The following is a 41,218-nucleotide window of genomic DNA, read 5'->3' on the forward strand; positions in this document are numbered from 1 at the left end:
AAGCCTGCGTTCAGCCAGCGTGTTTAACGGGGCGCCTCAGATCAAAATCAAGATCACGAGCGACTCGCTTCGCATCGTAGATACGCTTTTCGTTTTCTGTAGGAGCTGGGGGGACGCCTAGTTCTTGCCGGCGAAAAACGTGAGATCGCCGCGTTTTGTCTGGTTCCCCGCGTCATCGTTGAAGACCATCGCCGGCAAGCCGGCTCCTACAATGAACCGCGTTGGCGTTTGCTTTTGCTCTACACCACTCAAGCCGGCTGTCAGGCCGCTGTGCTCTTGCTTTTGATTTTGATCTGAGGCGCCCCCCCAAATCACTGTCGGATTACGGGCACACCGAGCCTAGGCGAGGTGCCGAGTGTTGGGGCAAGAGCGCTTTGGTTACTTTCGCGCTTTTCGAAAGTGACCCGCCGTAAGGGCGGAACCCATAGCCGCCATCACCCAAATAACGGATATGTCCCCCAACCAGACCCAAACATCGCTTTTGCAGTATCCACAGGTGCTATGCCGAATCACCCCAACCGAGCCGCCGCCCGCGCAACGATCTCCCCACGCACCCTGCGCGATTCAGCCGTGCGCTTGTTGGCTTCCTCCAACACATGCTTGGGCGCCGTGTCCGGACGCCCGGAATCAAACGGCGGTGCCGGCGCGTATTCAATCTGCAATTGCACCAACTGCGCCGCCGCTTCGCTGTACAACTCGCCAGCCAACGTCAGGGCAAAGTCGATGCCAGCCGTAATGCCGCCACCGGTCAACAGGTTGCCGTCGCGCACTACGCGTTCTTGCACCGGGATCGCACCGAGCGGGGCGAGCAGGTCGTGGTAGGCCCAGTGTGTAGTCGCCTTGCGCCCGCGCAACAAACCCGCCGCACCGAGTACCAGCGAGCCGGTGCACACCGAGGCTACATAGCGTGCGGTCTGCGCCTGGGCCTTGAGGAAGTCCAGGGTGAGCGGGTCTTCCATCAACGCGCCCACGCCAGAACCGCCGGGCACGCAGATCACATCCAGCAGCGGGCAGTCGGCGTAGGTCATGGTCGGTGTGAACACCAGGCCGGTGCTGGAGGTGACCGGTTCCAGGTCTTTCCACACCAAGTGCAATTTCACGTCCGGCAGCGAACCAAGTACGTCATAAGGGCCGGTGAGGTCCAGTTGCTGGATGCCGGGGAACAATACAAAGCCGATCTGCAAGGTCATGGATAGCGCTCCGATAAAGGGGTGGACGGCTTCACTCTAGTGATTCAGGATTTGGCCTACACGCCAATACGCCCACGAATTACGCCAACATGACAAAAATTATCCATATACTCGCCTTTCCAGGCGCTCAGATACTTGATGTTACCGGCCCCTTGCAAGTGTTCTCGTCCGCCAATGACCTGGCGCGACAACGGGGCCTTGCGTTGCCGTACGCGGTCAACGTGATCGCTGCTCAGACCTCGACGGTCATGACCTCGGCAGGCCTTGCAGTGGTGGCTGAGCCCTTGCCGGTGATTGATGCCCCGTGCGATACCCTGGTGATCGCCGGTGGTTGGGGGGTTTATGGCGCTGCCGAGGACGCTGACCTGGTGGATTGGGTGCGACAAAAGAGTGTCAACTCACGCCGGACGGCGTCGGTCTGCACGGGCGCTTTTTTGATGGCGGCCGCAGGCTTGCTCGATGGCTGTCGTGTGGCTACCCATTGGACGCGTTGTGAGGAATTGGCGCTCAAGTATCCGAAATTGCAGGTGGAGGCTAACCCGATTTTTATCCAGCAAGGGGCGCTGTGGACGTCAGCGGGGGTCACCGCCGGTATTGATTTGTGCCTGGCGCTGGTGGAAGACGATCTGGGTGCCGCCGTCGCCCTGGAAGTGGCACGGCACTTGGTGGTGTTTCTGAAACGCCCGGGAGGGCAATCCCAGTTCAGCGTCACCCTGTCTCTGCAACAGGACAGTGGTCGGTTTGCTGAGTTGCATGCCTGGATCGCCGAGCGTCTGACGTTGAATTGGAATATCTCGACACTGGCGGCCCAGGCCGGGATGAGCGAGCGCAGTTTTGTGCGTCACTACCGGGCTGAAACCGGACGGACGCCAGCAAGGGCAGTGGAGCTGATACGAGTGGAAACCGCACGGCGGCGACTGGTTGACAAAGACACGCCGATCAAGAGAGTCGCCTCGCAGTGCGGTTTTAAATGCGAAGAAACCATGCGGCGCAGTTTTCTGCGCGTGCTGGCGGTGACTCCGCAGGCTTACAGGGAGCGATTTTCTCGAATATCAAGCTCGACAGCGTAGGTGTCGATCCAACGACTAAGCCGTTCGGCAGACTCCACCAGAATGCGCTCGAGATCGGAAAAACTGCCGGTGTCACTCTTCGCGCCTAGTTGCTGCAGTGCTACAGGGTCGATGTACGACGTCAGTGAGCCGTCGTGGTTCTGGATTGAGGCGTTTAGTCTGGCGATCAGTCCTTGGTCGTAGCCCGGGTCCTGAATCGACGGAAAGGCTGATTTACCTCTACGCAGGATCGAGTCAGGCAACAGATCAGCGGCAGCTGCCCGCAACAGCGCTTTGCTCTCGCCGTTGAAGATCTTCATGGCCCACGGGATGTTGAATACGTACTCCACCAGGCGGTGATCGCAGAACGGGACTCGCCCCTCAAGGCCGCTGGCCATCCCCATGCGATCTTTTTTGTCGAGCAGCATCGGCAGCCATCGGGTGAGTGTGAGGTAGTTCAACTCGCGAGTACGTCGCTCTTCCACAGACTCTCCGTCGAGCCTGGGGACCTCGGCCAACGCTGTGCGGTAGAGTTCGGCTTCATATTCGTCCAGTTTCAGGTCATCGATAAACTGTTTATGAAACAGCGCTTTGGGGGACAGCCCGCGATGAGCCCCGAGTTTTAGCCATGGAAAAGTTTGCGCCGCCCGAGCCTGCGGGTCAGAAATCCACAGGTAGCCTCCGAATAGTTCATCGGCAGCCTCGCCGGAAAGCGCGACGGTGGCGTGTTGGCGCACGTTGGCAAACAGTTGATGCAGTGAGATGTCCAAGTCGCCAAAATTGAAGGGCAAGTCCCAGGCACGCATGACTTTTTCACGCAGATTCGGGTCAAGTAACCTTGCGCGATCCAGGACGATGTTGTGGTGCCGGCTGCCGATGTGGCGTGCGGCTTCGGCTGCGAAAGGCGCGTCGGCGGAGGGCCGGACGGGATTCGGCCGATAGTTTTCAGTGTGTCCCACAAAGTCGATGCAGAACGTCGAAAGTGGATCCTCGCCATTGGCCAGACGCTTCTTTTGTGCGAGTGCAGCGACGGTACTAGAGTCCAACCCTCCCGATAGCAGTGCACACAATGGAACGTCAGCAATCATTTGTCGGGCCACAATGTCATCGAGTAGCTCGCGGATGGTGGCAATGGTGGTTTCAAGATCGTCTGTGTGCGGTTTTGCTTCGAGCGCCCAATAGCGTTCTTCGCGTATTTGTCCACGACGCACACGCAGCAGGTGGCCAGGCTTGAGTTCTTTCATACCGCTGAAGGGCACTTGCCCCGGAGTCCGTAAAAATAAAAGTGCGTCGCAGAGGCTTTCACGAGTGGCGAGTGCTTTGACGTTAGGGTTGGCCAGGAGCGCCTTAGGTTCCGAGCCGAAAAGAACGCCGTCGGCCGTTGGATAGTAAAACAGTGGTTTTACCCCAAGCCGGTCCCTGACCAGAATCAGTTCATCATTCGCGCTGTCCCAAATTGCAATTGAGTACATGCCGTTAAGGCGATGCACGAAGTCAGCGCCCCAGTGCAGGTATGCCTGCAGGACCACTTCGGTGTCGCAATGCGTCGCGAATCGATAGCCCGCCTGCATCAGTTCAGCGCGCAGCTCGATGAAGTTGTAGGTTTCGCCAGCATAGGAAATGACGGCTCTGGACAGATTGCCAGGGCCTGTCTGCTGGCTGTGCATCGGTTGCAAACCACGTTCTGGGTCAATGATCGATAGCCTGCGGTGACCCAGGGCTACGTGCTTGTCGATCCAAACACCGCGTGCATCAGGGCCACGCAGTTTCAGAGTATCTGTCATCGCGTCGATGGTGGCTGTTTCGTGTCTCAGGTCGTGGGCAAAGTCAACCCAACCGGTTATTCCACACATGGGAATGTACTCCGCTGAAAAAGAGAAATAATGGGTGTTCCTGACACCTCCTCCTTGGGTTAGGACCAGGCGTCAGGACCAGGCGTCAGGCCTGAGATGGGATATGAGGGTTGAGCAATGGCGGATCGCTGTGGATATGAACCCGGCGCAGATGTCGACCATTTTGGCTGGTGAAGCTCTCTCTGCCGTGGAGCAGGCTGAAGTTGTCGGTGAGCACGACATCGCCGGTTTGCCACTGATGGGCGTAGTAGGCACGCGGGTCATGCAATGCGGCGCCAAGGCTATCGAGTAATGCGGCGTGCTCGCTGTCGTCGATCCCGCTGAAATTGTATTGCGATGGATTTATGAAGTCAGTGTCCCCCGCAACCGGTTGTTCGCAATATCGCAGTACAGGGAATTCCCTCCGCGGATGTCGATTGATGATAGGTGCGCTGGCGCAGTTGCTGTAGAGCTCCACCGTTCGTCGGTACGTGCCTTGGGCCCGGCTCCATAAATTGCGTGTTTCGGGCGTTGCGATGCGCAATGCAACGGGCGTGCAAGCGAACGTGGTGCGCCCACCGTGGGGACAATCGTCGGCGCTCACGCAATGAAATATCTGGAATTCGGGTACGCTCTCCAGATACATGCCATCCCAATGCAGTGGTACGTAGCTGTTGGAGAAAATATGGTCGTCCGGTGCCAGTTGCTTCTGCAGCTCCAATACAGCGCCAAAAGGCCACATCATGATCTCGCCGAACGTAGAGCAATATCGCGTGAGGCTTTCTGCTGTATCAAAACTGTCAAAACCGCGAAGTATGACGAGCTGGTGGTTATGTACCAACATGCGGAGCCAGGCAGTCGATAGCTCCCCGAGATGGACGTCGGGATGCCGTGGTGTGATCATCACGCCGAATTCAGGTGGAGTGAGTGTGGCAGGCAGACGCGCCGTGGTGATCAAGTGTGACAGGTTCGTGTCCGTCATACCGCAGCCGCCAGCAAGGAGGTCGTTTGGGATAAGTCCATCGCATAGTGGCTGCGCAGGTCATCTTGCATGATCAGGTGGGCTCCACAGCGTTGTGCGTCCTTGCGGTTCATTAGCTTGAAGTCATCTCCCATACCTACCGCTACGCCATGCCAAGGCGTAATCCAGCTGTCCTGGGCCGGCATCATATGAATGCCTATCTTCAAGCTGCTAACTGGCTGCGGATGGATGGATAATCTGATGGCGTTGGGGAACTCCTGTGCCAAGAGCTCGCCCCACGCCCAACTGCGTTGAATGACCTCGACGGACAGCAGCTTGGCTTTCTTCTGTAGGGCACTTCGTGATCCTGAATAGCCGGGTATCAGGTTGTCTTCAAACATGAAGCGGGTGATTGCCCGATACAACTCAACGCCCTCTGGCGTTTTCATTAACGTTTTTTTAACTGTCGTCAGTGGTTCCGCATAGTCCTCGATCAATAGCCTACGCAACTGGTCAAAGTCATCTGTTAACGCATTGAGTCGAGTGCAATCTTCGAGATTATAGAGCCGTAAATGATGGGCGTGTTTTTGCGCAATTATATGATCGATTGCAGATTGATACCGACTGACATCTTCGTCATCGACACCTATCACATCGCTGAAGACACGCCCATCTGAGCAGACGGTCAGCCGCGCGCCTGGCGCGTAGTGGGATTTTATATCAGTGCATAACTTATCCAGAGACTGTAAGGAAATCCTTTCCGCCAGATCAGGAAGTCGGCCGATCACTTTATCCGGATTAGGTGATTTGGCGGGAAAGGCAGGCAATACCAATTCGATCGGTCTACCCGCTTCCACGAATCGTTGGATCCGTGGAATCTGAATGGAGTGGATTTGATCGGCTTCCTCGTCCAGCGAGATGGGCGAGGAGGCCCGCTCATCTCGCCGACGAATTCGCAGAATTTCGTTCAGAATAATAGAGGACGTATTACTTGACATGTTATGCATCGGATGTACCTTTTTTTAGTTATTTGGTCATTGTTTTTAAGAAACGGTGTTTCCTGTTTTGGATGGTATTGCCAGCTACCGTGCACGGCGCTGGCGTAAGAAATAGTTAAAATGTTAATTATGTGTCGAGCAAGCCTGTGCTAACACTTTGTAACTTTTGCTTTTTTTTGGGGTTGGCTTTTGTTTAAGTTTTTTCAAGGTTTAGGAAGTACTGGGGGGAGCATTCTTTTTACGCAGGGGTGGCTGAAGTGTCTGTGCTGTATGGCGATGGGGGTTTTTGATGGTGAATGAGTGGCGCGCTGAGGTGATTTCTAAAGTATTTATATGTACGCATGTTTAAAGTTTCAAACGGTTGTGTATATTTTTCTGTTTGTGTCGAAATAATGATTTGTTATTTTTTTTGGGGCGTTGCTTACTTCGTAAGTAGGTTTTTCTTTACCTGTGCGTCGAAATGGGTTCGAGCGCGTAGTGCAATGACTTACAGCAAAGTGTCGCCGAAGAGGGTGGGCATGTAGCACTGAACCTACTGCGAAGAAATCCTGCATCCATTGTCAAATGCGAGTAATTCCAACAGCGCGTCAAGGGTAGTCTGCGGCGCTTCCTGAGGAATATTGTGGCCCACCCCTGGCAGCACCCGACGTCGGTAAAACCCGCTGAAATGCTCGACATCATCATCCACTTCAGGCGGTGGCCCCACCCCATCATCTGCGCCGCACAGCGAAATGCTCGGCACCGAGATCGGCGGCTGCAACGCCAGCGCCTGCTCGATGGCTTCCAGCGCCGGGTCGCCGGGCGCATACATGAAGCGGTGGCGATAGGAGTGAATCACCACCTCGACAAAATCCGGGTTATCGAACGACGGCGCCGTCTGGTCATACAGGCTCGGCCCCTCGGCCCAGGAGGGCGACCAAAGCGACCACAGCAACTTGCACAGTTCGCCACGGTTGGCGGTCAAGCCGTCCACGCCGCGCTGGGTGTGAAAGTAGAACTGATACCACAAGCGATGTTCCGTCACCGGCGCCCTGGGCTTCAGTGACTTGGCGATGTCCTGGATGTTGTAGCCATCGCCGGTCACCAAACCGCGCACCCGCTCGGGCCACAACGCCGCGACGATACACGCGGCTCGCCCACCCCAGTCATAGCCGGCGAGGGTGGCCTGCGGGATCGCCAGCGCATCCATGAAGTCCAGTAGGTCCTTGGCCAATGCGGCCTGCTGCCCGGAACGCATCACCTGCTCGTTGATAAACCGCGTCGGGCCGTAACCGCGCAGGTACGGCACCAGTACCCGGTAGCCACGCTCGGCCAGTACCGGCGCAATCGCGTCATAACCGCGCGGGTCATAGGGAAAACCGTGTAGCAGGATCACCGGCTCACCGTCGAGAGGACCTTGGGCTTCGTAGGCGATATCGAGCATGGGCGTGCGCACGTACAGCAGTGGGGTAGTGATCGTCATCGGGGGCTCCTGTCAGGTGCTGAAACTCTAGCCCAAAGGCATGACGGAAGGGTGTGCAGATAAACGCAGTGGCGTTACTTGTCTAGACTCAGCTCGGTGCTGTTCAGCACATGCCCGAAATGATGCCGCCACAGATCCACCCCCAATTGCCCCGACCGATCCAGCGATGACCCCACCGTCAGGTCGCTGATCAAGGTCGGCTGCAACCCCGCATCAAACAACGCAAACCCCGCCGCCAACACGCAGGTGTCGGTCTGGATACCACACACCAGCACGCGTTGTGGCGCGAGGCTTTTGAGGTAGGCGACGGTCTCGGGTGTCGGCGCATAGCCGTGTTTGATAAAGATGCGATCGGCGGCCACCAGGCTCTGGTCGTTTGGCGCCGGTTGCCAGCCGAGTTGCCGGGCGAAGGGCGTGACGCTCTCGTCGTGGCGCTCCACGGTGGCGACTGACGGCATGCGCCCCAGCAGGGCGTTGATGCCGTCCACCAGCCACGTGGGCGGGTTGAAGGAAGGTTGCACGTCGATGATCAGCAGTACCTGGCGCATGGCGTTCCTGTCCGTGGTCGAGTGGCCGCTCATTGTGCACAGGCCACTTCAGGGTTGCCAGGTGGTTTTCTCCCCGCTGAGTTTACGGTCCAGGAATGTTGCGGCGCTGATCAACGCAAGATGACTCAAGGCCTGGGGCGTGTTGCCCAGGTGACGGGCCTGGTTGTCGAACTCTTCGGCGTACAAACCCAAGGGGTTGGCATAGCGCAGCAGTTGCTCGAATTCCAGGTGAGCCTTTTCCACTTGCCCGGCACGGGCCAGGCATTCGACGTACCAGAACGAGCACGCCGCAAACGCGCCTTCGGTGCCTTGCAGGCCGTCGATCTGGCTGTCGTCGTTGCGGTAGCGATAGACCATGCCGTCGCGCACCAGGCTTTTCTGGATGGCTTCCAGGGTTGATAGCCAGCGTGGGTCGGTCGCGGCAACAAATCTCACCAGCGGCATCAGAAGCATCGAACCGTCGAGCGCGGTGCTGCCGATATGCTGCACGAAATGCCCGCGTTCTTCGTTCCAGAAGTTGCTCCAGATGTCGGCGTAGATCGCTTGTCGGGTCTGGTCCCAGCGCGCGAACGGAGCGGGCAGAGAGCGTTTGGAGGCCAGGCGGATGGCACGGTCCAGCGCCACCCAGCACATCAGTCGTGAGTGCAGGAAATGATGCTGCTCGCCGCGCATTTCCCAGATGCCCACATCTTTGGTGTTCCAGATTTCACACACCTGATCAGCCACCTCCACGGTGTGTTTCCAACCTTCATGGGAGATGGCCTCGCCGTACTTGTTGACCAGGTACACGGCGTCCATCAGCTCGCCATAAATGTCCAGCTGGATCTGGTCAAACGCCTCGTTGCCGATGCGCACCGGTTTGGCGCCGCCGTGGCCTTGGAAGTGCTCAAGCTCCGCCTCGGGTAATTCCTGGCGACCGTCGATGCCATACAAAATGTTGATCTTGGTCGGCTGGTCGCAGCAGTCGCTCACGCGGCCTTTGAGCCAGCGCATATAAGCGTTGGCTTCCTCGACAAACCCCAGGCGCATGAAGGCATACACGGTGAACGATGCGTCGCGGATCCAGGTGTAGCGATAGTCCCAGTTGCGTTCACCGCCGGGGGTTTCCGGCAGGCCGAAGGTGGCGGCGGCGATGATCGCGCCGTGTTTACGCGAGGTCAGCAGCTTGAGCGCCAGGGCCGAACGGTTGACCATTTCGCGCCAGCGCCCACGGTAGTTCGATTGCGCGATCCAGCCGCGCCAGAACTTCAAGGTATGGGCCAGCGCGAGGTCGGTGCAACTGCTGTCCACCCGTTCATCCTCCTGGCCGCCGAGGACGAACTCGGCACCTTCTTCCTGGCCCAGGGTAAAGCTGGCCACGGCGGCGCCGTCTTTGATCTGCAAGGGGTGGCTGCCGGACAAGCGCAGGCCGGGTTGGCCTTCGGCAATGAAACAGACCGTGCCGTTGTCACGGGTAGCTTGGGTAGGCGTGCGCGCATAATCATGGCGCACCGCACAGCGCAGATGAATGTCAGCCTTGCCGCTGACCACACGCACGCGACGGATCAGCAGCGGCAGGTCATCGATCTCCTCGCTGATTGCCAAAAGGTCAGTGATTTCCACTACGGCCTCGTCGCTGAGCCACCGGGTTTGCAGCACGTTGGTGTCAGGCAGGTAGATTTGTTCACGGCGGGCGTTGGGCAGGTCCGGGGTGAGTTGGAAAATGCCGGCGTCGGGGCTGTCCAGCAGCGAGCAGAAGATCGACGGGCTGTCGAACTCCGGCCAGCAGAAGAAGTCGATGCTGCCTTTATCGTTCACCAATGCGGCACTGCGCATATCGCCGATAATGCCGTGGGCATCGATGGCGCTTTGTGGTTCGTTCAGATCAACCATTGCCACGGAACTCCGGATAGAGGCTCATGCCGCCGTCAATAAAGAGTGTGCTGCCTACTACGTAGTCGGATGCATCACTGGCCAGCCACACGACGGCGTTGGCCACATCTTCCACATCACCTACGCGACCGTAGGGAATCAGCTTGAGCAACTCCTGCTCCGCCGCGCCCTCGGTGGCCGCTCGATTGATCGCAGTGCGGATCGCCCCCGGCGCGATGCCGTTAATACGGATGCGTTGCTCACTGACTTCCTGGGCGAGGGTGCGCATCAACATCTCCACGCCACCCTTGGACGCGGCGTAGTTCACATGCCCGGCCCAGGGGATCAGTTGGTGCACCGAACTCATGTGGATGATTTTGCCCGCCGCCCGCGACACGCCTTCGCGCACGCCCTGGCGGTTGAAGAGGCGCACGGCCGCGCGGGCACACAGGAACTGGCCGGTAAGGTTGACGCCGATCACCGCATTCCAGTCATCCAGGCTCATGTCCACCAGGTTGGCGTCCTTCTGCATCCCGGAGTTGGCCACCAGGATATCCAAGTGGCCAAAGGCATCCAGGGCCTGGGCAAAAAGCCGTTCCACATCCTCTTCTTTAGAAACGTTGGCGCCGATGGCAATCGCCCGGCCACCCTCGGCATTGATCTGCTCTGCCAGTGCCTCGGCCGGTGCGGCCTGGCTGTTGTAATTCAGCACCACGGCCGCCCCGGCTTGCGCCAGAGCCTTGGCCGCGCCGGCACCGATTCCGGAACTGGCACCGGTCACCAGTGCCACTTGTTGTTCCAACGAGATATGCATTGCTCACCGACCTTAAATTCGTGAGTTCAAGTAGCTGACTGATCGCACGCAAGGGAAGTTCACCCGTGTGAAATTAGCGACTACAACCATGGTGAAAAATGGAATAACAGAACTATAAAAAATAACCATAAGATACTAAAAAACCGCTCAAAAGCGTTTGACAGGCTTTTTCGCCGCGTGTCTTATAGGCACACATCAACCCGCTCCGTTGGTAGTTCGGAAGTCATCGCGGGGCCACCTATAAGAGAAATCTATGTGCCTTTCGGCCGATATAGGGGAACTACCAGATCAGGTAAAAGCAGTCGCCTTAGTTGGCGCGCCTAAGTTAGTTATCTTCGATTGCGATGGTGTGCTCGTCCAAAGTGAAGAAATAACCCTGTCTGTGTTGATCTCCATGCTTAATGCCCTTGTTGAGGGCGATACGCGTCTTGATGTAACAGGTTTTATCGAGCACTTTCGTGGGCGAAAGATTGCCGAGTGTTTGCGTGAGGCTGAGCGCGTTTTAAATATCAGCCTGGACGATGAGTTTGAACAGCGCTTTCGTGAGCAAGCGCTGGATGCACTGACGCTTGATTTAAACGCCACCGAAGGCATCGTTGAATTATTGCAATCGCTGACGGTTCCTTATTGCGTCGCCTCCAGTGCGCCACGCAAAAAGATAGAACACTGTTTGCGTGTTGCCGGGCTGCTTTCATATTTCGAAGGGCGAATATTCAGTTGTTATGACTTGGGTCGTTGGAAACCTGACCCGTTGGTGTTTCTCACCGCCTGCAACACTTACAGCGTTGATGTGGGCGATGCGCTGGTTATTGAGGACAGTGTGACGGGTATTCAGGCTGCCGTTGCCGCCGATATAAAAGTGCTGGGTTTTGGCCCGCCGCATCGGCATTCGCAATTGGCTGCGGCCGGGGCATTGCCGATTACCGATATACGTGAAGTGCTGGCCATTTTTAATTGACTTAATGACTCAGGGAGGAGGCGTCGTGAACACACTTGGTTACCTGGAACGGCTCGAACGCAACGATCCATCTTCGCAAGTTTGGTGGGATTCATCGCCTGCCGTGTATCAGCCTTACAAACAGCACCTGCTGGAAAAATACCCGGCGGCGGTGACTTATATAGAAGCGTTGATGCCGGATGATTTCTCACAACCCTGGGGCCTGTGCAGCGTAACGACCAACCCACGCTTGGTGACGGCCGTTATCCTCGAAAAACGCGAGTATTGGTCATCGCGTTTCAACTTGGCCAGCCTGTCCCCCGGTGAGTTGCGCAAGCAGCTGTACAACGAGGTCGTCATCGAAGGGGCTGCGACGCTCAAGCCGCGCTGGGTTCAATCGGCACAAGCCGAAGGCTGGATCTGCGCTCAAGTCGACCCGGTGGACGTACGCTGTACCGAGCGCATGACCATCAGGGGATTGGAGTTGCAGCGCCTTGCGCCGAATGTGATGGTCAAGGTACCGGGCAGCCTGGAAGGGCTGGCGACCGTCGAACAACTGGTGGCCCAAGGTGCCTCGATCAATATCACCTTCTGCTTCACGGTTGCCCAGTTCCAGGCGGGTATCCAGGCCATCGAACGAGGCAGGGCGACCGCGCACAGCAACGGCATCGACACCCGCCATTGCAACTACGTGATCACTTTCATGATCGGGCGTTTTGCCTGTCAGCCCGAATTCACGCTGCAGGCAGCGGAACGCGGCCTGGTGTTGAGCGCCGAGGAACTGCGCTGGGCCGAATTGATGATCTACGAGCAGATCCAGGTGCTGGTAGCGGCATCGACCGTGCCGGTCAAAACCCTGCTATCGAGCATTAAGGTCGATGTGGACGAGCGGGGCAACAAGCACTGCTGGCACCTGGAAAAAACCGGGCAGACGGCGACCTGCTACACGCTGACGCCGGATGTGGTGGAGTTTCTGGTCGAGCGTGAAAGCCACGGCAAACCGGTGATGCCCGCCGTGGCGCCGCAGAAACCGCCTGCGTCGACCTTCGCCAAGCTGATACGCATCCCGTATTTCTACGAAGCCTACTTTATCGACAGCATCGAACCGTACGACTTCGGTAACCATGAGGCCTTTCTCAACGCCTGCAATGAGGCGAACAGCGCACACCGGCGTCTGGCGGACTACTGCGTTCGACTTTGCCCGGTCACCAAACCCTTCAAGCGCGCACTCAACGCGTTGCTCGCCGCCGAGTTCGGGGTGATCGCATGAACCGGATGATCGGGTTGTGGGCCCACCCACGGTCGCGTTCCACCGTACTGGAGCGGGTATTCATCGAACGGGGCGACTTTGAGGTCTTCCACGAGCCGTTTGCGCACATGGCATTTTCCGAGGATTCAGCGATACCTTCGGATGAGTGGGATCACAGTTTGCCCACGACATACCCCGGCATAAAAGAGCATCTACTTAAGGCCCGTGAGCGTACGAACGTCTTTCATAAAGACATGTGTTATCACTGTTTGGATGACTTGAAAGTGGATGTTGGCTTTCTTGCGCAACAGGACAATATCTTTCTTATTCGTGAACCCGCCAGCAGTATTATTTCCCATTATCGGGTGCATCCAAATATGCCGTTGCAGGCCATCGGGCATAAAGCGCTGTACGACATATTTTGCGTGGTCACCAAACTGACCGGCAACGTGCCTTATGTGATTAATGCGGATGATCTGGCCGCAGCGCCGGAGCGGGTGATTCGCAAACTATGTAATTACCTGGATATTGAATTTCTGCCACACGCCATGACGTGGAAGCGCGAGTGCCCGCCACAATGGAAGACGTGGCGTAGTTGGCATGTAGCAGCGGAAAACAGTGAGCGGATTGTTTTGCCGCAACAGCACTGCATTGATCTTGAGGTGTTCGATCAATACCCGAATTTAAAAGCCATGTACGAATACCACCGAACGTTTTATGCGCGCATGAATGAGTTTTGCCAATAAGGATGGTTGTATGAAGAAGTTGATTGTGACCGGAGCGGCCAACGGAATTGGCCGGGCCACTGTGGCGTTGGCGATCCAACAGGGCTACTTCGTTATTGGCGCTGACAAGGACGCCGAGGGTTTGAATGTTCTCCAACGCCTCTATGGTGCTGATGTATTCGAAGCACAGGTTGCCGATTTCTCGGACATGGCCGTTATCAAGGGTTTTATTCCAGGGCTTTATGAGCGGCACGCAAGTATTTATGGGTTGATCAATAACGCCGGTATTTATCATGGCAAAAGTGTGTATGCCTATTCCGACGAGCAAATCGACGAGATCCTCACCGTCAACCTCAAGGCGCTGGTCTATTTGTCCAAGGACTTCGCCGAGCGGGAGATGCCGCACGAAGCCCCGCGCAGCATCGTCAATATCGCTTCGGTGGCCGGTGAAGTGGGCAGCTGCGACGCACTTTACGGTGCCACCAAGGCGGCGGTGATCGGCTTGACCAAGGCCAACGCCTGGAACTTCGCGCCGTTCGTGCGGGTGAATGTGGTATCTCCGGCGCTGATCCATGAAACCGCCATCTACGGCACCATCCCCGAATACCGTCGCGCCGAATACGCCCGCCAGGAAGTCCTCAAGGATCCGATCCTGCCCAGTGGCGTGGCCGAAGTCATCTTGCTGCTGGCAGGCGATGCGATGCGGCACATCACCGGCAGGGTGATTCCTGTCGACAATGGAGCCTACCCACGATGAGCCTTCCGGTGCGCAAGAAAAAACTGCTGCTGGTGGGCGCCGGCAACCTGTGCCTGCAGATTCTGAAGATTCTCGGGCCGAAAAACGCGTTCGAGTTTGTGGTGCTGGGTCGCAACGAAGAGAACACGATTCGGTTGTGCAACCTGGTGGAACTGTCATGCGCGCAACTGGGGCAATTCATTGCGATCAAGCCAGTGATCGCTGATCTGACGGATATTGGCCGGGTAGCACAGTTGCTGCGCGAAGAAGCCCCGGACATGCTGGTGAACTGTGCGTCGCTGCAGTCATGGCGAGTGATCACCGGGCTGCCCAAGCTGTCGTTCGAAAAGCTCGACCAGGCCCAGTTCGGCCCCTGGTTGCCGATGCACCTGACGCTGATGCATTGCCTGATGCAGGCAGTAAAAGCCTCTGGCATCACCACCAAAACCGTGAATGCAGCGTTTCCCGATGCGGTCAACCCGATCCTGGCGCGCGTCGGCTTGGCGCCGGACATCGGCGTGGGCAATGTGGCCAACCTGATTCCGGCCATGCGTCTTTCCATCGCCCGGTTGTTGGAGTGTGCCCCCGTCGATGTGCAAGTGCAGTTGTATGCCCAGCATTACTTCAGCCACTACGTGCCACGTGGTGGTTTGCCGCCGCGTGCGAGCTACCGCTTGTTGTATGAAGTACGCGATCGGCCGGAGGTAACGCGCCTGCCGGCCGAGGAGATTTTCTCGACGGTGAAATCCGAGTTCCGTCGCCTGGGCGGGGTGGATGGGCAGTTCCTCACCGCGTGCTCTGCGGTCACGGTCATCGAAGGGCTGTTCTCGCCCGTGCCGGTCCTGGTGCATGCGCCTGGTCCTCTCGGGCTTCCGGGCGGGTATCCGGTTTGGTTGCACGATGGGCGGATCCAGGTGCAGTTTTCCGATGCCTGCCCAAGGGATGAGGCGATTCGTATCAATACCATCTGCCAAAGCCAGGACGGCATCGACGAAATTCACTGTGATGGTTCGGTCACTTACAACCCGCAATGCATGGCCGTCATGCAATCGATGCTGGGGTATTCCAAGAACACCATGGCCATCGAGCAGTCCGCCGAGTTTGCCCGCGAGCTGGCGAGCAAATACCTGTCCTTCAAGAATTCAACCTGGTAGGTGTGTGATGAATCAAGTTTCCAGAAACAAGCACAGCGAAGTTGCCAGTTATTCCACGCAGTACACGGCGGATTTCGTCGAGCGTTGGGATGAGTTGATCGATTGGCAAAAACGCAAGGCAGGGGAGGACGGGTTCTTCGAGAACCTGTTGCGCAGCCACGGTGCGCAAAAGGTGATCGACGTGTCGACGGGCAGCGGTTTCCATGCCGTTCAACTCACGCAGGCGGGGTTTGAGGTGGTCGCCACGGACGGCAGCAGCACCATGTTGACCAAGGCGCGGGCGAATTTTCGCAAGCATGGCCTAAACATTCAGTCCCATTACCGTGACTGGCATTCACTGGACTCCCAGGAGCTTGGTCAGTTTGACGCCGTGGTGTGCCTGGGCAGTTCGTTGTGCCATGTCTTCGCCGCCCACGAGCGGTTGCGGGTGCTGGCGAAATTCCGCTCCTTGCTCAAGCCGGGTGGCTTGCTGATTGTGGATCAGCGTAATTTTTTCGCCATTCGTGCCGGCAAGTACAAGGCCAGCGGCAATTACTATTACTGCGGTACGCATGCGTCGGTCAGTCTGGGGGAGGTCAATGAGCGTCTGTGTGAGTTCATCTACTCCTTTGATAATGAAGAACAGTACCGGCTGCAGGTGTATCCGCTGTTGCCGGGTGAATTGAAGGGGGAAGTGCTCAAGTCCGGGTTTACCGACCATGAAAGTTACGGTGACTTTGAGCGTGACTACGACATGATGGATTGTGATTTTGTCATCCACACGGCGCGCGCTGAATAGGGAGGGTTTGATGAGCACACTCGTACAGAGCAATGCCCGGCCCTTGGACAGCGTCGTATTGGCGGTGGTCCTTACCGGGTTCGTGGCCAGCACTTATGGCTTTGGCGTCTACCTGTTCGCCAACCTGGTGGTGGACATGCGCCGCGACATCGGTTTCGACTACACCACGGTGGGCCTGATCACCGGTGGCGCGCAGATCGGCTTCCTGCTGTTTTCATCGGTGACAAGTTATATCAGCCGGTTTTTCGAGGGTTGGAAGATCAGCCTGGTATCAACGGTGATGACGTCCCTGGCGCTGCTGGGGTTGAGTGTCAGTCACAGCATTTGGCTGTCGGGCGCGTTGCTGATCTTGCTCGGCGGCTGTTCCGCCTCGGTGTACATCCCGTTGGCGGAGATTGTCGCGAAGGGTTTCAGCCCCGGCAATCGCTCGCGGGTCATGGGGCTGATTTCCAGCGGCACCAGCTACGGCGTATTCATCAACGGTTTGCTGGTGTCGTTCCTGACCTTGAATGGTGGCTGGCGCTCGATCTGGCTCACCGCCGGCCTGATCTCGGTGGCCCTGTGCGTGCTGGCCTGGTTTCTGTTACGCAACCTCGCCGCGAGCCAGGACACCGGGTTTTCCGGGGAGCGCGCCACCGCCTTCGACAGTCGACAGCCCTGGCTCAGTCGTTCGTTGTACCTGACCTGGGCCATCGCCTTTCTCAATGGCATGGCGTTGCTGCCGTTCCAGACTTACCTGGCGCCGTTCCTGCGTGATGAGTTGGGTGTGTCGGTACAGGACACCGGGTTTATCTGGACCACCATCGGCGCGGTGGGCATGGCGTCGGGCTTCCTGGTGGGGTGGATTGCCGACAAGGTGGGCGTACGTGCGTCGCTGGCGATGTGTTTCCTGAGTGCGGGGCTGGCGGCCACCTTGGTGTTCAGCTTCAACAGCCTGCCGTTGTTCTACCTGGCGGCGTTTCTGTTTGCGCTGGCGTTTTATCCTATCTTCGGGCTGGTCCCCAGTTACATCGGGCAAATCGTGCCGGTCAGCCGGCTGACACAGGCTTTCGGGATTGCCAACGTATTGATCGGCCTGGGCGGCGTGTGCGGCAATTTCCTGGGCGGGTTCTCCAAGGATTTGACCGGGTCCTTCTCGACGGTCTACTGGGTGGTGGCACTGTTGCTGTTCGCGCAATGCGTGATGGTGTTCCTGTTGGGTAAACAGCCTGTTTCGATCAAGGAGGGCGAGCAGCCATGAGTTATTTTCCAGACACGCCGCACCGGAACCTGCACGCGTTTGCGTTCAGTCACCGTTCTGGCATGAAACACAACCCCGTGGTCATCTGGATGACCGGGCTCTCTGCGTCCGGCAAGTCGACCATTGCCGATGCGTTGGACAATGCCCTGCAGGAACAGGGGCGGATCACTGCCATTATTGACGGCGATTCGGTACGTAGCGGGCTGTGCCGAGACCTGGGTTTTACCGACAGCGACCGCGACGAGAATATCCGGCGTGTCGCCGAGGTGGCGCGGCTGATGCTGGAGGCGGGGTTGATCGTGATCGTGGCGCTGATTTCACCCTCGTCGGCGAGTCGGCACTACGCGCGCTCGATCATCGGCAACGAGTGCTTTGTTGAAGTGCATGTGGACGCGCCGTTGGAAACCGCCGAGCAACGTGATCCAAAGGGCCTTTATAAAAAAGCCCGAGCGGGCTTGATCAAGAACTTTACCGGTATCGACTCCCGTTATGACGTGCCGGTATTTCCGGAAGTGCACTTGGACACCCAGGCGCTTTCAGTGGAACAGTCGGTTGCGACGATTCTTGATTGGCTGGCGCATAACGACGTTCGCACTTAGCCGTCTGTCTTTGCGCGGGGGTGACACGCTTTGCACGCTGAAAAAACAAGGTAATCTGCGCCATCGCAGGGAGAACGCGTTTTTTCAGGAGTAGGCATGACACATTTCACGGGCACTGCAAAATCGATCCGTCTGATTGGTGGGGCCCGGGTATTGGACTTTATCAATACCACCAACGGGCGTCGCCCTGGCACTTCGCTAAAGGTCATAGAGGAGCGACTCACCAGCTTTCAGTTCTTCTTCGAGTGGGCATTGCATGCGTCGTTGATCTCGGCCCGAGAGTTTGATGACTATAAGCCGATGGTGTTTGCGTCATCCATGGCCTACCAGCCGGACCTGGACGCGATCATTGCCTTCAGGGAATGCCTGTACGCGGTGTTCTATCCGTTGTCGTTACAGAGTGCCGCGCCCGAGGACGCTTTGCAGCATATAAACCAGATGTTCCAGCAGGGCGTTGCCTGGCGGGTGCTCCGTTCCGTGGAGGGCAAACCTGCCTGGGCGTGGAAGCCCTGCACCACGGCGCAGGAGCTGACGGCCATGGTGCTCGGGCGCTTGGCCATCGAGGCCACGCAGTTACTGGTCTCCGGTGATCTGCACGCATTGCGCATTTGCGGCGCCGCTGACTGCGATTGGGTGTTCTTCGATATCTCCAAGAACAAGCAGCGCAAATGGTGCCAGATGAGCGTCTGCGGCAGCCGCGAAAAGCTCAGCCGACTTAAGCACGTGGCCAGCACTGATTAGTTTGAGGTCATCCGGCGGGTAGCAATTGCCCCACTTAATAGGAAACATTACTATTCACGCCCCGCCTACCCAGTGCACCCGCGATGATCCCTCAGCCGCCCCGCAGAACAGGCTTTTTCGAACATTACGAAGAGTTGATCGGAACCTGGACGCGCCGGCTGAGAAACCGTCAGCAGGCCGAGGACCTGGCCCACGACACCTTTGTGCGGGTGTTGGAATCAAGCGCCGCTCAGGTTGAGCAACCGCGCGCTTATCTGCATCAGACCGCACGCAACATCGCAGTGGACGCCTATCGACGCGAAGACCGTCGCGAAGCCATCACGCTGGAAGCCTTTGACCAGCGCTCGCCCCACAGCGGCGACCCGGAGCATTTCATGCACGCGATCCAGTTGGCGGACTCAATCGAGCGGGCCTTGGCTGAGCTGCCGCTCAACTGCCGCAAGATTTTCATCTGGCAGAAGATCGAAGGCCTGACCCAGCAGGAAATCGCCGAACGCCTGGGGCTGTCTAAAAACATGGTGGAAAAGTATATGATCCGCACCCTGCGGCATCTGCGCGACCGCCTGGACGCGATGGCGCCATGACTGCCCGCTTTGAAACAGGATCTTCCATGATGGATAACCGTGCCCGAGACGAAGCCGCGCAATGGTTTGTGCGCCTGCAAGACGCCGAGTTGAGCGCTGCCGACCGCCAACGCTTTGATGCATGGTGCAACGAGCATCCCGATCACCAGTATGAATTCGATGTGTTGCAAGGCCTGTGGAGCGCCACGGACTTGCTACCCAAGGCGCGTTTGCAGGCGTTGTGTGAGACCCCGGTAGAGCGGCCCAAGCGCCGCGCCGTGTTGCGTTATGCGGTCGCCGCCAGTGTGGTCGCCGTCGCTCTGGGTTTGGGCCTGGTCAGCGGGCTCGATCATCCCAAACCCTACAGTGCCGAGTTCAGCACGCGCCTGGGTGAACATCGCCAGGTGGCCTTGCCCGACGGTTCGGTGATGGACCTCAACAGCCGCAGCGTGGTCGCGGTGCATTTTGAAAAAGGCCGGCGTGGCGTGGAACTCAAGCAGGGCGAAGCGATGTTCAGCGTCGAGCATGACACCAGTCGACCCTTTGTGGTGGCCGCCGGGGCAGGGCAGGTGACGGTGACCGGCACGCGCTTTGATGTGCGTCGTGATGAAGACCAGACTCGCGTGATGGTCGAGGCCGGGACCGTGAAGGTGCAAGGGCATTCAGCGGACAAGGTGGTGACGCTGACGGCAGGCCTGGGTACCCACGTCGACAACAAAGGGTCGGTGGCAGCGGCCTACGCCGTGAACACCGAAGAATTGACCGCCTGGCGCACGGGCAAGCTGGTCTTCAACAACGCTTCGCTGGGCGAAGTGGCGCGCGAGGTTTCGCGTTATCGCGAGCAACCGCTGCGGGTCAGTACGCCTGCGGTGGGTAGCCTGCGCCTGACCAGCGTGTTCAAGGCTAACGACACCGACGCCTTGCTCAAGGCGTTGCCGCACATCCTGCCGGTGGCATTGCGCACCTTGCCGGACGGCAGCCAGGAAATTATTTCACGCTGACATTCAGGTTTTTTTCGAGTTCTTCGTCTTCTCCTGCAACTGCAACTGGTTTGCATTAACAGCCGCATACTCTTGCGATCACAGGACTAGGTTCGACGTGAAAAAACTCGCCATCCACAACAATAAAATCTCCCGCTGGGCGCCGCTGGCCCTGGCGCTCGCAGTCAGTGCCGCGCTCCCAGCGGCCTATGCGTCTGACGCCATTCATATCCAGGCCCAGCCCCTGGGCGCGGCGCTGAGCCAGTTGGGCCAGCAGACTTCCCTGCAAGTGTTCTTCAGCCCCGAGCTGGTCGCGGGCAAGCAGGCGCCGGCAGTAGACGGCAACCTTTCCCCTGAACAAGCGCTGCGCCAATTGCTGCAAGGCAGCGGCCTGGACTATCAGATTGACGCCGGTTCCGTCACCTTGCGCCCGCTGAACAGCGGCACCGGTGAAGCCGGCTCGCCCCTGGAGCTGGGGGCCACCGACATCAAGGTGGTCGGCGACTGGCTCGGCGATGCCAACGCTGAAGTGGTGCAGAACCATCCCGGCGCACGCACAGTGATTCGCCGCGAAGCCATGGTGGAGCAGGGCGCAATGAACGTCGGCGACGTGTTGCGTCGTGTGCCAGGCGTGCAGGTGCAGGAATCCAACGGCACCGGCGGTAGTGATATCTCCCTCAACGTCGGCGTACGTGGTCTGACGTCGCGCCTATCGCCACGTTCTACCGTTCTGATCGACGGCGTGCCAGCCGCATTTGCACCTTATGGACAGCCGCAATTGTCGATGGCACCGATTTCCGCCGGCAACCTGGACAGCATCGACGTGGTGCGCGGTGCCGGTTCCGTGCGTTATGGGCCACAAAACGTCGGCGGCGTGATCAACTTCGTGACCCGTGCCATTCCCGAGAAATTCTCCGGCGAAGTCGGCACCACCCTGCAAACCTCCGCCCACGGCGGCTGGAAGCACGTGGACAACGCCTTCATCGGCGGCACCGCCGACAACGGTATCGGCGCCGCTTTGCTGTACTCCGGGGTCAATGGCAACGGTTACCGCAATAGCAACAATTCCAACGACATCGACGACGTGATCTTCAAGACCCATTGGGCGCCGACCGATCAAGACGACTTCTCGCTGAACTTCCACTACTACGACGCCAGTGCCGACATGCCCGGCGGCCTGACCCAGAAGCAGTTCGATGCCAATCCGTACCAATCGGTGCGTGACTGGGACAACTTCAGCGGTCGCCGCAAGGACGTGTCCTTCAAGTACATCCGCCAGATCGACGACCGCACTCAGGCCGAAGTGCTGACTTACTATTCCGACAGTTTCCGCGGCAGCAACATCGCCAACCGCGACCTCAAGACGATCGGCTCCTACCCGCGCACCTACTACACCTTTGGCATCGAGCCGCGGGTGTCCCATGTGTTCGACGTGGGCCCGAGTACCCAGGAAGTCAGCCTGGGCTATCGCTACCTCAAGGAAGGTATGCATGAGCAGGCCACCAGCCTGAACCTGGTCAACAATGTGCCGACGCCGGGTGGGCAGAGCGATGGTCACGTCTACCAGGACCGCACCGGAGGCACCGAGGCCAACGCGTTCTATATCGATAACAAAGTCGATATCGGCAAGTGGACCATTACGCCCGGTATCCGCTTCGAGGACATCCGTACCGAATGGCACGATCGCCCGGTGGTTGCCTTGAACGGCACCCGTACCCAGGAAAAGCGCCGCGAAGTCCACAACAACGAACCACTGCCGGCCTTGAGCGTGATGTACCACATCTCCGACGCCTGGAAACTGTTCGCCAACTACGAAACTTCGTTTGGTAGCCTGCAATACTTCCAGCTGGGCCAGGGCGGCACCGGCGACCAGACTGCCAATGGGCTGAACCCGGAAAAAGCCAAGACCTACGAAGTGGGTACGCGTTACAACGACAATGTGTGGGGCGGCGAACTGACGTTCTTCTACATCGACTTCTCGGATGAGCTGCAATACGTCAGCAACGATGTGGGCTGGACCAACCTCGGTGCGACCAAACATACCGGCATCGAAGCCTCGGCCCATTACGACCTGTCGAACCTGGACCCGCGCCTGGACGGCCTGACCGCCAACGCCGGTTTTACCTACACCAAGGCCACCTCGGAAGGCGACGTACCGTTCAAGGGCCGTGACCTGCCGCTGTACTCCCGTGAAGTCGCCACATTGGGCCTGCGTTACGACATCAACCGCTGGACCCACAACCTGGATGTGTACGCCCAGTCGGGCCAGCGTGCGCCAGGCACGACCAGCACCTACGTCACCCAGGGCACGGCTGACGGTCAGTACGGTGATATCCCAGGTTATGTCTCGGTCAACGTGCGCAGCGGTTACGACTTTGGCGAGCAGTTGTCCAACCTGAAACTGGGCGTGGGCGTGAAAAACGTGTTCGACCAGCAGCACTACACCCGTTCCAGCGACAACAATGCCGGGTTGTACCTGGGCGAGCCGCGTACCTTCTTTGTACAGGCCAGCGTCGGGTTCTAATCTAAGCAGTGCCGCTCTTCCTGCTTGGGTTGAGCGGCGATGCCTACCGATAGAATGGTTTGTCTCTCGCACCTTCTGATGCTCTTCCTACCTTGATTCTGGAAACCTTCAGCCGTCTCAGGAACCGGCTCCCACAGTTCTGCCACTCAGGATAGGTCTGCTCCTGCCGGTTTTCTTGATGACTCGTAGAGTCCCAAGGACGCTGGAACAGTGATGACAGGCGCCTGACTACATCGAACTGGAGAACTAGAATGTCGGTATCCGCATACAATCAGAACGTCGCTTCTAATTTTGATAACACATCCCCCGGAGCGGAAAAACCCAGTAACGAACGGTCTGCCACCGCAACACGTGCTCAGGTCACGGCAGGCATCGATTTCACCTCGCATTCCAGTCATTGCGGCCCGGTCTTCGTCTGCCCGCCTCCGCGTCCGACCCCGGTGTTGCCGGACCCTTATTTTTCAAAGCAGAGCAACGAACAATTGGCCCAGGCGCTTTTGAACAATTATGGCGCGTTCAGGGGGGGCTGGCCTTCGCGCTCCGTCACGAAACAGAGTTTGGAAAAAATGGCCAATCGAGATTTGACCGGTAACCCTTCAACGGACGCGAATATTCGGCTGGCGAACGAACTGCTGCGTCGTCCTGGGCTGCTGCAATCGCTCGATCGAAATGGCAGCACCGGTGGACTGGACAAGCGTTTGTCCAGGGATGACATCAGAAGCTTTATTCAGTCAGATAATCCTTTGAAATCGAAAGACGATAAGCAACTCGTTCAGGAAATGCTGAATCATTTCAATGAATTGAAAGGTGGATTCTTCAGCAGCACGATCAAGCTTCGTGACCTCCGTGCGCTTGCGATGCTACATCCACGCAGCGATCATCTCATCCAGTTGGCGCGGGAGGTCATGGCGCGTACGAACCTGATGTCGGCTATGGACAACGTTCACAGTTGGCAGCGCGATGGAAAAATTTCTCGACAGGAATTGTACGCACTGCTTCGTTAGACATGAGGCCAACCTCTGCCGTACCACGCAGCAGAGGTTGGCGAGTGCTCGGCGCAGCCAATACAACCCCGTCATGCAGGAACGGTTTGCGAGTGTGTACTCCAACGAAAATATCCACCGGATCAGGTCTGGACTATGAATTCGACATCACTTGAATCCCGTTATTCTCAGTACAAAATCCCGACCTTGGCCGCACCTGCGCAGGAGGCGGAAAACCCCAGAGAACCTCTGGGGCTCTATCTCACATCTTCGCCCAGGTTCAGCTTCAAGGCGCCTACCGCGGAAGATTTTGACAAAGGTTCTCGGGTCATCATTGAAGACTCGACCCACGGTCCTGTTATGTCACTGTTCTCCAGTTTTTGGAGCAAGTTGTCCCGTCGTTAGGTCCTGCCGTTTTCCCACCTACCGATACCATTTCTGGGGCATGGAAGCCCTACCCAATGAACGGGTTACAAACACTCAAGATTCATTCAGGAATGTGCGGCGTTTTTGACGACAGTCTTTGGAACCATCGTTTTCTTCGAGCCACTCAATCAGCGCTTTTTGCCACGATGATTTCGAAGTGTTTTCGAGGATCAGGCGAGCAAGGCCCAGGTTACGGAATCTAGATAGGGTGGAGGTAAATCATGACTGAGAGTGTCAATGCTCTGGGCTTTACACAACCGGTAGCACGTGTGGGGGGCGATTCTTACGCGTCATATACGCGCGGGGTTAACGATTACCGTTTTCCGAACAGCTCCGAACGGCACTTTGACGGTCAAAACCTATACGGGGGAATGAAGAACGTTGGGAACCCTTTTACCCGTTCAGATGACCATCTGCTGGCGACCGACCTGAAGAACGATTTGCCATTGCTGGACCCCTTCAAAAAAGACGGCAAGCTGACGTTGTCTTCCTTTAACGATGCCATCGCAAGTAGCAATGTCCCAGAGCGCACACGCAGGTTGTTGGAGGCGATACTCAACCGGCCCCGAATGACGGAGGCGATAACTGGAAAAGGTGGGGACGTCACGGTTGATAGTCTTTCTGACGCCACCATGACACTACACGGCAATACCGATCCTAATATCGAACACAAGAATCCGTTCGAATCGAAAAGCAATAGACAGGTTACCGAGGCGTTCCTTAGCGTGCTTCCTGATTGGAAAGACACAGACTGTGGTCGTAACGCGTTTTCTGAAGAACATTGGTACGTCAGCGCAGACAAGATTAAGGAAATTGCTTCCAACCCAAACTTTACAAATGTGAGCGGTAATGTTGTGATCGATCCTGCCACGCGGAGTCCGAGAAAAAAATATAGGGCTTACGATGTACACTTGGCCAACGCGATCATGGACAGGCCAGAGTTAAGAGCGTCTTTAGAAGGTTACAACGCCAATGGTGACTCCCGTCGGTAGTTTAGACCACGATGATTGGTATAAGAACTACAGCGTTGGATGCTGGATAGAGAACGACAAGGCAGAGAAGGGCGAGTAACACGTGCAGTGGTGCATGAGCCGCTTGATAAACTCAAATGACTCATGCCGTCTTACGCTCACACCCGCAGTATCTTCCCACTCACCGCCACCGCCGCCAGCAGCACACCGATTAACAGGAACGCGGTGGCCAGGCTGCTGCCATGGGCGATGAACCCGATCATGGCCGGCCCAGCCAATATGCCGGCATAGCCCAGGGTGGTAATGGCCGGCACCGCAATGTGTTCTGGCATGACGGTCTGCTTGCCGACAGCGGTATAGAGCACCGGCACGATGTTGGAGCAACCTGCGCCTATGAGTGCATACCCCAGCAAGGCCATTTCCCAGGCCGGGGACAATGTGGCGAGGAATGTACCGGCGGCCGCCAGCGCGCCGCCAGCCACGATCACCCGGGTAGCGCCCAGCCGACGCACGATGGCATCACCGGTCAAGCGTCCGGCCGTCATGGTCAAGGCAAAGGCTGCGTAACCGAGTCCTGCATAGGCTTCATCCAGGCCGCGTTCGGCACTGAGAAACACCGCGCTCCAGTCCAGCACCGCGCCTTCGGCCAGGAACACGATAAAGCAGAGGCAACCGATGAACAGCACCACGCCGTGGGGCACGGCGAACGCTGGGCCCGAACTTTCACTGCCGTAGGGCAGCAGGTGCGGTGCGGCCTTGAGCAGTGCAGCCAGCGTGATGACGATCACCACCAGGGTCGCCTGCAGTGGCGACAGTCCTAGCCCCAGTAGCGCCGAAACGCCCGCTGCACCGACAATCCCGCCCAGGCTGAACAGTCCATGAAAGCCCGACATCATGGTCTTGCCGCTGGCGCGTTCGACGATCACCGCCTGCAAGTTGACCGTGGAGTCCACGGTGCCGAGGCCGGCGCCAAACAGAAACAACCCCGCCATCAATAACGGAATCGAACTGACCGTCGCCAGCATCGGCAATGCCAGGCAGATCATGATCGTCCCAGCGCTGAGCACGCGTCGGCAGCCAAAACGCGACGCCAACGCACCGGCGGCGGGCATGGCAATGATCGAGCCGACCCCCAGGCACAACAGCAGCAGGCCCAGGGTGCCTTCGCTCAAATCGGCACGGGCCTTGGCGTAGGGCACCAGCGGCGCCCAGGCTGCAATACCGAAGCCGGCAATGAAGAAAGCGATACGGGTCGACATTTGCTCCAGCCGTCCGGGAACCACGGGCGCTGAGGTGGGGATGGCAGTCATGAAAAATCCTTGGTTTTGCGTTCTAAGAACGATGTCCGGCGTGACATCCTTGCACATCAGGCCATGAGGCGCGAGCCGCGTTCCGTTGGGATGGCGATGGTCATGAATTTTATTTTTACACATCTGGAACGTCGATACGGTTCGTCGCCACACAAGCAGTATCGAGTATGTAGGAGGCGGTCTGGAAGGTGCGTAATCCCTGTGGGGGCTTTTGAACCCCAGGGTTCTCGCGGTGGATTACCACCTTCCAGGCCGCCTTCGGCACCTGGTCAGGCAGACGTTGGCCCATAGACGTTGACTTCAACCACCTCGGCGCCCACTACCCGTACCAGCAGCATCCCTCTGGGATGGGTTTCCTTGCCCTTGTAACTCTCGATTACCACCCTATCCGCTGCTGTGGCGTGCAGCGACAGGCGGCGGGGATTGCGCAGGAGTTTGCGGACCTCGGCGTCCACCGGGAAGGAAGGCTGGCCCCCGCGTACACTGTCGCAAAAAGCCATGACGACTGCGCGGGGTGCCGGTGGCGGTGGAGAAGGCAAGCCCGCGCTGGCGAACAGTTGGTTGAGTTGATCGGCCGTTGCCACCGCACGGGGGAACCCTGTGAAAGCTGACGCAACCAGTAGCAGTTCGGTCAGCTCACCCGGCGCGAGGCCTTCTGCGAGACTGGTCTTGAAGTGCACGCTCAGCGGCGGCCCGATCATGCCCGCTGCCACAATCGCCGCAAAGATCGCGGCCTCTTGCAAGCGAGGGTCAAGGCCGGGGCGGCTATGGAGATAGCCGTACACCACGCCTACCGCCAATTCACCGAGGGCGGGTGCCGTATGGAACAGCGCATCCAACCGTGCACCGCCATCCGGCACCAACTCGATAAATGTCTTGCGACCTTCTCGGTATAGGGTTTCAACGGGACTGTGTGGGGTGATTGTCTTCATGCTTGCATCCTCCAGCGTGAGAGGACGGCGTTTACTCGACTGCGCACGGACTTCGGCCTGATGACAACGTCCATCCTGGGAAACTGAGAGTGTAGTGCTTGCAGGATGGCGTGTAGCATCGAGATCCCACACAATCTGCTCCTTCTTCAGCACATGCCCAGGTGGATGATCTCATGGCACTGTTCTATGACGCCCGCGGCAATATCTATGGCGTGGTCAGCCCGGCCTCATTGAGAGACGCGGGCATTGCTGTACCCGAGTGCGCTGCGCTGGCTGCGCGTACCCGCAGCAACTGGGCATCGTCGGCTATCGCCGCCGAATGCAGTTGGGGCTCGCTGCCGCGTTCGGCCGGTGCCAAGGCCCATCGCTGTGATGGCTTGCTGGTCGGGCCGTTCCAGGCCGAGCCGCCATTTGATCTGCTGATCGTCAACACCGACGGTTCCTTGGCCGAACGCAGTGGCAACGGCTTGACGATTTTCGCCCAGGCACTCACTGACCAGGCCCTGATGAGCGGAGCCTCTGAGTTGCGGGTGCATCACGACAAACCGGACGCGCTATCACCGGTGACGACACGGGTTGAAGCGGCAGTCCGTGAACAGGTTGCGGGGTTCTGGCTTGAACTGGGGGTGCCCGGTTTCGGGCCCGAAGCGGTGGGGGCGCAGACGGGTGTGGATGAAACTGAACCGAGTCATGTGAGCGAGTTGGCGGCGATCAACCCTCAGTGGGCAACCAGCCAATTTGTGCGGGTGGGTAATCCCCATTGCGTGACGCTGGTCGAGCAGGTGTCGGCATTGCCGGACAACCTGAAGATGCAGCAGCCCGCGCTTTACGAACCGTTGAAGGCGATTGCATTTGCGCCCCCTGCGGGTGGTGGCCGGCCTTGTGCGGCAGGGATCAACCTGCAATGGGCGGCGCGCCAGCCTGGCAATCGAGTGTTCGCGCGGGTGTTCGAACGAGGAGAGGGGCCCACTGCGTCTTCCGGAACCAGCGCCAGTGCGGTGGCTTGTGCGGCGTGGCGGGCGGGTTGGGTCGAGAGTGGAGAGGTTGCAGTGGTGATGCCAGGTGGCATTGCGCCGGTTCGCTTGCAGACTGACGGCGAGACGGTCCTGAGCGTCAGTCTGTTCGGTGCTGCGCGGCTGCAAGCATGAAGTTGTTTAACGGCTGACACTGTGAGTCGGTGTCAGCCGTTTCTATGTTAGTTAGTCATGTTTATGTAAGTCGGTGTAGGGCATTTCTTGTTATTAAGAAATGGCACGTTGGTTTGTTTTATTTTTTGTAATAGATACTTCCAGCTTGGTTGTACGAAACTTCTTTTTTATTTTCAAATGGCCGAATCCTGCCTGAAATGACTAAGCTTTGAGACGTTCCAGCGCTTTTTCTCGGTAACTAATTCGATGTTTGACGAGAGGGCGTATCTCAGGGTGTTCATTCATTAGCGGCGGGTAACAACGGATGGTTAACGCGTTTTTTTCGTCACGTTTCAATCTGGTTCTTCCACCTGTAAATATCGACTTGCAAGTCCTGGCATTCAAAGGCAATGAAGTCCTCGATCAACCTTTTTTCATCCACATACAGGCGATCAGCGAAAACCCTTCCCTTGACCTGGAGGCGCTGCTCCACCAACCCGCCTACCTGGCTTTCGGTGAAGCGAACGAAGGCCTGCATGGGCAGGTTTACGCCATCGGCCGGGATGACCCCGGTCGGCGCACCACGCGTTATCATCTGACGCTGGCGCCACGCCTGGCTTATCTTGCGCACCGACGCGACCAGCGGATTTTCCAGCAGCGCAGCGTGCCGCAGATCATCGCGCAGGTCCTTGAGCAGCATGGCATCCTGGCGGATGCATACGCCTTCGAGCTTGGCCCGGTGGTTTATCCGCCGCGTACGTTCTGTGTGCAGTACGCAGAAAGTGATCTTCACTTCATCCAGCGTCTATGTGAAGAAGAGGGCATCCACTACCATTTCCGCCACAGTGTGGACAATCATCTACTGGTATTTGGCGATGACCAGACGGTGTTTCGGCGTTTACCTGCGCAACACTACAGCGCTCCTGGCGGGCCGCAAGCCGATGGGCCGGTTATCCAGCGGTTCGACGTGCGCCTGGGCATCCGCAGCCAAAAGACGGTGCGCCGTGATTACGACTTCGAACATCCTGCCTTGCAGCTGAACGACTGCGCGGGTGGCGCGGCGACAATCCCCCTTGAGGACTATCAGTACCCTGCAGGATTCACCGGTCATGTCCGTGGCAAGCAGTTGGCAGGTCGGAGCCTGGAGCGTCATCAGCGCGACCGGCATCGGGCATTGGGCAAGAGTGATCAGCCAGTGCTGCGCAGTGGGCACTTCCTTGAGATACGAGATCATCCTGACTCATCCTGCAACGACCTGTGGCTGATCACGTCAGTGCGTCATGAGGGTTATCAACCACAAGTGCTGGAGGAAGCAACGCCGGCAACCGAGATGTTCCAGGGCTATCGCAATCGTTTTACCGCAACACCTTGGCAGGCCGTGCATCGGCCGCCCCTCAGGCACATCAAGCCGACCATCAATGGCAGCCAGACCGCAACCGTGACCGGTCCCGCCGGTGAGGACGTGCATTGCGATGTCTATGGCAGGGTGAAGGTGCGCTTTCACTGGGACCGCCTGGACAACGCGGATGATAAAAGCAGTTGCTGGGTGCGGGTGGCGTCCGGGTGGGCCGGTGATGGGTTTGGCGCAACGATGATCCCCCGTGTGGGCATGGAAGTGCTGGTGACCTTCCTGGACGGTGACCCCGATCGCCCGTTGATCAATGGCTGCCTGCCGAATGCGTTGAACCCGCCGGCCTATCCCTTGCCGCAGCACAAAACCCGCAGCGTGTTGCGCAGCCGCAGTTCCCGTGGTGGCGAAGGCGCCAACGAGTTGTTCCTGGAGGACCGTCATGGCGAGGAGCTTGTCTACCTGCGTGCGCAGCGGGACCTGGAGCAACGGGTCGGCAATGACAGTCGGTTGGAGGTCGTGGGGGAGCGACGAGAAGTCATCCATGGGCTAAGCACGGTTTACTTGGAAAGCGAAGAGCATCGTCAGGTCAGCGGCGATCGCAAAGTGCTACTCAAAGCGAGCGACTACCTTGATGTGCAGGGCGATAGCCGGACCCACGTGGCTCAGACGTTGGTCATTGAGGCTGGGCAACAACTTCACCTCAAGTCCGGTGCCAGCCTGGTAATCGATGCCGGGGCGCAACTCAGCCTCAAGGCAGGTGGAGAGCATCTGGTCATCCAGGCTGGAGGCATCTTCAGCAGTCGTCCCATCACCCTGGGCGGTTCACCGTCTGTGACCCAATTGACGAGTGCCTTGAAGATGGCCGGTGCGCCAGAAGTCTCCAAGGTACAAGGTACGATTATGAACCTCGCCAGGCAGTTGGGGGCGGACTACTGCCCGGTGTGCGAGCGATGTCGTGAAGGCCTGTGTGATTTGCCGGCGAGGGCCGCCTGATGCAGAACATGCCGGGACAATGGATTGCCCGACAACAGCAGGCTGGGCGACACCTGTGTTTGATCCTCGACGGGCAGAGCGCCGCGCGCGAGCCGCTGCTGGCGGTGCGCAGCTTGTCGGACTATCGCAGCCTCTATGGTGAGACGGTACTGGCGGAGTGCGGGGTGGAAGGACCTGTGATCCTGCTGTTGAAGCAGATGAGCGAGCCTGCATTACGCGACCTCTTGCAACAGCCCGAGAATAACTGGGGTTGGCTGGGCAGTTTACCGTGCGAGGACCTGACGGGCGTGACTCGGCACTGGCGCGACCGTTTGCTGACGGGACCGCAGGGCGAGCAGTCGCTGTACCGCTTTCACGATAACCGTACCCTGGCGCGTGCGCTGGATTATCTATGCCCGGACCAATGGCCGGTATTCCTCGGCCCCTTGATCAGCCTGTGCTACTGGCACGAAGACCGCTGGCGCACGGTCGACAACCCGACTCCCGGTGAATATCCGCTGCCTGATCCGGTCCCGTGGCTGAACACACCCAACCCAAACGCGGATGCCATTCTGCACGCCAATATCCTGCGTTACCTGTTGGCCGAACATAGCGAAGACCTGGTCGCATTGGTGGAATTCCAAGACCCGAGAGTCTGGCTGAGCCAAGTGTTGGAGCAGGCCCGTATCTGGCAATGGCGGGGGCCGGAGCAATTGGAGTTTCTGGTGGTGCGACGACTCGAAGAGGCCACACGCAACAGTTTCATTCGGTGGCAACCTCTGGCTGGAGAGGCACCGGGGGATCACTTTGAACGGGTGGTGGAGCAGTGGAGACTGATGGGGAAAAAAGATGGGTAGGCGAAGGCTTGGTGTGTGGGCTGTGGTGGGGATGCTGGGACTGACGGGGTGTGCGGGCAAGGCGGTTGACCGCTTTACGCTGGAGGTGGATCTGCCGGCGGAGTTCCGCTTCATCGGTGGTGCCAACTATGGACCTGCGACCGGGGAAGTTTGCACGTTACCCTGGCGTCGGGGGAAGCGACCGGAGCGGAAGATTTTTATTGCGAGCTACAAGCCTGTGGCCAAACGCGTGAGTGTTGAGCTGCCACTGAGTGAAGTGATTGAGGGCTGCCCTACGGTTTTGCGGAGTGTGGATTTTGATATGTATGCGAAATGGGGGACGCGAGATACGGATGTTGGGGGAGACCTCACCGGTTTCCCAATTCTAGATGATTCGGACGTTGATGAATCGGGGATGCCAGCGACGGGGGTTCAGGAGTTGCACCGGCGTTGTCAGTGGTCGTTTCGGACGGTGGGGCCGCAGCACGCGGTCATCAAGATTCTAAAATGCAGCTATCCGAGTACAGCGAGTTCGTTGTCAGGTCTTGTGCAACGAGATCAGTTACCAGGAAAAACGCTCAGGATGGTGTTGACTGTCGTTGATGAGGAGGAACCGGCTGTTGGCGATAACTGGGTAGCCGTACCAGGCGGCTGGAAGCGCTGTAAAGGTAAAAACTTCGAGGACCTTTATGCGTTTTGTAACGGCAACACCTCCGACTTTAAACCTATAAAAATGCCGGATGGTCGCGTCTGTGATGTCTATCCGTCGTGTAAATAACAAGGAGCAAGGCCATGAAACTGGATGCACGGAAGCAATCTTTTTTCAGTGATAGTAAGCCGGCGTGTTCACTGCGCGGGGATTGGGTGAGCTTTTGCCTGGTTGATGAACTTGGCGTGGGAACGGCATATGGTGGCCTGTCTTACACCATCTACGATAGTGCAGGGCAGGAGTACAAAGGCAGGCTCAATGGAGAAGGGTTCGCAAAGCTGCAAGATATTTATTGTGGGCCCGTGGTACTTGCTTTTGATGACCTGTATTCAGGCGAAGAGCACCCATATCATTGGCTGATGGTGCGTCCCACCTACAAACTTCCCATCACCGAGCTTCAAGTTCGGGCTGAGCAGACTCGCTTTGCTGCCGCTGATGGTCGGCGCCCCGAAAGTAATCCCGCTCAGCAAAAGGCCAACCGGTTCTATCAGGTGGATGTGCGTGATTTAGTCCGTCATGTCGCCCACTTGCCACCTGTTGCGCAGCGGAGTCATCAACCCCAGAGGCATGCATTAAAAATGATGGGTGACCTGGGATTTGGACCCCCTCAATCAAGCTTGGCAGGAATCGTGTTGTTTCCTAACAACCACACTGCTTTGGAGGTCCGACCACTACGGGCCTTCCGCCCGATACTTTCAACCGATGACAGCTTCTGTGCCTTGAATCTCTATCAACTGGCATTGATGGCTACTTTGAGTTACTGCAATTTCGGTCAGGAGCCATCTAAAAGTCCCCAAGACCAAGTTCGCTTCCCTCATGATCCCAGCGTTGGGCACCTATTCGCTGAAGGACTTTCGGGCTACCAAGAGGCATGGCGGTTCGATGCAGAACAGGTGCAGCGTTTCTACCCCATTTACGAGGAGGTTCCTTACTCTCAACGCTTCGAGATTCTGCCCTTCGATCCTTCTTTGTATCCACAAAATCGACCGGAGCTTAGGGATAAACAAGAACATCCAGCACGGTTGCACTTTTTCGATGATGAGCATTTTGGGACAGATACCCAAGCGTTTATCACGCACCACGAAGAGGTAATCCTGATTGCAGTGCGTGGAACTGCCAGCGCCGCAGACGGGATGCGAGATGCAAATGCCCACCAAATCCCTTTCACAGAAGGGGTCGGTAAGGTCCACCAAGGTTTTTATCAGGCTTACCGGGCAATGCGAGATTTCGTGCTGCGCTACCTTGACCAATTTCACTCCGGCCAACGAATAATTATTTGCGGTCACAGCCTCGGCGGTGCAATTGCTTTGCTATTGGCAGAAGGGTTACGTCGTACTCAGGACCGTAACTACAACATCCTCCTCTACACCTACGGCGCCCCCCGCGCCGCCGACGCCGAATTCACCGAGGGCGCCTCAACCCTGGTCCACCACCGCATCGTCAATCACAACGACCCCGTCCCCAGCGTCCCGGCTCCGTGGATGAACACCACCGCCAAACTCTGGATCCCTGGCGCCATCACACTGTTCAGCGCCCCCGCGCCGGGCGGCCTGTTGTTCGCCGCCGGTTTGGTGCGTTTGGGTGGAAACCCTTACCAACACCACGGCGAACAACACCATTTCATGCCGATCATGTTGCCGGACGGCACGCAGTCTTCGGTGCTGTGGAAGCCCGGTTGTGAGTCTATCCAGGAGGCCGGTTGCAACCGCGCCTTGCAACTTCATGGCGATATGCCCGAACGGGATAACCTGCTGAAACAGCTGTTCCAGGCCAACCAGCATTTCATGACCGCCAGCTACATCCCGGCGGCCTGGGCGACGCTGCGTCGCTGGCAACAAACCCAGGAAAGCAACGGCCCGCTGGTCACGCCAAGAGAGTTCGAGTTGCTCGACCTGGCACTCGAGACCATGCGCGAGCAACTGCGCAACAAGCGTCGGGAGCTGGCCCGTCTCAGGCCCGCCAACGATCGGGGCTATGAACATCATGATGCCTTGAACAGCGAGATCGATCGCTTGCACACCAGCCGTGAGCGCCTTGCGACCCTGCGCTGGCGACGCCTGGAAGCCCGTGATGTCTACGGCAGCCAGGCCCATAGCGCCCACTTGCAGCCCAGCCTCAAGCGCTGGTTCAGCCACCGTGAAAACCGTGAACTGTCGCAAGTTGCCCGCATTCCTCCCGCGCTGCATCACGGATGGAGGAGGGCGCAAACGCTGGATATCGACTCGATCGTCTGAGCCTGGCTTTTACACGAACTCCACCTGCGCTGGCTGACGCTTCATCAACACCTTGCCGTTGCGAATCGAGTACAGCGGCAAGCCTTGGCTGCGGATGACCTCGTAGTCGCTGCCTGCCGAAAGGATCAACAGGTTGGCTGGCCTTCCGGCCTCCAGGCCGTAACGGTCCCCCAGGACCATGGCCTTGGCGCTGTTGTCAGTCACCAGGTCGAGTGCGCTTTGCAGATTGCGGTAGCCGAGCATGTGGCAGATGTGCAAACCGGCTTCCAATACCCGCAGGATGTTGCCGTTGCCCAGGGGATACCAGGGATCGACGATGGAGTCCTGGCCGAAACACACGTTCATGCCAGCTTCCAGCAGTTCATTGACCCGGGTGACGCCACGGCGTTTCGGGAAGCTGTCGAAGCGGCCTTGCAGGTGAATGCTCTCGGTGGGGCAAGAGACGAAGCTGATCCCCGAGTGCCCCAGCAGACGGAAGAGTTTGGCGCAGTAGGCATTGTCGTAGGAGCCCATGGCCGTGGTGTGGCTGGCGGTGACGCGGGCACCCATGTCGCGGCTGCGGGCTTCTTCGGCCAACACTTCGAGAAAGCGTGAGTGCGGATCGTCGGTTTCGTCGCAATGCACGTCCACCAGGCAGCCGGTACGTTCGGCCAGGTCCATCAGGAACTTCACCGAACTCACGCCCTGGTCGCGGGTGTATTCAAAGTGCGGGATGCCGCCGATGACGTCGGCGCCCAGGCGGATGGCTTCTTCCATCAGTTCGCGGCCATTGCGATAGGACTCGATGCCTTCCTGGGGGAAAGCGACGATCTGCAGGTCGATCAGGTGCGTGCTTTCTTCACGCACTTCCAGCATGGCCTTGAGCGCGGTGAGGTCCGGGTCGGTGACATCGACGTGGGTGCGCACATGCTGGATCCCGTGGGCAGCGAGCGCCTGGATTGTCTTTTTGGCGCGGACCTTGGTGTCTTCCTGCGTGATGGTGGCTTTGCGTTCGCCCCAGCACTCGATGCCTTCGAACAGGGTGCCGCTCATGTTCCAACGCGGTTCGCCGGCCGTCAGGGTGGCGTCGAGATGGATATGGGGTTCGACGAAGGGTGGAATCACCAGGTTGCCGGCGGCGTCCAGGTCGTCGGCTGCGGCTATCGGTGATCCCGATTGCCGCGTGATGCTGGCGATCCGGCCATGTTCCAGGTGCAGATCATGCAGGCCTTCACGGTTGCGCAGGCGGGCGTTGATGATGTGCATGGGCAAGTTCCTCTTGGCTAAAAACAATCAGGCAGACAGTCGCCAGATCATCAGCGCAATGCCAATGTCCAGGCGATCATAAGCATTATCCAGCGTCAGTCCGCAGAGGGCTTCGATGCGCTGGACGCGGTGCGTCAGGGTGTTGCGGTGCACGGCCAGCCGCTGAGCGGCGGCCACAAGGTTACCATTCTCGTGGAACCAGGCTTCCAGGGTGGGCATCAGGCTGGGGCCATGGTGCAAATCATGGCGCAGCAATGGGCCGAGGCGTTCATTCAGGAACTGGTCGAGCAGGGCGCGATCACGTACGCCGCTGAGCAATTTGAGTACGCCCAGTTCGTCGTACACGCACAACCCGGCGCGCTCGCTGAAGCGTCGCGCAGCGGCGAGCGCCTGGCGGGCTTCATCCTGCGCCTGGGCCAGGCGTGCCGGTGGGTGAGCGGCGGCGCTCAGGCCGATATACAGTTTGAGCGGTGCCAGGCGCAGGTTCAGCGGCTTGAGCCAGTTGGCCAATTGCTGGCGGTTAGCCAATGCTGCGACAGCATCCGAAGCCGGGAGCAGCATCGTCCATTGCCCAGCCCGCCCCAGTACCGGCAAACCGGGCGAGAGTTGACGCAATCGACGGCTGATACCGTCATGGTGGCGGGCCAAATGCACCTCCACAGAGGCCGCATCACCCTGGGCAAACAGCAACTCACTGCCTTCCAGTTGCAATTGAGCCACCTGCCAATGCCCGGCCAATGGCATGCCCAGTTGCGAGGCTCGATGCAGCAACACCTCCAGTGATTGGTAATCGCCAGTCAGCAAACGCTCCAGCACATCATGCTTCGAGCGTCCCAACTGTTCGGACTGGATCAGTGCCGAACCAATGGCCTGAGTCACCAGCACCATTTTCAACGAGTAAGGCTGCTCGATCAGTGGCATGCCGGCGGCTTCGGCGGCGTCGAGTAGGCTCGGGGGAATCGCCTGGATATACGCGGGCCCCGTCAGGACCACCAGCCCGGCCACCTGACGGTCACAGGCTTCCTCCAGCAATTGCAGCAGGTTAACCTCATCGCGTGGGTGATTGATCCCCGTGACGAACACCAGTTCGCCCCCCAGCACCCACTCGGCGATCCCGCTGTTTTCCGCCACATACGGCCAACGCACGCCGTTATCCAGGCCAGCCGCGCCGGCACGCAGGCGCATGGACTCCAGGCCCGGCAAGGCCAGCACATCGGCGAGGGTCAGGCTCATGCCTGGGCGTCAGCCAAGGGGGTACGCACGCGCAGTATGGCGGTGAGCACGATGTAGGTCAGCGACGCGGCCACGATACCCACCAACGGTGCGACCCAAGGTGAGTTGAACGCCAGCACGGTGCCCACCCCATAGGCCACCAGCCCCGGCCAGTTGAATGCCGGCAGACGCGCATCCGCCAGGCGCGGGTAGTGGCCGCGATAGCGATAGAAGAAGTCCGCCATGATCACCCCGCCAATCGGCGGGATCACCGTGCCCAGCAGAATCAAGTACGGCACCAGCATGTCGTACATGCCAAGCAACGCCAGCAGCGTGCCGATCACCGCGCCGGCCAGGGTCACGGTCTTGCGGCGTTTGGTGCGCAACAGGTTGCAGCCGGCCACCGCGAAGTTGTAGATGGTGTTGTCCTGGGTGCTCCAGATGTTGAGCAGCAACATGGCCATCGCCGCCATGGCAAAGCCCTGCAGCAGCAACACTTCGACCACATCCGGTTGCTGATAGACGATGGCACCGTAGGCACCGATCAACACCATCAAGCCGTTGCCGATAAAGAAGCCGATCAGGCTGGCCAACACCGCCACCTTGGCCGAGCGCGAAAAACGCGTCCAGTTGGTGGCCTGGGTTGCGCCGCTGACAAAGGTGCCGAACACCAGGGTGATCGCCGTGGACAAGTCCAGTTCACCGGTCGGCACCACCGCCAATAGCCCATCCAGCCCGCCGACTTTTACCGTGGCCACCCACATTGACAGAAACAACAGGATGCCCATGGCCGGCACCGCGATGTAGGACAAGATCTCCAGCCCGCGATAACCAACGTACGCCGTGGCGCAGAACACCAGGCCGAACAGCACCATCAACGCCAGCACGCTGCCTTGGCCCAGCTCGAAATACTTGCCCAGCACCACGGCAGCCGTGGCGGTGCCCCAGGCATACCAGCCGATCTGGGTGAAGCCGAGGATCAAGTCACTGAGCTTGCTGCCCACTTCGCCAAAGCAGAAGCGCCCCATCAACACCGAATTCAGCCCGCTCTTGAAGGCGATGTAACCCAGGCCTGCGGCGTAGATACCCAGCAGCAGGTTACCCAGGGCCACGACGCCGAGCATCTCGGTAAAGCTGAACGCCACCCCCAGCTTGCCGCCGGCAAACATGGTCGCAGTAAAAAAGGTAAAGCCCAGCAGCACCATGGCAGTCGACGCCAGGCCCTTGCGCGCGTGCATCGGGACTTCGCTGAGGGGGTAATCGTTGCCCGGTTCTTGCTGCGTCATGTGCCTTGCTCCCTGAATGAGTGACGCAGGCCTATTGCACCGCGCGTGCCAAACCGGCAGCAGTGACGAGCGCACGACGGGTGCTGTGCACCGTGCACAGTATTTATAGCCAAACAGGGGAAAAACGCAGGCAGGAATGTTCGCCGTGCCCTATCGGGCACGAAAGCGGTGCAGCAGTGATACAAATTGGATCAGTCGAACAGCGTCTGGGTGGTCTCGCCACGGTGGAAGGCGAACGCGGCTTCCAGATCACTTTCAATGGTGCGCCCCCGCGACAGCGGTGGCAGCTCGTCCAGACGGAAAAAGCCCACTTCGGTGGTCTCGAACCCCGCCATCGGTGCCGACTGATCCACCGGATCACAGAGGAAGTACAGCTTGTAGAAGTCACGCACATCCGGTCGATACAAACCCTTGGCCTTGTGCGTCACGCTGTACAGGGCCCGCGCCGTTACCGTCAGGCCGGCTTCCTCGCGAATCTCCTTGACGATGTTTTCCGCCGCCGACAGGCCGATATCCGCATAACCTCCCGGTAACGCCCAGCAGCCGTCAGTCACCTCCCGCACCAGCAGGATGCGGTCACCTTGGATGACCGCTCCGCGCACGTCGATCATCGGCGTTGAGTAGCGTTTGGCGAAATCCGTAACCAGCCCGCTGATACGCTCCAAGGGCACATTGCCCAATTGCGCGAGCATGCTGTGGGCAATCTCGGCAATTTCTTCCAGCCGTTCGCGTTCGAAATCATCGGTGCAAAAGTGCAGCCCCGTGGATGCCAGCGCCTGCAGGCGTTTGGCCTGGGCCAGCCAAGTGTTCTCCATGGGTTACTCCGCGAGTTGTTTGGTCATGTACACCCGGCGCAGGCCGTGTTCTTCGGCCCGGTGGGTCTCGACGTAGCCTCGACGGGTGTACTGCGTGATGTTTTCGGTCATGGCCTCGTTGGTGTACAGCCGAATGGCCGCGAAGCCGGCATCGAGCGCCTGGCGTTCGGCAAAGTCCATCAGGATCCGCCCGTAGCCCAACCCCTGGGCGTTCGGGGCGACGGCCAGGTTATCCAGCAACAGCGCGTCGCCATCATCCAACAGGATAATAAAGCCCTGAACGCTCCCGGCATTTTCCAGCACATGTACGCCTGCGGCCTGCACCAACTGGCGGTAATCCTCCAGCATCGGCCCGGGCTTGCGGCCGATCCGCTCGATATACGGCGAGTAGGCCGCGTGGACAATGGCCTCGATGGCAGCAACATCAGCAGCAGTGGCGGGACGCATCATTGCAGCGGGCTCCTCAGGACAATCGATCAGTCTGCCGGCGCTTCGAAGATGCCTTCGATAGGCCGCTCGAACACCTTGGCGATCTTGAACGCCAAGGGCAAGCTCGGATCGTAGCGGCCGGTCTCGATGGCGTTGACGGTTTGGCGCGACACCCCCAGGCGCTCGGCAAGGTCGGCTTGGGACCAACCCAGTTCCGAGCGCAACTGGCGCATCAGGTTGTTCATTGGTAGCGCCTTGTGCCGATGATCGTGGCGACGCACCAGACGCCGCCCATGATCGGCCACACCATAAAGGCCGACAGCCGTGGGAAGCCAGCGGTTTCCAGGAACCCGTAGCTGAAGGTCGTCAGCGCCGTGCACACAAAGGCCACGGCCAGCGCCTCCAATTGGATCTTGCGGCCCATTTCATCCATGGCGTTCAACCGACGGATGATCGCGATCGCCATCGCGATCATCGGAATGACCGGCAGCAACGCCAAGGCAATTTTGCCCGCGCCGTCGGGCATGGACGACATATAGGCGCTGGAAACCACGACGCACACCAGATACGCCAGCAGGGTCACCGTGAATTCCACCAGGAAGCGCTTGACCGACATAACCATCTCCATGAGTAAAGGGTGCTTTACATTAGGCACAGGCTATTACCGTGTCAAGGGTGCTTTACATGGAGGCGTGTCAGGCACAAAAAAACCACCGCGCAGGGTGGTTTCTTCACATCGCAGGTTTACTCGCCGCGATAGATGCAACCGCTGGTGCAGGTCTCGTGGATACGAATCGCACTGAGCTCAGGCAGCAGGGGTTTCAATTCATTCCAGATCCACTTGGCCAGCACTTCGCTGGTGGGGTTTTCCAGGCCTGGGATGTCATTGAGGTAGTTGTGGTCGAGGCGTTCATAGAGCGGCTTGAAAATCGCCTTGATCTCCGAGAAGTCGCGAATCCAGCCGGTATGGGGATCCAGGTCGCCGCTCAGGTGGATCGCCACTTTGAACGAATGCCCATGCAGGCGCCCGCATTTGTGGCCTTCCGGTACGTGGGGCAGGCGGTGGGCGGATTCGAATGTAAATTCTTTGAAGATTTCCACAGTGTTTTCAGCTCGGTCAGGTATCTGGCAGGCGGCGAGTTTAACAGCTTGAGCCCTTGCCGCGCATACCGTCCCTCTGTAGGTGCCGGCTTGCTGGCGAAATATAGATTGCATGTGGCGAGGGAGCTTGCTCCCGCGGGCGGTCTGACAGGCGACAATAATCTAACTATCACCCCGCGATCCAACTGTAGGAGCTGGCTTGCCAGCGATGGCGGCCTGACAGCTGACCTGGATGTTGGATCTGACCGGGTACATATCCGTTATTTAGGTAACGGCCGCCTATGGTTCCGCTCTTACAGCGGCTCACTTTTGGAAAGGCCCAAAAGTAAGCAAAAGGCCTTCGCCCCA

General features: G+C 58.4%; 38 protein-coding genes. 20 read left to right on the forward strand and 18 right to left on the reverse strand.

What is annotated here, in order from left to right; all coding sequences use genetic code 11:
* Positions 1 to 509 precede the first annotated feature (509 nt).
* On the reverse strand, positions 510 to 1,190 hold the full coding sequence (inhA, locus tag CI807_RS16925; RefSeq protein WP_095015423.1) for an isonitrile hydratase: 681 nt from the start codon (positions 1,188 to 1,190) through the stop codon (positions 510 to 512).
* Positions 1,191 to 1,279: 89 nt separating this feature from the next.
* Here inhA and CI807_RS16930 point away from each other — a divergent pair, with 89 nt between their 5' ends.
* Positions 1,280 to 2,260, forward strand: coding sequence for a GlxA family transcriptional regulator (locus CI807_RS16930; protein WP_095015424.1), 981 nt, complete (start codon positions 1,280 to 1,282; stop codon positions 2,258 to 2,260).
* Here the strand turns inward: CI807_RS16930 and asnB are convergent.
* From asnB to CI807_RS16965, 7 genes are all read right to left on the reverse strand, one after another.
* Positions 2,218 to 4,092: an asparagine synthase (glutamine-hydrolyzing) gene (gene asnB / locus CI807_RS16935; protein WP_095015425.1), complete on the reverse strand. Its 1,875-nt coding sequence runs from the start codon at positions 4,090 to 4,092 to the stop codon at positions 2,218 to 2,220. The genes CI807_RS16930 and asnB overlap by 43 nt on opposite strands.
* An 85-nt stretch (positions 4,093 to 4,177) precedes the next feature.
* The gene (locus CI807_RS16940; protein WP_095015426.1) at positions 4,178 to 5,053 is read right to left on the reverse strand and encodes a TauD/TfdA family dioxygenase; all 876 of its coding nucleotides are present in this window, start codon (positions 5,051 to 5,053) and stop codon (positions 4,178 to 4,180) included.
* Positions 5,050 to 6,039 carry an L-tyrosine/L-tryptophan isonitrile synthase family protein gene (locus CI807_RS16945; protein ID WP_095015427.1) on the reverse strand — a complete coding sequence of 330 codons (990 nt, stop codon included), beginning with the start codon at positions 6,037 to 6,039 and terminating at the stop codon, positions 5,050 to 5,052. The genes CI807_RS16940 and CI807_RS16945 overlap by 4 nt, the downstream gene beginning before the upstream one ends.
* A gap of 523 nt (positions 6,040 to 6,562) precedes the next feature.
* Entirely contained in the window at positions 6,563 to 7,492 is a 930-nt protein-coding gene (locus tag CI807_RS16950; protein WP_095015428.1) for an alpha/beta fold hydrolase, read from the reverse strand.
* A gap of 74 nt (positions 7,493 to 7,566) precedes the next feature.
* Entirely contained in the window at positions 7,567 to 8,040 is a 474-nt protein-coding gene (locus tag CI807_RS16955; RefSeq protein ID WP_095015429.1) for an isochorismatase family protein, read from the reverse strand.
* 48 nt (positions 8,041 to 8,088) lie between these two features.
* A complete protein-coding gene (locus CI807_RS16960; protein ID WP_095015430.1) occupies positions 8,089 to 9,912 on the reverse strand; it encodes a glycoside hydrolase family 15 protein in 1,824 nt (607 codons plus the stop codon).
* Positions 9,905 to 10,705 carry a glucose 1-dehydrogenase gene (locus CI807_RS16965; RefSeq protein WP_095015431.1) on the reverse strand — a complete coding sequence of 267 codons (801 nt, stop codon included), beginning with the start codon at positions 10,703 to 10,705 and terminating at the stop codon, positions 9,905 to 9,907. The genes CI807_RS16960 and CI807_RS16965 overlap by 8 nt, the downstream gene beginning before the upstream one ends.
* A 253-nt stretch (positions 10,706 to 10,958) precedes the next feature.
* On the opposite strand from CI807_RS16965, the gene CI807_RS16970 reads away from it, so the two are divergent.
* From CI807_RS16970 to CI807_RS17040, 14 genes are all read left to right on the forward strand, one after another.
* Positions 10,959 to 11,663, forward strand: a complete 705-nt coding sequence (locus tag CI807_RS16970; RefSeq protein ID WP_095015432.1) for an HAD family phosphatase — start codon at positions 10,959 to 10,961, stop codon at positions 11,661 to 11,663.
* A 25-nt stretch (positions 11,664 to 11,688) separates the two neighbouring features.
* Positions 11,689 to 12,912 carry a transaldolase family protein gene (locus CI807_RS16975; protein ID WP_095015433.1) on the forward strand — a complete coding sequence of 408 codons (1,224 nt, stop codon included), beginning with the start codon at positions 11,689 to 11,691 and terminating at the stop codon, positions 12,910 to 12,912.
* Positions 12,909 to 13,637: a sulfotransferase family protein gene (locus CI807_RS16980; RefSeq protein WP_095015434.1), complete on the forward strand. Its 729-nt coding sequence runs from the start codon at positions 12,909 to 12,911 to the stop codon at positions 13,635 to 13,637. The genes CI807_RS16975 and CI807_RS16980 overlap by 4 nt, the downstream gene beginning before the upstream one ends.
* A 10-nt stretch (positions 13,638 to 13,647) precedes the next feature.
* Positions 13,648 to 14,373: an SDR family NAD(P)-dependent oxidoreductase gene (locus tag CI807_RS16985; RefSeq protein WP_095015435.1), complete on the forward strand. Its 726-nt coding sequence runs from the start codon at positions 13,648 to 13,650 to the stop codon at positions 14,371 to 14,373.
* Positions 14,370 to 15,506, forward strand: coding sequence for a hypothetical protein (locus tag CI807_RS31830; protein WP_095015436.1), 1,137 nt, complete (start codon positions 14,370 to 14,372; stop codon positions 15,504 to 15,506). The genes CI807_RS16985 and CI807_RS31830 overlap by 4 nt, the downstream gene beginning before the upstream one ends.
* Before the next feature lie 7 nt (positions 15,507 to 15,513).
* A complete protein-coding gene (locus tag CI807_RS16995) occupies positions 15,514 to 16,284 on the forward strand; it encodes a bifunctional 2-polyprenyl-6-hydroxyphenol methylase/3-demethylubiquinol 3-O-methyltransferase UbiG (RefSeq protein WP_095015437.1) in 771 nt (256 codons plus the stop codon).
* Positions 16,285 to 16,294: 10 nt separating this feature from the next.
* Positions 16,295 to 17,524, forward strand: a complete 1,230-nt coding sequence (locus CI807_RS17000; protein ID WP_095015438.1) for a nitrate/nitrite transporter — start codon at positions 16,295 to 16,297, stop codon at positions 17,522 to 17,524.
* Positions 17,521 to 18,123, forward strand: coding sequence for an adenylyl-sulfate kinase (gene cysC, locus CI807_RS17005; RefSeq protein WP_095015439.1), 603 nt, complete (start codon positions 17,521 to 17,523; stop codon positions 18,121 to 18,123). Before CI807_RS17000 ends, cysC begins: the two co-directional genes overlap by 4 nt.
* Before the next feature lie 96 nt (positions 18,124 to 18,219).
* The gene (locus CI807_RS17010) at positions 18,220 to 18,864 is read left to right on the forward strand and encodes a CGNR zinc finger domain-containing protein (RefSeq protein WP_095015440.1); all 645 of its coding nucleotides are present in this window, start codon (positions 18,220 to 18,222) and stop codon (positions 18,862 to 18,864) included.
* Between the two features lie 83 nt (positions 18,865 to 18,947).
* Complete coding sequence (locus CI807_RS17015) at positions 18,948 to 19,448, forward strand: sigma-70 family RNA polymerase sigma factor (protein ID WP_095015441.1); 501 nt, start codon at positions 18,948 to 18,950, stop codon at positions 19,446 to 19,448.
* Positions 19,449 to 19,474: 26 nt separating this feature from the next.
* On the forward strand, positions 19,475 to 20,428 hold the full coding sequence (locus CI807_RS17020; RefSeq protein WP_095015442.1) for a FecR family protein: 954 nt from the start codon (positions 19,475 to 19,477) through the stop codon (positions 20,426 to 20,428).
* Between the two features lie 97 nt (positions 20,429 to 20,525).
* Entirely contained in the window at positions 20,526 to 22,931 is a 2,406-nt protein-coding gene (locus CI807_RS17025; RefSeq protein ID WP_095015443.1) for a TonB-dependent receptor, read from the forward strand.
* A gap of 251 nt (positions 22,932 to 23,182) precedes the next feature.
* The gene (locus tag CI807_RS31835; protein ID WP_256578517.1) at positions 23,183 to 23,935 is read left to right on the forward strand and encodes a hypothetical protein; all 753 of its coding nucleotides are present in this window, start codon (positions 23,183 to 23,185) and stop codon (positions 23,933 to 23,935) included.
* A gap of 626 nt (positions 23,936 to 24,561) precedes the next feature.
* Complete coding sequence (locus CI807_RS17040; protein ID WP_095015445.1) at positions 24,562 to 25,332, forward strand: hypothetical protein; 771 nt, start codon at positions 24,562 to 24,564, stop codon at positions 25,330 to 25,332.
* Between the two features lie 137 nt (positions 25,333 to 25,469).
* Here the strand turns inward: CI807_RS17040 and CI807_RS17045 are convergent, their stop codons facing one another.
* Together CI807_RS17045 and CI807_RS17050 are read right to left on the reverse strand one after the other, a co-directional pair.
* Entirely contained in the window at positions 25,470 to 26,621 is a 1,152-nt protein-coding gene (locus tag CI807_RS17045; protein WP_095015446.1) for an MFS transporter, read from the reverse strand.
* 269 nt (positions 26,622 to 26,890) lie between these two features.
* Positions 26,891 to 27,553 carry a carboxymuconolactone decarboxylase family protein gene (locus CI807_RS17050; RefSeq protein ID WP_095015447.1) on the reverse strand — a complete coding sequence of 221 codons (663 nt, stop codon included), beginning with the start codon at positions 27,551 to 27,553 and terminating at the stop codon, positions 26,891 to 26,893.
* A gap of 173 nt (positions 27,554 to 27,726) precedes the next feature.
* Here CI807_RS17050 and CI807_RS17055 point away from each other — a divergent pair, with 173 nt between their 5' ends.
* The 5 genes from CI807_RS17055 to CI807_RS17075 all read left to right on the forward strand — a co-directional run bounded on the left by CI807_RS17055 (position 27,727) and on the right by CI807_RS17075 (position 34,782).
* Positions 27,727 to 28,701: a hypothetical protein gene (locus CI807_RS17055; protein ID WP_095015448.1), complete on the forward strand. Its 975-nt coding sequence runs from the start codon at positions 27,727 to 27,729 to the stop codon at positions 28,699 to 28,701.
* 304 nt (positions 28,702 to 29,005) lie between these two features.
* Positions 29,006 to 31,024 carry a type VI secretion system tip protein TssI/VgrG gene (gene tssI / locus CI807_RS17060; RefSeq protein ID WP_095015449.1) on the forward strand — a complete coding sequence of 673 codons (2,019 nt, stop codon included), beginning with the start codon at positions 29,006 to 29,008 and terminating at the stop codon, positions 31,022 to 31,024.
* Positions 31,024 to 31,860: a DUF4123 domain-containing protein gene (locus CI807_RS17065; protein ID WP_095015450.1), complete on the forward strand. Its 837-nt coding sequence runs from the start codon at positions 31,024 to 31,026 to the stop codon at positions 31,858 to 31,860. Before tssI ends, CI807_RS17065 begins: the two co-directional genes overlap by 1 nt.
* Positions 31,853 to 32,617 carry a hypothetical protein gene (locus CI807_RS17070; protein WP_095015451.1) on the forward strand — a complete coding sequence of 255 codons (765 nt, stop codon included), beginning with the start codon at positions 31,853 to 31,855 and terminating at the stop codon, positions 32,615 to 32,617. Before CI807_RS17065 ends, CI807_RS17070 begins: the two co-directional genes overlap by 8 nt.
* 14 nt (positions 32,618 to 32,631) lie before the next feature.
* Positions 32,632 to 34,782, forward strand: coding sequence for a lipase family protein (locus tag CI807_RS17075; RefSeq protein WP_095015452.1), 2,151 nt, complete (start codon positions 32,632 to 32,634; stop codon positions 34,780 to 34,782).
* A gap of 9 nt (positions 34,783 to 34,791) precedes the next feature.
* Here CI807_RS17075 and codA read toward each other — a convergent pair whose 3' ends face one another.
* From codA to queD, 8 genes are all read right to left on the reverse strand, one after another.
* Complete coding sequence (codA, locus tag CI807_RS17080) at positions 34,792 to 36,027, reverse strand: cytosine deaminase (protein ID WP_095015453.1); 1,236 nt, start codon at positions 36,025 to 36,027, stop codon at positions 34,792 to 34,794.
* A gap of 27 nt (positions 36,028 to 36,054) precedes the next feature.
* Positions 36,055 to 37,260 carry a PucR family transcriptional regulator ligand-binding domain-containing protein gene (locus CI807_RS17085; RefSeq protein WP_095015454.1) on the reverse strand — a complete coding sequence of 402 codons (1,206 nt, stop codon included), beginning with the start codon at positions 37,258 to 37,260 and terminating at the stop codon, positions 36,055 to 36,057.
* Positions 37,257 to 38,525 carry a cytosine permease gene (gene codB, locus CI807_RS17090; protein WP_095015455.1) on the reverse strand — a complete coding sequence of 423 codons (1,269 nt, stop codon included), beginning with the start codon at positions 38,523 to 38,525 and terminating at the stop codon, positions 37,257 to 37,259. The genes CI807_RS17085 and codB overlap by 4 nt, the downstream gene beginning before the upstream one ends.
* Before the next feature lie 191 nt (positions 38,526 to 38,716).
* Positions 38,717 to 39,340: an NUDIX hydrolase gene (locus CI807_RS17095; protein ID WP_095015456.1), complete on the reverse strand. Its 624-nt coding sequence runs from the start codon at positions 39,338 to 39,340 to the stop codon at positions 38,717 to 38,719.
* Positions 39,341 to 39,343: 3 nt separating this feature from the next.
* Positions 39,344 to 39,790 (reverse strand): GNAT family N-acetyltransferase, encoded by a 447-nt coding sequence (locus CI807_RS17100; RefSeq protein ID WP_095015457.1) that lies wholly within the window; start codon positions 39,788 to 39,790, stop codon positions 39,344 to 39,346.
* A 26-nt stretch (positions 39,791 to 39,816) separates the two neighbouring features.
* Positions 39,817 to 40,014 (reverse strand): helix-turn-helix transcriptional regulator, encoded by a 198-nt coding sequence (locus tag CI807_RS17105; RefSeq protein WP_016980040.1) that lies wholly within the window; start codon positions 40,012 to 40,014, stop codon positions 39,817 to 39,819.
* On the reverse strand, positions 40,011 to 40,385 hold the full coding sequence (locus CI807_RS17110) for a hypothetical protein (RefSeq protein WP_095015458.1): 375 nt from the start codon (positions 40,383 to 40,385) through the stop codon (positions 40,011 to 40,013). Before CI807_RS17110 ends, CI807_RS17105 begins: the two co-directional genes overlap by 4 nt.
* 128 nt (positions 40,386 to 40,513) lie before the next feature.
* On the reverse strand, positions 40,514 to 40,870 hold the full coding sequence (queD, locus tag CI807_RS17115) for a 6-carboxytetrahydropterin synthase QueD (protein ID WP_003190259.1): 357 nt from the start codon (positions 40,868 to 40,870) through the stop codon (positions 40,514 to 40,516).
* Positions 40,871 to 41,218: the final 348 nt, after the last annotated feature.

The organism is Pseudomonas sp. NS1(2017), assembly GCF_002269425.1.
Classification (GTDB): Bacteria; Pseudomonadota; Gammaproteobacteria; order Pseudomonadales; family Pseudomonadaceae; genus Aquipseudomonas; species Aquipseudomonas reactans.

Bases quoted from the DNA above. Each gene is read 5' to 3' on its own strand.
- inhA (WP_095015423.1), bottom strand. From the start codon at position 1,190: ATGACCTTGCAGATCGGCTTTGTATTGTTCCCCGGCATCCAGCAACTG.
- CI807_RS16930 (WP_095015424.1), top strand. From the start codon at position 1,280: ATGACAAAAATTATCCATATACTCGCCTTTCCAGGCGCTCAGATACTT.
- asnB (WP_095015425.1), bottom strand. From the start codon at position 4,092: ATGTGTGGAATAACCGGTTGGGTTGACTTTGCCCACGACCTGAGACAC.
- CI807_RS16940 (WP_095015426.1), bottom strand. From the start codon at position 5,053: ATGACGGACACGAACCTGTCACACTTGATCACCACGGCGCGTCTGCCT.
- CI807_RS16945 (WP_095015427.1), bottom strand. From the start codon at position 6,039: ATGCATAACATGTCAAGTAATACGTCCTCTATTATTCTGAACGAAATT.
- CI807_RS16950 (WP_095015428.1), bottom strand. From the start codon at position 7,492: ATGACGATCACTACCCCACTGCTGTACGTGCGCACGCCCATGCTCGAT.
- CI807_RS16955 (WP_095015429.1), bottom strand. From the start codon at position 8,040: ATGCGCCAGGTACTGCTGATCATCGACGTGCAACCTTCCTTCAACCCG.
- CI807_RS16960 (WP_095015430.1), bottom strand. From the start codon at position 9,912: ATGGTTGATCTGAACGAACCACAAAGCGCCATCGATGCCCACGGCATT.
- CI807_RS16965 (WP_095015431.1), bottom strand. From the start codon at position 10,705: ATGCATATCTCGTTGGAACAACAAGTGGCACTGGTGACCGGTGCCAGT.
- CI807_RS16970 (WP_095015432.1), top strand. From the start codon at position 10,959: ATGTGCCTTTCGGCCGATATAGGGGAACTACCAGATCAGGTAAAAGCA.
- CI807_RS16980 (WP_095015434.1), top strand. From the start codon at position 12,909: ATGAACCGGATGATCGGGTTGTGGGCCCACCCACGGTCGCGTTCCACC.
- CI807_RS16985 (WP_095015435.1), top strand. From the start codon at position 13,648: ATGAAGAAGTTGATTGTGACCGGAGCGGCCAACGGAATTGGCCGGGCC.
- CI807_RS31830 (WP_095015436.1), top strand. From the start codon at position 14,370: ATGAGCCTTCCGGTGCGCAAGAAAAAACTGCTGCTGGTGGGCGCCGGC.
- CI807_RS16995 (WP_095015437.1), top strand. From the start codon at position 15,514: ATGAATCAAGTTTCCAGAAACAAGCACAGCGAAGTTGCCAGTTATTCC.
- CI807_RS17000 (WP_095015438.1), top strand. From the start codon at position 16,295: ATGAGCACACTCGTACAGAGCAATGCCCGGCCCTTGGACAGCGTCGTA.
- cysC (WP_095015439.1), top strand. From the start codon at position 17,521: ATGAGTTATTTTCCAGACACGCCGCACCGGAACCTGCACGCGTTTGCG.
- CI807_RS17010 (WP_095015440.1), top strand. From the start codon at position 18,220: ATGACACATTTCACGGGCACTGCAAAATCGATCCGTCTGATTGGTGGG.
- CI807_RS17015 (WP_095015441.1), top strand. From the start codon at position 18,948: ATGATCCCTCAGCCGCCCCGCAGAACAGGCTTTTTCGAACATTACGAA.
- CI807_RS17020 (WP_095015442.1), top strand. From the start codon at position 19,475: ATGATGGATAACCGTGCCCGAGACGAAGCCGCGCAATGGTTTGTGCGC.
- CI807_RS31835 (WP_256578517.1), top strand. From the start codon at position 23,183: ATGTCGGTATCCGCATACAATCAGAACGTCGCTTCTAATTTTGATAAC.
- CI807_RS17040 (WP_095015445.1), top strand. From the start codon at position 24,562: ATGACTGAGAGTGTCAATGCTCTGGGCTTTACACAACCGGTAGCACGT.
- CI807_RS17045 (WP_095015446.1), bottom strand. From the start codon at position 26,621: ATGACTGCCATCCCCACCTCAGCGCCCGTGGTTCCCGGACGGCTGGAG.
- CI807_RS17050 (WP_095015447.1), bottom strand. From the start codon at position 27,553: ATGAAGACAATCACCCCACACAGTCCCGTTGAAACCCTATACCGAGAA.
- CI807_RS17055 (WP_095015448.1), top strand. From the start codon at position 27,727: ATGGCACTGTTCTATGACGCCCGCGGCAATATCTATGGCGTGGTCAGC.
- tssI (WP_095015449.1), top strand. From the start codon at position 29,006: ATGGTTAACGCGTTTTTTTCGTCACGTTTCAATCTGGTTCTTCCACCT.
- CI807_RS17065 (WP_095015450.1), top strand. From the start codon at position 31,024: ATGCAGAACATGCCGGGACAATGGATTGCCCGACAACAGCAGGCTGGG.
- CI807_RS17070 (WP_095015451.1), top strand. From the start codon at position 31,853: ATGGGTAGGCGAAGGCTTGGTGTGTGGGCTGTGGTGGGGATGCTGGGA.
- CI807_RS17075 (WP_095015452.1), top strand. From the start codon at position 32,632: ATGAAACTGGATGCACGGAAGCAATCTTTTTTCAGTGATAGTAAGCCG.
- codA (WP_095015453.1), bottom strand. From the start codon at position 36,027: ATGCACATCATCAACGCCCGCCTGCGCAACCGTGAAGGCCTGCATGAT.
- CI807_RS17085 (WP_095015454.1), bottom strand. From the start codon at position 37,260: ATGAGCCTGACCCTCGCCGATGTGCTGGCCTTGCCGGGCCTGGAGTCC.
- codB (WP_095015455.1), bottom strand. From the start codon at position 38,525: ATGACGCAGCAAGAACCGGGCAACGATTACCCCCTCAGCGAAGTCCCG.
- CI807_RS17095 (WP_095015456.1), bottom strand. From the start codon at position 39,340: ATGGAGAACACTTGGCTGGCCCAGGCCAAACGCCTGCAGGCGCTGGCA.
- CI807_RS17100 (WP_095015457.1), bottom strand. From the start codon at position 39,790: ATGATGCGTCCCGCCACTGCTGCTGATGTTGCTGCCATCGAGGCCATT.
- CI807_RS17105 (WP_016980040.1), bottom strand. From the start codon at position 40,014: ATGAACAACCTGATGCGCCAGTTGCGCTCGGAACTGGGTTGGTCCCAA.
- CI807_RS17110 (WP_095015458.1), bottom strand. From the start codon at position 40,385: ATGTCGGTCAAGCGCTTCCTGGTGGAATTCACGGTGACCCTGCTGGCG.